Genomic DNA, 57,671 nt, shown 5'->3' with positions numbered 1-57,671 from the left:
TATGAGGGAGTAAAAAAGAACCACTAAACCAAATTTTGAACCAACTTTAACAAATACTAACCTAAACGAATTATGAAAAAAATGTACTTAAAGTGCTTAAGTGTGTTTTTGTTAACCTTTTTGACAATAACCGCTTTTGCGCAAAAAACCATTACCGGTACGGTAGTGGAAGCATCTGGACCAATACCAGGTGTAAGTGTCTCTATTAAAGGCACAACCAAAGCTACCCAGACAGACGCTGGGGGTAAATTCTCTATTTCTGCGGCAGAAGGAAATGTCCTTGTTTTTAGATCTGTCGGTTATGTTTCAAAAGAAATTACTGTTGGCGCATCTTCAACAGTAAATGTTAGGTTAGAATCATCATCCAATAGTTTGGATGAAGTTCAGGTAACCACAGCTTTTGGCATTAAGAGAGAAAAAAGAGCTTTAGGCTACTCTACGCAAGAGGTTGCAGGTAAAGACTTAATCATTGGCCAGGCGCCAACTATAGCGCAGGGTTTGATGGGTAAAGTAGCTGGTTTACAAATCTCACAATCGGGTGGAGGTGTAGAAGGCGGCTCATCAAGAATTGTTGTCCGTGGAAATACCTCGTTAACGGGCGATAATAGGGCATTGATTATTGTTGACGGTGTTGCGCTTAATAATGATCCTGCCAATGTGAATGGTAACAATACTTCATCTGTTGCCGGGAGTACGGGTGCTGATGTTTCCTCCAATAATGATTGGGGTACAGGCATGAACTTCATCAATCAGGATGATATAGAAAATATTACCGTATTAAAAGGCCCGGCTGCTGCAGCATTGTATGGTGCAAGAGGTGGTAATGGTGTTATTTTAATTACCCGTAAAAAAGGTAGTAACAGGCCAGGGCTTGGTATTGATTATAATTACTCTTACCGACACACCAATCCGTACGAAATACAAAATTTTCAAAATGAATACGGACAAGGCGGTGTAGCTTCAATGCTTACTGCCGACAATAGTAAAATGTTTCCTACTAATGGTGCAGGACAACGTTATCAGATTGGAAATGGATATAACCCAACAGGAACCTATTTAAGCAATTCTTTTGGTACTGTTCCTTATCCTAATGGTAAATTAACCGACGCCTATTTCAGTTATCCTGGAAGCCAGTCGTGGGGGCCAAGATTTGATAATCAGCCAATCTTAAATTACGATGGTGTATTAAGACCTTATTCTGCCCAGCCAGATAACTGGAAGGCCTTCTTCCCTGATGGCTCTGTAGTGAGTCATAATGTGGCTATTTCCGGAGGAAGTGAAAATGCTACGGGTCGACTTTCTTACACCAGAAATGACACTAAAGCCAACATACTAAACAGTAATATGCAGTCAAACACTTTTAATCTGGGTTCTACATTAAAAGTTTCAAAAAAATTAACTGCAGAGGTTACAGCAAGCTATGTTAATTTCACCCGCTTAAATGCGCCTTCTGTTGGTTCTGGTTATCTTGGAGGAGTAATCTACTCTATGCCAAGAGATTATAATCCTTACGTGGATTTTGATAATACCTATGGTCCTAACAATACGCGTAAAGATGTACTTACCCAAAGTAATTTTCCGGCAGGTTCACCAGCTTACCCTTTCAGCGGTGGTTATTTAGGTAATCAATATTGGAATGCAAACAATAACAATACAGTATTTAACAGAAACGGATTAACAGGTGGAATGAAGTTAATGGCCGATTTAACCGATTTCTTAAATATTACTGCGCAAGGTGGTGTAGATAATTCAAATGATGTAACTACGGTAAAAAACCAACCTACGGATATATTGGGACAAGCTAATGGCGCTTATAAATTGGCACAGGCAAAAAATTTATCAACCAATTTACAAGCTTTTGCACGTTTGCACAAAGACAATCTTTTTGGCAAAGAGATTAATGCTAGTTTAACAGCAGGTGTGGAAAGGTATTACAGAAATGATTATACTTCAAGTAATTCTACAGCTGGTAATTTTGTGAAACCGTTTGTGTTTGCTTTAAATAATGGTGCAAACCCGGTTCCTCAACCACAAGAAACCAAATATGCCAAACAGATCAACTCAGCATTCAGTTTCCTAAACCTTTCCTATAAAAATTATCTGTTTTTAGAAGCTACAGCACGTAATGACTGGTCGAGTACATTGGCAAATGGCTCAAACTCCTATTTTTACCCTGCAGCTAATTTAAGTTATGTGTTTACTGATGGCATTAAAGGTATGCAGAACAGTTTGCCATGGTTAAGCTTTGGTAAACTGAAACTTTCTTATGCAGAAACAGGTTCAGATACCGATCCTTACACCATTTTTAACGTTTTGGATGTATCTACAAATAATGGCCAACAAGCTCAGAGTTTACCAGGAACATTAAAATTCGAAGGTGTGCAACCACAAAGAAGCAGATCATACGAAGGTGGTATATCATTAGGCTTCTTTAAAAACAGGTTGAACGTAGATTTAACTGCATATTCGATGAAAACCTTTAACCAGATTTTGGATAACCCATTGGCTTTATCGTCTGGTTTTAATACTGTTAAAATTAATACAGGCTCATTAGGTAACACAGGTTTTGAGTTCATCGTTAGTGGCTCTCCAATCAAAACAAAAGATTTTAGCTGGGATGTATCGGTTAGCGGTGCGCATGCCAGAACCAAAGTCTTGGCTTTACAAGATGGCGTAAATACTTTAACATTGGGTAACTTTTTTGGTGGTAATGGTATTTCTCAGCGCGTTACAGTTGGCGATTACTATGGAACGCTTTATGGTAGAGATTTTACCTATTACAATGGCCAAAAAGTAGTAATGCGCGCCGAAGGAACAGATGGACAGCCAATGCAATATACTGTTAACGGAAAAACCTATTACGCAGGTACGCAATGGGTAAAAACGGCTGGTGAAGTGCCTATTGGAAATTCTCAGCCATTTTTAACAGGAGGTATTACCAACACCTTTAAGTATAAAGCATTTTCACTATACGTATTGGCTGATGCAAAAATTGGAGGCGATACTTTTTTTGGTTCTTATGCTGCGGGTATGGGAAGTGGAAACTTAGAGGAAACCTTAAAAGAACGTAATGGCGGAGGTTTGCCTTTGGTTTATCCTGACGGAACTACGGCAAATACCGGAGTTAATTTTGGCGGCGTTTTCGTAACCCGCGATGCCCAAGGCAACGTTACAAGTGCTACTCCAAATAACGATGTTGTGAACTACCAATGGTATTATCAAGGTACTTTTTCTGCCTGGAATCACATCGGAACACCGCGTTCTGCATCGGTATTTAAAAACTCGTGGATGAAATTAAGAGAGGTTGCCCTAACTTATCAGGTTCCTGCAAAATTCATTCAAAAAACCAAATTCATTCAAAACCTGTCGCTTTCATTAGTCGGAAGAGATCTCTTCTATATTTTTACCACCATACCTAAAGGGCTAAACCCAGAAGGAGTAAACAGTATAGGTAATATGCAAGGAATTGAATACGATTCTCTACCAAAAACAAGATCGTTTGGTTTCACGATACGTTCTTCATTTTAATAATTTAAAACATTAAGACATGAAAATTCAACATAAAATAATCCACACGGTACTTGGCATATCGCTAATGGCTGGTATGGTATCGTGTAAAAAGGGTTTCGAAGAATTAAATAAGCCATATAAAGATGCAACTGTTGCTACAGCAACGCCTGCAGGCTTTTTTAATAACCTGGCTAAACGTGCAACAGAAGAAGATTATACCATATATGCCGGTTTGTTTATGCCAATTACAAACCAACAGGGTGTTCAAAACCGAAACCTGCCATATATAAATTATATCACTTCTTTTTGGAGTAATTATTATTCTGATTTGGCAGATTATAAACAACTGTTAAAGCTGATCAGTTCTTCAGCAAATCCGGGTGTATATAACGACGTTAAATATATGGCCAACATTCTAATGGCCCAAAAAACGTTATCAATGTTAGATCGTTACGGAGATATACCATATAGTCAAGCGGGTATTGCTACAGAAGGTGCAGCTAATTATCAGCCAAAATATGATAAAGAGGAGTCTGTTTACAGTAGCGTTTTAGATGATTTAAAGGCTGCAACCTCGGGTATAGGAGGTCCAAATCAGAGCTCTATTGGTACTTACGAGTCTTTTTTGGCGAATGATTTTGTCGCCTGGAAAAAATTCGGCAATGCACTTCGGTTGCGCTATGCAGTTCGTTTAAGTAAAACCAATTTACAAACCAAAGCTAAAGAAACAATTGTTGAAATTCTGGGTAACCCATCAGTTTATCCATTACCGAATGACCAGGATTTAACGGCTCTATACAAGAGCAATTTTGGTAGTTTTCCATTGGTTATCGTACCAAATAGTCCAGATTATGGTGATCGGTATTGGTATGCATTTCGTGAGCTTTCAGTTTCTAATATCAGGATGAGTTCTAATGTATTTGCTAAGATGTCATCAACTAATGCAGATGATGGTTCAGGTTTCTTCGATCCGCGTTATAAAGTTTGGTTTATGCCTAACAACGCAGGTAAATGGGTACCTCAGCCTCAAAACGGAACTATTGCAGATGGCGGTACCCCGTATCCAAATACATCAGCTAATGCGCCAATGGCGCCAGGTAGCGATCCTGACAATAAGTTCGCTTCTTTCAATTATTATCTGGTTCGTGATTATCAGAGTTTTCCATACGTAATTATTTCTGAAGCTGATGTACATTTCTTAAAGGCAGAAATTTACAATCAAGGGATAGGTGTGGCTGCAAATCAGGCTTTGGCAGAAACAGAGTATAACTTAGGCATGAGAGCTTCAGTAAATTTTTGGTATACTACTGTAAACAGTAATACAACAGCTATTTGGCCAACATCCGCCAAACCTGGTCCAATTACACAGGCACAAATTGATGTATTTACCAATAATCCTGCAGTGAAATTTACCGCAGGTGATGTAGCTGGAAATTATAAAAAAATAATTACCCAATCGTGGTTAGCAAGCATGTTTAACGCTGTGGAGACCTGGTGTACAGTGCGCCGTACTGGCTTAACACCCAAGGACGCCACTTATACACCCACTACCTATAACAGGTTGCCATATCCTGATGATGAAAAAACCAATAATGCGGCAAACCTTGCTGCTATTGGTGGCAACGTAGGACCTGAAGTTCAGATCCAAAAGAAAGTTTATTGGATGCCTTAGTTGCACAACGATTTGATTAAACACAATGTCCCGGCCAATTTTTGGCCGGGATTTTTACAACTTAATTATGAAAATAAAAATTTGCTTCCTTTTCTGTTTTATTCTATTTGCATTTAATGCTTCTGCTCAACAGAACGACATTATGCCCCAATCGGAGATTTACGAATGGCCAAAAGATGATGCAGTTAAAAAGAAGCTCGATACCTGGCAGGATAAAAAGTTTGGAATGATTATCCACTGGGGAATTTATGCCGTTCCAGGGATTATCGAGTCCTGGTCCATTTGCTCTGAAGATTGGATTGGCAGAGACAGTACCATTAAATACGAAGATTATAAAAAATGGTATTGGGGTTTAAGCGAAAAATTTAACCCTACGAAGTTCAACCCCGAACAATGGGCTAAGGCAGGTAAAAGTGCCGGAATGAAGTACCTGGTGTTTACCACCAAACATCACGATGGTTTTGCCATGTTCGATACCAAAGAATCTGATTATAGCATAGCCAAAGGTCCTTTTGCAACCAATGCAAGAAAAGACGTAGCCAAATATGTGTTCGATGCTTTCCGCAAAGAAAACTTTATGATTGGAGCTTATTTTTCTAAACCCGACTGGCATTCTCAATATTATTGGTGGGACAAATATGCCACTGCCGATAGAAATAACAATTACGATATCAGAAAGAACCAATGGCGCTGGAATAAGTTTAAAAGCTATACCCAGAACCAGATTGGTGAATTAATGAATAATTACGGAAGCATTGATATTTTATGGCTCGATGGAGGATGGGTACGTCCGCGCAATAGCGTAAATAAAGAAGTACTTTCATGGGGAGCACCTATTCCCGATTGGAGTCAGGACATTGATATGCCTAAAATTGCCGCTGATGCCAGAAAAGTACAGCCTGGTTTAATTGTGGTAGATCGTACCGTACACGGCCAGTTTGAAAACTACCAAACCCCGGAGCAGAAAATCCCTGAGAACCAATTGGATTATCCTTGGGAAAGCTGTATGACTTTAGGCGGTGCATGGGGTTTCGTACCCAACGACCGATATAAATCAGCTGGCGAAGTGGTTCATAAACTGGTAGAAATAGTTGCCAAAGGTGGAAGTTTACTTTTAGGCATTGGCCCTAAGGCAGATGGAACATTACCTGAAGATGTCATTACAAAACTGGATGAAATAGGTAAATGGACCAGTAAAAATGGTGCTGCCATATACGGAACACGGATCACCAAAAATTATCATGATGGGCAAAACTGGTTTACGCAAAGTAAAGATGGTAAAACCATTTACGGCATTAGTTTACTTGGCAATACACCGGGTAATGAAATTTCCTGGCAGGGAAGTATGCCTAAAAAAGGAAGTCCAATTACCATTTTAAGTACCAGTCAAAAGGTAAAATGGACACTAAAAGAGGGCAAGGTACATTTCAATCTTCCAAAAACTGACGAGAAAATAGCCTTGACTTTTTCTTTTACGCCCGAAACCAATTAATTAGTAATGCCGAAACTGAGAAGATACCTATACTTATTGCCTGCATTGTTTTTTTGCAGCAGCCTTTTTGCGCAAGTTAAAAAAGGACAATCTTTACCCTATAAAAATTCAAAATTAAGTGTCGATTTGAGGGTAAAAGACCTCATTTCGAGAATGACTCCGGAAGAGAAATTCTGGCAGTTATTTATGATTCCCGGTGATGTAACCGAAAAGAACAAAGACCAGTTTAAACATGGGATTTTTGGTCTGCAGGTAAGTGCAGCTGCGCAAGGAAGTGGTAATGCACAGCAAATGTTAACCTACAATACCTCAGAAGATGGACTTTCTCTGGCTAAAAAGGTCAATAAAATTCAAAAATATTTTGTGGAGGAAACCCGCCTGGGCATCCCCATCATTCCATTTGATGAAGCTTTACACGGCTTGGTTAGGCAAGGCGCTACCGCTTTTCCGCAGTCAATTGGTTTGGCCGCAAGTTTCGATACGGCTTTAGTGGCCAAAATCGGGACGGCTATTGCCCATGAGGCAAGGGCTCGAGGTTTGAGAGATCTTCTGGCGCCTGTAATCAATATGGCTACAGATGTAAGATGGGGCAGGGTAGAAGAAACCTATGGTGAAGATCCTTATCTAACAACCGTTCTGGGGCATGCATTTATGAATGCCATAGAAAAGCAGAATATTATTGTTACCCCAAAACATTTTATTGCCAATGTTGGCGATGGTGGTCGCGATAGTTATCCGATTGAAATGGATAAACATTTTTTAGAAGAAATTCACTTTCCAGCTTTTAAAGATGGGGTTAAAAATGTGGGTATCCGTTCGTTAATGACTTCCTATAACAGTGTTTTTGGTACTCCGGCTACTTCAAATAAGTGGTTACTGACCACTAAATTAAAAACTGAATGGGGTTTTAAAGGTTTTGTCATTTCTGATGCGGGTGCCGTTGGCGGGGCGAATGTATTACATTTTACCGCTAAAGATTATAAAGATGCAACGGCGCAATCGATTAATGCGGGCCTTGATGTAATTTTTCAGGTAGATTATAACCATTACAAACTTTTTCTACCTGCATTTTTGGATGGCAGCATTCCTAAATCGAGAATAGATGATGCGCTTGCCAGGGTTTTGAAAGCGAAATTCGAACTCGGGCTGTTCGAACATCCGTATGTAGATGAAAGTATTGCCGAAAAGATGTTAAGCGATCAAAGTAACCATCATCTGGCCAAAGAAGCGGCCTTAAAATCTTTCGTGCTCCTAAAAAATGATAACAACACCCTTCCGCTAAAAAATACCAAACGCATTCTATTATTAGGTGAAGATGCAATTGAAGCCAGGTTAGGTGGCTACAGCGGAACAGGAAATAATAAAGTAAATATTTTGGATGGACTTAAAAGTGCAACATCCGGAAATATGGAGATTACTTATTTAAAAGGGAGTAGCCGCGAGCTGCAATCTTATATTCCAATAGATAGCCAGTTCTTATCTGTTAATCAAAAAGCAGGATTAACCGGAAGTTACTACAAAGGGCTTCAATTCACAGGGAAACCCATTAAAGAAGTAAATGACAAGGCTGTTAATTTCAGCTGGACATTATATCCGCCTGATGAACAACTCCAGCTGGATGATTATTCTGTAAGATGGAGCGGTAAAATTAAAGTACCACAAAATGCTGAGGTTAATATCGGATTGGAAGGTAACGACGGTTACCGATTATACCTGGATAACCAATTGATTATCGATAACTGGGACAAAAAGTCTTTCAGTACAAAGACAGTTCCGTTTCATTTCGAGAAAAATAAAGAGTATGCAATTAAGGTCGAGTTTTTTGAACCTAAAGGAAATGGTAAAATCAAACTGATCTGGGATTATGATATCAGGAAATCAAACGAAATAACCGACGCAGTAAAGGCCGCAAAAAATAACGATGTAATCGTATTTGTTGCAGGCATAAAAGAAGGCGAGTTTCTAGATCGCGCGATGTTAAACCTGCCTGGTAACCAGGAACTGTTATTGGAAGAACTTGCAAAAACAGGGAAACCAATTGTAGTGGTATTAACCGGTGGAAGCGCCATCAATATGCAACCCTGGCTAAATCAAGTAAGCGCGGTGTTAAATGTGTGGTACCCGGGCGAAGCTGGTGGGGCTGCCGTTGCAGACGTATTACTCGGAAAAATAAATCCATCAGGAAAACTGCCAATAACCTACCCGATTGATGAATCGCAGTTACCCCTGGTTTACAACCACAAACCTACCGGAAGAGGCGATGATTATAATAACTTAAGCGGCGAGCCACTTTTTCCATTTGGATATGGGTTAAGTTATACCAACTTTTCTTACAGCAATTTAAAGTTTAACCGCAAAAGTATCGCTAAAAATGAAACCGCTATAGTTAGTTTCGAACTTAAAAATACAGGCAGTTACGATGGTGAAGAAGTGGTGCAGTTGTACATGAGACCACTGTTAAGCAAATTGGCACAGCCGGTTCTTGCACTGAGAGCTTTCCAGCGGATACATTTAAAAGCAGGCGAAGCAAAGGTCATTTCATTCAAACTGGATAAAGAGGTACTTCAAACACTCGATATGAATAATGTTTGGGGAGTAGCACCAGGTGAATATCGAATCATGATCGGATCATCAAGCAAGGCACTTTATTTAAAAGATAACTTGACAGTTAAGCCTTAAAAAAACACCCCCTATGGTTGGGTATAAACCATATCAAGTAATAGTTGCCGCAGATCTTGGTTAAATCTGCGGCTTTTTATTTTATTCCGTCATTGCGAGGAGGAACGACAGCCTGTCCCGACCTTTCGGGGAAGCAATCTAAAGCGCAAAATTATTTTTACTGTGGTAAGATTGCTTCGGCTCCTTCATATCCAGCCGCTATGATAATTTTGCGAACTTACTGCTTTCTTCTCAGCGTACTTTGCGGTTACATGAAGCTATTTTAATTCTTCAATACCCAATTTCACCGCAAGCTCATTCAGGTCCTTTACTACCACATCGATTAATGGAATGCCACTAATTTTTCTTTCCTGCTCAAATTCATGCTCCGGTTCGCCGGGGATGATTACCTTTTTGTCAGGATCTATCGTTTTTGCACTTTTAAAGCGTTCTACCCAATTGTCCAGATGATCTTTAAAGTCTGCAGCCGGTCTGAAGCCATCAACACGCATGGCGCCTAAAAAATGGCCTAATCCTTCACCAACCGGATTTGCCGATGGTTCTAAAAAAGCTACAAAAGGAGGCACCCAGGGACCATAGTTGGCGCCAGACAGTACTGCTGATAAAATATCAACCGTAGCACTCAGTCCATAACCCTTATGACTGCCATGGTCTTTATCGCTACCCAAAGGTAAAAGTGAACCGCCATTTTTTAATTCGTTTGGATCGGTAGAATTTTCACCATTTTTATCCTGAACCCAGCCATCAGGAATACTTTTATTGGCACGTTGGGCAATTTCCAATTTGCCATTTGCTGCTGCGGCAGTAGCCATATCTACAATTACAGGCGGATATTTTCCGGCCGGAAAAGCGTAACACATCGGATTTGTGCCCAGTAAACGTTCGTTGGCATAAGTAGGCGCCACCAGGGGGCTTGCATTGGTCATACTAATGCCGATCATATCTTTTTCTACAGCCATTAAAGCATGGTAACCGGCAATTCCAAAGTGATTGGAGTTTTTAACCGATACCCATCCGCTACCGTACTTTTCTGCTTTTTCGATGGCAACTTTCATCGCGAAAGGCGCTACAACCAACCCTAAACCTGCATCACCATCTACTGTGGCTGTGGTAGGCGTTTCGTGTACGATTTTAATATCAGGTGTGGCATTGATTCTTTTCTTTTCCCAAAGGCGTACATAGCCACTTAAACGTGCAACACCATGAGAGTCGATGCCACGTAAATCTGAGCGGATCAATACATCGGTTGCTAAATTGGCGTGTTCATCAGAGCAGCCCATTTTTTTAAAAACGTTAAAAGTAAAAGCCCTGAGATTGGTTTCGGTAAAAGTGATGAAGTTCATTTTAAGTATCAAGTTTGGGTAACAAGTTGATAGTATTTAGTAGCAGGTATCAAGAGTTTTAGCTTCGGATTGTCGACTATCGACTTCCGACTCGGGACTTAGGACTAATATTATGGTAATAATACAGTAAAATCGCCACCTAGTGGTTCGAAGTTTTCTATACACGAAGAAAGAAAATCTTCGCCGTAATTCACATACATGGGCGCAATATTCAAGATTCTTTCCTGCAGTGTTCCATTCGGGAAAAGCCTTTTCTTTACATTGTCTATCTGCAGTAATGCAGTTTCATGTTTTCTTTTCTCGGCCCGGAATAGTTTCTTTTCCAGGTTCGCCAATAAATGATTGGTTCGTTGTTTTGCCGTATCAGTAGAAACAGAAAGCGTTTTATCGATTTTATAGGCATTTAGTTTAATCTGATCGAAAATGCTGTTAATGGCTCTGGTTTCATCGGCTAAACTCAACAATGCCGTGGTATTACGCTTTACCCAAATATTTTTTAGTTCTTCAACAGGTAAGAAAATATCTTCCAGAGAGAAACCTAAATGATATAAATTCTGGGCACTGCGTTTATCAATCAATAAAGCCGAATTACGCAAGAGTAAAACCGGAAAATCAACTTGGTAAAAGTCGAAATTTGCCTTTAACTGCATCCAGTAAGCTACTTCTGCGCCACCACCAATATAAGCCAGGTTGGGTAAAATAACTTCTTGGTACATGGGGCGCATCACCACGTTTGGGCTAAACCGCTCAGGATGTGCCTCGATTTCTGCTTTTAGTGTTTCTTCGGTAAAACTGATATCGGTATGATTCACCAGATATTTGCCATTTTCAAAAATCAAGCGTTCGCGGAGATTATCAATCAGGTAAAAGAAGTTAATATCACGACCATTCACCTGCGTTTTATAACCTAAATCTTCCAGATTTTTCGAGCTCTTTTCAATATTTTTCGAACTGTTGTGCTGAATAATATCTTCGGTAATAATATGCGTGAATTGTTTTTTTAATTGGGCATCATCTGCATTTACAATCACCAAACCATATTTCTCGAACAGGTTGTTCACCAAAAACCGGGTGGCATCGGCTAAATTATCGTGTTGCAAATAGGCCTGTTCCACTAACTTGGCAATCCGTTTCCCGTTTTTAGAGATACCAAGATAACCCTTATATGCGGTTACTGCTGCGGCAACGGTTTGGGTACTTAATCTTCCGGTGGCACCGTTGGTTTGTTGTATCCAGCTGATGTTCTTTTCATCAACACTTACATGGTTAATTTCATCAAAATCGTGATCCTCTGTTGCCATCCAATAAACCGGGACAAAGTTTTGATCAGGATGGGCCATTTTTAACTCGATGGCTAAATTAATGGTGGTTACAATTTTGTAAATAAAATAAAGTGGCCCGGTAAAAAGGTTCAGCTGGTGGCCGGTTGTAACCGTAAAGGTATTTGCCGAGCCTAAAAGTTCTATATTTTTGGTAACTGATTTGTTGGGCTGTAAATGCTGGTACTGATCTTGTAAAACCTTAACTAAAGTTTCTCTGTTCCCTGAAAAATTTCGATGCTCAATTGCTTTGGCCAGGCCCTCCATATCAGGACGATAACTATAAAAAGCTTTAAGCTGTTCTTCGTCGTTAATATAATCTAAAACCAGTTTTGAAAATGATCCGGTTTCCTGATATGAGATATATTTTGCCTGCATGATGTGCGAAAGTAATGCAATTTAAGGATAATCGTAAAGTCGCGCCACTATTTTACAATTGTTAAATAATTTTTTGCTACGGAAGCACAGAATCACGGAATTTCCATATAGCCGTCATCCTGAGCGGAGTCGAGGGATCTTTAGGATAGAAAATATTAAAGATTGCTTTCAATCGCGCCAACTTTTTCACGGTACAAATCAATCGGGCTATCTAAAAGCACCGCAATTACTGTTAATTCGGGATCTAGTTTATCTTTAGGCACCGGAATGTAAACAATCCCCGGTATTTTGCTCCAGTACAGTTTGTTATAAATTTCGTGCGGAAGCATAGTGCCTTCACCTACAATCCTGATCCTGCTGATGTTGTTTTTTAAGCCTTTAATCGCAATTGGGCCGGTTGGTGTACCTTCTACAAATAAATAAAGGGTTTGTTTATCGGCAGAAAGTGCGGTGTTACCCTGGTAATGTCCTGCCGGAATTCCTTCTGTTGTTTTGTATAAGGCCTCCGCATTTTTGATTACCCAATTGTTCACGGTTTGGTCAAGAGGTTTAATATTCGCGTTGAAATCCATCCCATCTGCCGCTAAATTGGTTTCGTTAAAAATATTGATACCCTTATCCAACGTGGCCGCTAACTGTTTCAGCTTGTAAGCAGCAGCATGCTGTTTATTATTTGCTGTAAATAAATATTTTAATGAAATGGCTTCATTTTCGGTTTCAATAAGCGCAACAGGCTCATCAAAATTTACTTTTACTACGGTTACATCCTGATCAAAATCAGTTGAAGGGATATTGAAAACATAATCTGAAGCGCTAATGTTGGCGAATTTTACCTGACCGCCGCCAACTAATTGCATGTTTTTTACTTTTGATTTTAGACCTGTTAGCACAATGCCTTCATTCGTTTTATAATCGAGGTAAAGGAAAAGGGTTTTCTTATCTTTCGAAAGTGCGGTTTTTCCATTGAAATGTTTTTTAGTGATGCCGGTTTGTGTTCCGTAAATGGCTTCGCCATGTTTTTTTGTCCAGCGGCCTAAATCTTTTAAAATTTTAACCTGCTCTGGTGCAATAGTTCCATCAGCTTTTGGTCCAATATCAAGCAATAAGTTGCCGCCCATGCTGATACAATCAACAAGGGTGCGGATAATCATATTTGATGATTTATAGTGATTGTCGTAAGGTTGATAACCCCATGAATCGTTCATGGTATAACAAAGTTCCCACTCTGGTGAACTCGGTTTTACCACCGGGACACCTTGTTCTGGTGTATCGTAATCGCCATGGCCGTTGAGGCGGGAGTTGATAATGATGTTCTGGTTTACCTTGCGTAAATTTGTCAATATGTTTTTGGCCTGCCATTCTTCGCCGCTATGCTCCCAATCGCCATCAAACCATAATAAATCGGGATTGTATTTGGCCGACAGATCGTTTAACTGGCCCTGGAAATAATGCTGAAACTTTGTAAAACGTGGTGCATCCTGTTTATAATCGTAACGTTTTCTGTCGCGGGTAAAACCATCGTAATCCGGATAACTCCAATCAGGTAATGAAAAATATAAACCTGTTTTCAAACCAGACTTTTTGAGTTCAGTTACAAACGGCGTGATTAAATCTTTTTTTGCAGCACTATTTTTTAAGGTTGTGGTGGCTAAAGGAGCTTTACTGTCCCAAAGGGCCACGCCATCATGGTGTTTGGTAGTAATTACCGCGTATTTGGCACCGCTTTCTTTAATCAGGTTTACCCATTCTTCAGGTTTATATTTTGCTGCCGTAAAACCATTAAGCTGTTTCATGTAAGCATCGTGGTTAATGTAATTGTTAAAAAACGACCACGATTCGGAAATGCCATTAACTGAATAAATACCCCAATGGATGAAAATACCCAGTTTGGCATCGGCAAACCATTGCATTTTTTGGCTTGAACTGCTTTGCTGGGCAGAAAGATTATTAACTACAAATAGTGGTAATAAAAGGAAGAAAAACTTTAAAAAACGCATATTGTTTTGTTGTACAGATAAACGATAAATATAATATTTTGCAGGCTGATTTAAGTAGAAAAGCTGCGGTTTTATATCATGAGTTTTTATAGAACGATCGTCATCTCGACTGTAGCGTAGTCCCGAATGTTCGGGAGAGAGATCTATTATAGATTTAGCTTCGCTGAGCACTTCGTGGTTCTCAACTACGTTGCACTTCGTTCGAAATGACGATGCCATAAATCAACAAATTCTTTAAACAAAAAAAAGCCGCCCCGAAAAATCGGGACGGCTGTAAAATATTTGGTTTAGTGATTTACCATTTTTTTCTGCGTTCACCGCCTTCACGGTTTCCGCCTTCTCTGCGTGGGCCTCCGGTGTTACCACCTTTGTCGTCACGGCTACGTCCAGAGAAATCTCTGAAACCGCCACCGCTGTTTCCGCCTTCGCGTCTTCCGCTACCACCGCCAGAACTTCTTCTGTCGCCTCCGCCACGGTAACCACCGCCACCGCCGCTTCTGCGTTCTCCGCCGAAACCACCGCTACGTCTTTCACCGCCACCGCGTCTTTCGCCAGCACCTTCACCACGACCACCGTCTCCGCTTTTCTCGATACGTACCTGACGTCCGTTAAACTCAACAGATTTAAAGCCTTCAAAAACTTTGTCAGCTACATCGTCTTCTACTTCAAAGAAAGAGAAAACACCTTTTAGATCGATTTTACCAACGCTTTTGCCACCAATTTTACCGTTGTTACAGATAAATGATAACATATCGCCACGGGTAAACTCATCTACAGAACCTAAGTTGATGAACAAACGGGTGTAACCTTCGCTACCACGTCCACGTCCACCTCTTTCGCCTCTGTCCGCACCACGATCATCGCCAACTGCAGCGTTTAAATCAGGCGCTTTAGAATAGTAATCTAAGAAACGGTTAAACTCTAAAGATGCAAAACGTTTAATTACATCTTCTTTGCTTAAATCAGCAAATTCATCCATAATACGAGGGATGTACTGATCAATCTGTTCGTTGTTAACTTCTACGTTATGTACTTTGTGTACTAAAGAGAATAATTGTTTTTCACAAACGTCAAATCCTGTAGGTAGCTCAGCTTTGGTAAATTGTTTACCAATAATGCGCTCTAACTGGCGGATTTTACCTAATTCTTTAGAGTTGATGATACAGATTGAAATACCTGTTTTACCAGCACGACCAGTACGGCCAGAACGGTGGGTATAACTTTCAATTTCGTCAGGTAAAGAATAGTTTACTACGTGTGTTACATTATTTACATCGATACCACGTGCCGCAACATCAGTAGCAATTAACAACTGCATGTTACGCTCACGGAAACGTTGCATTACTTTATCACGTTGTTGTTGCGATAAATCGCCGTGTAAAGCATCAGCATTGTAACCATCTTTAATTAAGTGCTCGGCAACATCCTGCGTATCCAATTTGGTTTTACAAAATACTACGGCAAAAATTTCAGGGTTAAAATCTACAATACGTTTTAAGGCAGCATATTTATCACGTGCACGAACAATGTAATATTCGTGTTCGATGTTTACGTTACCTGTATTTTTTGTGCCCATGGTTAATTCAACAGGGTTATCCATGTAGTTTTTAGCTATACGGCGAACTTCTGCAGGCATGGTAGCCGAGAATAACCAGGTTTTTTTGTCATCAGGAGTAGTTGATAAAATGTCGTTAATGTCGTCCTGGAAACCCATGTTCAACATTTCGTCAGCTTCATCAAGCACAACATATTTAACGTTAGTGAAGTCAATGGCTTTACGGCCTATGATATCCAACATACGGCCGGGCGTGGCCACTACGATCTGAACGCCTTGGCGTATTTCGCGTAGTTGTTGCATAATGTTCGCGCCACCGTAAACGGCAACAACGTGGGCATTAGCAACGTTTTTAGAAAAGTTTTTAAGGTCGTTAGCGATTTGCAAGCATAACTCACGGGTAGGGCATAAAATCAATGCCTGTGGTTTATTAACTTTAAAATCGATTAGTTCTAACAGCGGCAAACCAAATGCGGCTGTTTTTCCTGTTCCTGTTTGGGCCAAACCAACAAAATCATTAGTGCCTTCTAACAGTACAGGAATACTTTGCTCCTGAATAGGTGTTGGAGTTTCAAATCCAAGATCCTTTACGGCATTAACGACGTCATCACTTATCCCCAATAATTGAAATGGGTTTGTCATTCGTCTTTTTATTTTTAATTGAGCCGCAAAGGTACGGTTAATATTCCGTATTTCACAGATAATCAAGTAAATAGTTTTTTAAGCTAAATATTTGAAAATAAGGAAGTAACAGTGGATGTAAGATGGATGATGGAAAAGGTGGGATGGGGCTGGTTTAAGTTGAGGTCGTGATTGTAATAGAGACAGTTGCTTTTTATTTGGAAAGCGGCTGCAGTGGGGCTTAGGTTGCATCAGTCCCGTTTTCCGTTTCAATCTTTTTAAACCTTTCAGGTTTCAAAAGGATTTTCACTCCAACCGGGTTTAGTTGGCAGGGCTGGAGGTAAAAATTTGAGTTTACCGCATCAGGATCATCAAACGGTTTTATTAGATGGTCTTTAACGAGCCATAATGAGTGCGGTTTCTAAATACGCGAGCGTATCCTGAGCACTCAGTTTGGTCACAACGTCATCGGCAATATCGTTAAATGCAATTCCCGATTGTTTTGAGATGGTTCCGCGTTTTAGCAAAAATACCGTTCTTGAAAATGAAAATTGATCATAATTTCCCCGGGCAACCCTTACTTCCTGTGTAATGTAGTTGTATCCATTCTGAGTTGGAATAGGACTTATTGGTGCGCGGTATTTAAAAATCTGGTCTACGAGCAGATTATTGGTTAACACGGTTTTTGGCGAGTAGAACAGTATTAAATCGCCTTCTTTTACTACCGTATAATTTACATTTCCGTCAATTGTTGCCGCATCGCTAGCTGAAAAAAACAGACTGCTTCCATCTGCAACGTAATGATCTGGTATAATAAAGCTACTTTCGTTTTTAATAAATTGCTTAATGATATTCTGGTCTTTTATTTCGCCGTTTGCTGTAAATAAACGTGTATCCGATTTTTTGACCAGATTTTCGGTTTGCAGCATTAAGGGGAAATTTATCTCTGCTTTGCTTCCGCCTTTTTTGCACGAAAAACAGAGACAAATAATAAGAACAGCAAATGTATTTCTGTAAGCCATAAGCAAGTTATCTTAACCTTTCAGCCGAACGGATTAACCTTTCGTCTTTATTAATGCCGAAAATAGCCAGTACAATAAATAAAATAGCTAATGCAGGCAAATAAGCGCCAACACCGAAACTGGCACCTTCAATACCACCTGGCAGTTTTTTGGCATAAACGCTGCACCAAAAGGCAAAACCACCAATTAATACAATTGATATAATCGCAATGCGTTTCTGAAAACTTCTTCTTTTGTAATTAAAGATGTTCATTAAACAAATAAATGCAACAGCGATATTGGTAATGATTAGAGGTAAAAAAGATTGGGTTTTAAGACTTACACCCGCTTTAATGGTTAAAGTTTGATATAAACCGGTAGTGTATACCGCTGATGTTGTTCCGGCACTATTTTTAGTTGCAATGGGTAAAAACAACATTAAAACCAAGGTTAATGCTGCTAAAAAAAGCCAGATCGATTGTATTCTTTGTATCATGAATGAAAAATGTATGAGAACAAATCTAGCCTTTTTTGAGAAAAGAAAGAAAGATTAAAGTTTCCGGATAGGAGCAGGAATGAATAAGGAGTATGAATTGCTATTTTGATCAATATTTTCCGCAGAACGCCAAACGCTCAACGCGCGATTCAGCATTTGGCTCCATAATCAGTATTTATATATCGCCTTGAGTAAAAAAGGTATTACATCTAACAGTTCTACGATGGCAGTCTTTTAAATCGATTAACTTTGATCAACCAGACTAATAAAACGATTTATGCTAAAAAACTTACTTTTTCTAGTGTTCTTACTTGCTGCAGCAAACACCTTTGCACAAGATACCCTTAAATTTGAAAATGCATTAACGGTAGCCAGCGGAACCCGCTATGGCCGTGAAGCCACTTATACCGATTTGCTGGCCTGGCAAATGGCTAATGGAAAATTAGAAAAGCCAACCGAAAACGTAGCATTTTCAGCAGGTAAAGATGGACAAAAAGTATTGTGGAAAGCTATTAAAGCAGATGCTAACGGGCGTTTTAGTGCATTTTCGAGGAGATCTTTTCAAACAACAAATAATCCTTTCCTCAATCCGGGCAGTATAGATAGAGGTTCTGATTATATCTACATAACTTATACCTCTCCTACAGAACAAACCGCCATTTTAAATGTAATTGGTGGTAATAGTTTGTTTTTCAATGGTACACCGCACATGGGCGACCCTTATGCATCAGGTTACATGAATATTCCGGTTCAATTAAAAAAAGGGGTAAACGAACTTTTTGTAAGAGGTGCCAGTATCTTGCCCATGATTATTGTCAACGCTAAAAAATTACTCCTCCACACAGATGATGTGACCTTGCCCAGCATTGTGCTCAATCAGGCAAATGGTGTGCTGAAGGGGGCATTAACGGTAAGTAATTCTTCTTTAAAAGATTTTAACGATTTGCATATCAAAACCGTTTTAAATGGCAAACAGCAGGAAATAGCCATTTCGCGCGTTGCAAAACTGAGCATGCGGAAAGTAATTTTTGAATTAGATGCAAGCGCCATAAGCACACCAGGTAATTATAACCTCGAAATACAACTGTTGCAGAACAAAACAAGTGTTGATCAGAAAACGATTGTAATTGAAGCTTTGGCCAATTCATCAACCCATAAACAGACTTTTATCAGCAAAATTGATGGCAGCTTGCAGTATTTCGCGGTTACCCCGCAACTTAACGGCTGGAAACCAAATTCAGCATTATTTCTGTCGGTACATGGCGCTGGTGTAGAAGCCATTGGTCAGGCAAAAGCTTATAAATCTAAAGATTGGGGAACAGTAGTGGCGGCCACTAACCGCAGGCCACGTGGTTTTAATTGGGAAGACTGGGGTCGCCAGGACGCTTTAGAAGTGTTGGCATTGGCTAAAGATCAGTTTAAACCAAGTGATAAACAGATTTACCTCACGGGTCATTCTATGGGTGGGCACGGCACCTGGTTTTTAGGAGCCACTTATCCCGATAAATGGGCGGCTATTGCACCTGCTGCAGGTTATGCTTCGCTAAAAGATTATGGTTCTGCCGATGGTAAAATTCCGGATAGCAGTAAAAATATAGTGGAAAGAATGCTGTTAAGAGCGGGTAATCAAAGCGATGTTCCGAAACTGGCAACCAATTATACCCCATTAGGTGTTTATATTTTGCATGGCGATGCCGATAAGGTCGTTCCTGTTAGTTACGCCAGACAAATGAAGAAATTGCTTTCAGGCTTCCATGCCGATTTTAGTTATTACGAATATCCCGGAGGTGAACACTGGTTTGGCGATCAAAGTGTAGATTGGCCACCTATTTTTAATTTTTTTAAGTGGCATACTATTGCTACCGATTCGGCGGTAAACCGCATTGATTTTACAACATCAAGTCCTGGGATTTCGGCTACTTATCGCTGGGCCACTATTTATCAGCAAACGCAGCCTTTACAATATAGCCGCATCATGTTAACGCGAGACAGGAAGTTATCAAGCATTGTGGGTAAAACTGAAAATGTTGCCCTTTTAAAATTGGCTTTAACCGATTTTGGTGCAAAAACACCTGTGAAAATTACTTTAGATAGCTTAACCGTAATTAATTATACCACACAAAGTGTTAATGATACCCTGTTTTTAGAGAAAAATAACGAGGCATGGCAAATTATTACCAAAATTGATAAAAGAGATAAAAACCCGTTGCGGTATGGCACTTTTAAAGAAGCATTTAATCATAAAATGGTTTTTGTAGTGGGCACAAAAGGCAGTGCTGAAGCCAATCAGGCTAATTTAAATAAAGCCAAATACGATGCTGAAAGTTGGTATTACCGTGGTAACGGCGCAATTGATATCATCATGGATAAAGAATTTTCGGCATCAAAATACCAGGGGCGTAATATTATTTTGTACGGAAATTCCGAAAATAATACAGCCTGGAAAACCTTACTGAAAGATTGCCCGATACAGGTAAGCAATTCGCAAATAACCACAGGACAAGGCAGCTGGAAAGGAGATGATTTAGCAGCATATTACATTTGGCCACAACAGGATAACAAATTATTAATCGGCGTAGTGGCCAGCACCGGAGTAACCGGCATGAAAGCTGCTTATGCCAACCAGTATTTTGCCGGCGGCAGCGGTTTCCCTGATTTTATGATATTTTCGTCTGAGTTACCTAAAGAAGGAAGTAAAGGCATTAAGCTGGCTGGTTTTTACAATAATAAATGGCAGTTTGACGAAAAAAATACCGCTAAACCTTAGTGAGGGCTATTACGAATAAATGTGAAGTGCTTTCCTTCTAAATAAAAGGAAAAAAGTATTTTTGCATCGCTTTGAGTAAAAAAAGGTATTTCATCCAACTGGCTTATGATGGCAGCTTATACCATGGCTGGCAAACACAACCTAATGCAATTACCGTTCAGGAATTGTTAGATAAGGCTATGTCTGTTTTTTTTAGGCAAGCTATCGAAACATTGGGCTGCGGCAGAACGGATGCCGGCGTACATGCCACTGATTTTTATGCGCATTTTGATGTGGAAGGTGTAGAAGAGGCAAAAGTTTTAAACGCAGTAACGGGCATCAATGCCATGTTGCCCTATCAAATTGCTGCAAAAAAAATAATACCCGTGCATGATGATGCCCATGCCCGCTTTGATGCAACTGCCCGTGCTTATAAATATTATCTTCACTTCGAAAAAAATCCTTTTAAACTTAACCGATCTTGGTTGGTTAAAGATCAACTGGATAGAGAAGCGATGAATAGCGCTGCAGCATTGTTGTTAAATTATACCGATTTTTCGTGCTTCAGTAAGTCAAATACGCAAACCTTTACCAATAATTGCAAAGTAACCAAAGCCGTTTTCGAAGAACAGGAAGATGGACTGGTTTTTACCATTCAGGCCGATCGCTTTTTACGGAACATGGTAAGGGCTATTATGGGTACCCTGGTGCAGATTGGTAAAAAGGAAATAAATTTAACGGATTTTAAAGCAATAATAGAAAGTAAAAACCGCAGTAACGCCGGACAATCGGTGCCAGCCTGCGGTTTGTACTTAGTGAAGATAGAATACCCTTATATAAGGTAGAAGGTTAAAGGTGTGAGGTAAAAGGTTTGGCGACCGCTTTACAAGATAAACTTTTCCTTTATTGAAATTTGTGTAAGATACGTAGGACCTTATACCCTAAACCTTATATAAGGTAGAAGGTAGAAGGGTTTAAGGTGGAAGGTGCAGCAACCGCCATAAAAAAAGTGAATTACAACAAAAAGATAGTATAATTTAAAATTTTAAAACAGTGTAGGCCTTATACCCTAAACCTTACACCCTAAACCTTAAAAATGGCAGTTACAGGCGACGTATACAACACCGGATTACTGAAACGTATTTTTCAATACGTAAAGCCTTACCGTGCTGTTTTTGTATGGTCGGTTATTTTAACCATTCTGCTCGCGGCCATTTCTCCCGTACGTCCGTTTTTAATTAAGTATACACTCGATCATTATATTTTAGCAGGGAATTACTCCGGGCTGGTCAACATGACCATGCTGATGGTCTTTATGTTGATTTTACAGACACTGATCCAGTATAACCATACGCTTTTAACCAATACCCTGGGGCAATCGGTTATCCGCGACCTGCGGATCAATGTTTTTAACCACATTACCAAACTCCGCCTTAAATTTTTCGATAAAACACCCATCGGACAATTAATAACCAGAACAGTTTCAGACCTGGAAACCATTGCTGATATCTTTTCGGAAGGTTTAATCTCCATGATTGGCGATAGTTTGCAGGTGGTAGTAATTGTGTGCGTAATGTTATACACCGATTGGCAATTGAGTTTGGTGGTGCTTTTACCCATTCCTTTGTTGATTATGGCTACCCGGAAATTTCAGCAGGCGATTAAAGTGGCCTTTCAGGAAATTCGGAATGAGGTTTCTAACCTGAATACCTTTTTACAGGAACACATTACAGGTGTTTCTATCGTTCAATACTTTGCAAGAGAGAAACAGGAGTACAGAAAGTTCTACGCGATTAATAAACGTTATCGCGATGCCAATATCCGTTCTAACTGGTATTATTCTATCTTTTTTCCGGTAGTAGAGTTAATCTCGGCCATGTCGCTGGGCTTATTGGTATGGTATGGCGCGAAAAGCATTCTTTCCAAACCCCTGGATGTAACACCCGGAACCATCACCCAGTTTATCATGTACCTGGGTATGGTGTTCACGCCAATCCGCCAGCTGGCAGATAAGTTTAATACCCTGCAGATGGGTATGGTTGGTGCCGAACGTGTTTTTAAAGTTTTAGATACTGATGAGACCACACCAAATGAGGGAACACAAAGGCCTGCAAAATTAGAAGGAAATATTAAATTCGAAAAGGTATGGTTTGCCTACAATGATGAAAATTATGTGCTGAAAGACCTCAGCTTTGAAGTAAAAGCTGGCGAAACCGTTGCTTTGGTTGGAGCAACCGGGGCAGGTAAATCTTCTACCATCAATATCCTGAACCGCTTTTATGAAGTGAAAAAAGGGGATATTACGGTTGATGGTATCCGCATTGAAGATTTTGACCTCGATTACCTGAGAAGTCACATTGCTACCGTGCTGCAGGATGTTTTCTTATTTTCAGACACCATTTTAAACAATATTACCCTTAATAATCCTGAAATTACGATAGCAGAAGTAGTTAATGCGGCCAAAAAAGTTGGTGCACACGATTTTATCGAACGTTTACCTGGTGCTTATCAGTACAATGTGATGGAAAGAGGCGCTACGCTCTCGGCAGGACAGGCACAATTAATTTCGTTTATCCGTGCGCTGGTGCACAATCCGGCTATTTTGGTTTTAGATGAAGCTACCTCATCAGTTGATACCGAAACCGAATTACTGATCCAGAAAGCCATTGATAATTTAATGGAAGGCCGAACCTCCATCGTAATTGCTCACCGTTTATCCACCATTCAAAAGGCCGATCAGATTATTGTGCTCGATAAAGGAGAGATCAAAGAAAAAGGAACACATCAGCAGTTGTTAAAACTAAATGGCTACTATAAAAAGCTTTACGATCTGCAATTCTCGTCCAAAGGAATAGCTAAAGTTTAATTTATTCCAAATTATTGATTTATATGCTAATCAATAGACTGTATTTCATTTAGCGATGTCCTATTGTACACACCTAGGTTTACTTTTCTTTTAAAAGATGCTTTTAAAATAGTTCCTGTCTTGAAATTTATTTCATGTGCCGTAGATTCTGAAACTTCATAATCAATATTTTTAAATTGCTTTTCTATTGTTTTTGCATCGTTTTTATTGCCTTTTATAAAAAAATCTTTTACCGCTTTAGTTAAAGCCACACCATCTGCGATTTTGCTGCTTTCAATTCTGCAGATGGATTTCTGCTGATCAATATCAGTACATTTAACTCTTTCTATTGCATTAAAAGGTGCTCCGCCTAAAGCATTAGGAACAAGAACATTATTTACAACTTCTTCATTAAGCTTAAAGCTGTGATCGAAACAATAGTGGTAAAACTTTATGGGCTTTAAAATTGCTGATCCAATGCCTTGTGGAGTAGAAATCAGGCGTTTAGCACTATTAAGCAATATTTTGTAGTTTGGATCGGAGGTTGTAGCCATCAATTTATCGATAGTTTTATCTGCAACAGTTCTTAATTCATCCTCATTAACAAGAGAAATAAATTTCCCATAGCCCGAAAATTTTATGCTGATTTTCTTGTTTACCAGACTGGCAAGTAGAACATTTTCTATAATCTTATCCTTGCTGGCCAGTTTAGCATTTGTAAAAGTCCATTCAATTAAAAGTTCATCTTCGTTCTTTTCTACTACCCTGAAATTTGCATCAAAATTAGATATGTATTGAATAGATATTTTGTTAGCAATATCGGTTGTGGTACTTTTAAGTGAAATTTTATGGACCTCATCTTTTTCCCAATGGGGATAAATATCTAACTCTGTTTTTTCACTTTGTGCAACTGATAAAAATGGTAGTAGGAGTAATAATAATTTCAGCAGGATCGGGTAAGACTTCATTTTGAGGGCTTGATTTGGATTAGTGAAGCAAAAATAGAATAAACATTGAAAACCTTACAATTTGCCATTCATAAAGTTTGTACTTATGGGAGGAATATAATTGGCTTTACCAGTAGCTTAAAAATTAAATGGTTACTATAAAAAGCTTTACGATCTGCAATTCTCGTCAAAAGATATAGCTAAAGTTTAGACGCTTTATTCCCGAGGATTTTCTTAATTTAACAGCTTCTTAAATCCTATAGGAAGATGAAACCGTTAAAATTACTTGCCTTATTCTTGTTTTCGGCTTTAACCCTGCAAGTTTCTGCTCAGCAGAAAAAATATGTAATGGTTATTCACGGCGGTGCCGGCACCATTCTCAAAAAGAATATGACTGCCGAAAAGGAGGCCGCTTATATTGCTGTTTTAACACAAGCTTTGCAGGCAGGTTATGCCGAAATTAAAGCAGGAAAAAGCAGCATGGATGCCGTAGAAGCCACGATTCATGTGATGGAAAACGATCCTCACTTTAATGCAGGAAAAGGTGCCGTTTTTACGCATGATGGCAGAAACGAACTCGATGCGGCAATAATGGATGGTAAAACTTTAATGGCAGGATCGGTTGCCGGAGTAACCACCATTAAAAATCCAATTTCGGCAGCAAGGGCTGTGATGGAAAAATCAGAACACGTGATGATGGTGGGTGCGGGTGCTGAGCAGTTTGCTAAAGAAGTAGGACTGGAAATCGTAGATCCAAAATACTTCTGGACTAAAGAGCGCTGGGATGGTTTGCAAAAAGCCATTAAAGAAGATTCGACAAAAGCAGTACTCGATCATGGAAACAAGAAATCGGAATTACTGGGAAGCAAAAATCACGATTATAAATTTGGTACGGTGGGTTGTGTGGCCTTAGATCAAGCGGGTAACTTAGCTGCAGGAACCTCAACCGGTGGTATGACCAACAAAAAATATGGCCGGGTAGGCGATGCGCCTATTATTGGTGCCGGTACCTATTGCAATAACGAAACCGCAGGTATTTCCTGTACCGGTTGGGGCGAATTTTACATCCGCAATGTGGTGGCCAAAACCATTTCCGATTTAATGGAATACAAGGGTTTATCCGTTGCCGAAGCTTCGAAAATAGCCTTAGATAAAGTAGGAAAAATGGGGGGCGATGGTGGCTTAATTGCTTTAGATAAAAAAGGTAACGTAGCACTGCCCTTTAATACCGAGGGAATGTACAGAGGTACCATAACAGCTGACGGAAAAATTGAAGTCAGCATTTATAAATAACGAAATCGCTTTTTAAGTTAGGTTTTAAGCTATTGTGCCACTAAATAGAAAAATACGCATATCTTTCCTTACTCACACCAGGTAAATGACAGTTACAGAATTTATAAAGAAAGTATTTTCCAATTTAACCTTTCAGGTTTTATTGGCCATCATCATTGGAATCTACGTTGGTGCTTACTTTCCTGGTTTTGCACCCACCGCTAAATTAATCAGTCAGGGTTTTATTAACCTGATTAGCATGTTAATTGCACCAATTATTTTCTTTACCATTGTTTTAGGTATTGCGCATATGGGCGATATGAAAAAGGTGGGCAGGGTAGGCGGCAAGGCACTGTTATATTTCGAAATTGTGAGCACAGTAGCCATTGCAATTGGTTTATTGGTAGCCAATGTTTTAAAGCCCGGTGCCGGAATGATTGCTAAGGCTGGCGATGCTACCAAAATTGCAGGTTATGCTGAACAGGCAAAAGACATGAATTGGGCCGAATTCTTCCTGCATATTATTCCGCATAATATTATAGCCTCATTTGCCGAAGGCAATATTTTACAGATTTTATTGTTTGCCATTCTTTTTGGTTATGGACTGAATAAACTGGGTGGCGAAGGTACCACAGTTTTGAATGCCTTTGATAAAATATCGAAGGTGTTATTTAAAATTATGAAGCTGATTATGCGTTTAGCACCAATTGGTGCTTTCGGCGGAATGGCTTTCAGCATTGGTACTCATGGTCTGGAAAGTATAGTGGGCATGGCCAAACTCATGGGTTCGGTTTATTTAACCTGCTTCCTGTTTATTTTCGTGATTTTAAACGGAATTTGCCGTTACTATAACTTTAGCCTCTGGGCTTACCTGAAGTATATCCGTCAGGAAATTTTAATTGTATTGGGTACCTCCTCATCAGAATCTGCCTTGCCGAGTATGATGCAGAAAATGGAAGCCATCGGTTGCGATAAATCGGTTGTTGGTTTGGTTATTCCTACGGGTTATTCATTCAACCTGGATGGAACAGCAATTTATCTGGCCATGGCCGTTATATTTCTCTGTCAGGTTTTTCATGTGGATTTAACGCTTGGACAGCAGATCACCGTCTTAGGTGTGTTGATGATAACTTCAAAAGGTGCTGCAGGGGTAACTGGTAGTGGTTTTATTGTTTTGGTATCAACCTTAACGGCCTTAAAAATTATGCCGATTGAACATATTTCGATATTAATCGGTGTAGATCGTTTTATGAGCGAAGCCAGAGCGATAACCAACGTAATTGGAAACGGTGTGGCTACCATCGTAATTGCTAAAAGCGAAAAACAGTTTGATGAGCAGAAGTATTTAAAAGCTATTCAACCCGCAATGATAGAAAAAGCAGAGGAAGTGTAGTTTGGAGTTTTCAGTTTGGAGTTTTCAGTTCTGGGTGCAGATAATTTAGCCACGGAAGCACAGAAATCACGGAAAATTTCTTGTATTTATGTTATAGTAAATCTTTGTTTTTATAGCACAAGCAAAAGCCTTCTACCCTTCGCCTTCACACCTTCAACCTTTTTTATGTACCTTTGCAGCAGAAACATGCACACAGCTTGTTTAATTAATCCATAGCACATTGGCTCAAGAAGAACAAAATAACCGCAAAGAAAAAAGCGAGTTACACCCACGCAACAAACACCGTTCGCGTTACAATTTCAAACAACTTACAGCAACCTCAAAAGAATTAAAACGTTTCGTTTTTAAAAACGAACATAATGACGATTCTATCGATTTTGCAGATCAAAGTGCCGTTAAAGCACTTAACAGAGCGTTGTTGAAGTATTTTTATAACATTTCGCAATGGGATATCCCTGCCGATTTTCTTTGTCCGCCAATTCCCGGCCGGGCCGATTATATCCACTATGTTGCTGATCTTTTGGGGTCGAGCAATAAAGGTAAAAACCCTAAAGGAGCCAATATTAATGTATTGGATATTGGTGTAGGGGCCAACTGTATTTACCCCATTATCGGTCACCAGGAATATGGCTGGAGTTTCGTAGGTTCTGAGATCGATCCACTTTCAGTTGATTCGGCAAAACGTATTATTGAAGCCAACAAACCCTTACAAGGGGCGGTAGAAATCCGTCAGCAATCTTCAAAAATGGGCATTTTCAGAGGTGTTGTAGGCGGTAAAGAAAGATTCGATGCAGTGGTTTGTAATCCGCCGTTTCATGCTTCGTTAAAAGAAGCCGAGCAGGGTACCCGTCAGAAATGGCGTAACCTGGGTGGTAACGAAAAAGAAGTAAAACACGTATTAAACTTTGGGGGTAATAAAGCCGAGCTTTGGTGTCCGGGTGGTGAGCGTGCTTTCGTAGAGCAGATGATTATCCAGAGCGAGCAGATCAAAAATCAGGTGTTATGGTTTACTTCATTGGTATCAAAAAGTGCCAATTTAAAAAGTATTTATAGCGCTTTGGTGAAAGCAAATGCTTTTGAGGTAACCACCGTTCAAATGAGCCAGGGACAAAAAATCAGCCGTTTCGTTGCATGGACCTTCCATGATGAAGCTGCCCAGGCCGAGTGGGTAAAAGCCTGGAAAACGGAACCAAAACCTAAAGCAGATAGTCCTAAGACTGAAGCAAAAGGTCTTTAGTCGGAAATATAAATCATTAAAAAGCCGTTCCGATTTTACATCAGAACGGCTTTTTGTTTGTATGCGTTAGTCGGGATTTGCAATCCCGATTCAAGAGCTAAGGATTTACAATCCTTTAGATGGGTTCTAGAGCGTTGTAGTAATTAACCGCCAAAACCGTCAAGCTTTTTAAGAAGAGGGTGAGCTGCAAGTATAGAACTGTTTGCTCAAAACTGTAAAATACCAGCTGAGCACTGTTAACTGATCTTAGTGTCAAAGAGGTATCCAACCAAAGCGGTTACTGCCATGGCAACAGTTCCCCAGAAACAGATCCGTAATACTCCTTTAATCATACCAGAGCCTCCTGCCTTTGCTGCAATTGCGCCTGATAAAGCCAAAAACACAATGGCGAAACCATATTGATAAAACACCATCGATTTGATAGGAGCAAGAAAAGCAACAAGAAAGGGTAGGATGCCACCGCTAATGAAAGATGCGCCCGAGGCAAAAGCGGCTTGAAGTGGCTTGGGTTGGGTAATTTCGTTAATGCCCAGTTCATCTCTTGCATGTGTGGCCAAGGCATCCTTTTCCGTCAGTTTTATGGCTACCTGCATGGCCAGATCTTCATCCAGTCCCTGTGCAACATATATCTTGGCGAGCTCTTTCAGCTCCAATTCGGGCATGGTTTCGAGTTCTATTTTCTCGCGTGCCAGATCAGCCTTTTCAATATCCGACTGCGAACTTACCGAAACATATTCACCAGCAGCCATCGATAACGCACCCGCAACCAGACCGGCCAGTGCCGCCAGTACAATTGGGCTTCTCGTATCGCTGGCTGCGGCAATACCAATAACCAGACTGGTTGTAGAAATTATGCCATCGTTGGCACCAAGTACCGCTGCCCTTAGCCAGCCCGTTCTATTGGTGTAATGCTTTTCTAATTCCATTTCTGGTGATGTGTGCGCTATTCTTTTCGGTCTGCAGAGTCAAAACCCCTTATTTCCCGAATATCATCATTTCTTTTCGTAAACAATCAAAATAGTCAGGTCGTTACCTACATTTGGGGCAATACCGTGCGAACTGCCCGGACGGGTTAAAATGGCATCACCAGGTTTAACTGCAAACGTTTTCCCGTTCATCTGCATGGTTCCGTTTCCACTGAGCACATAATAAATTTCATCTTCTTTTTGCAAATGATAACCTATAGCAGAACCCGATTTTAAAGTACGTTTTTTAAATACGGTTTTCAGGCTTTTGGCCTCACTAAAAAAATTAAAACCGATGGTTTTACCACCGCCATTGTGTGTTCCTGGTTCTTCTTTGGCTACTTCAACATCGTTTTGTAGGATATATTTGGTTGTATCACTATTCTGCGCACGTGCATTCATAGAAATGAAAGCAGCAGCGAAAACAGCGGCGATAGGGATTAATTTTTTGATCATATGGTTTTATAAGTAGTCTTTATCTTTAGTCTTTCAGCTCGAAAAGTAAATTTAGGCGTTTTGCATGGATGTTGCCACAAGCACCAGCACTTTGTTACTAAACCCGCTCTCCAAAAGTGCTGAACTGCTCATTTCCTAATCCTAAGTATTAATGTTTTTGATTTGAAAACGTATGGTTTGCCGTTCTTAGGTCAGGTTTATAACCGAAAGGTTTGCTGCTGTTATAGCGCCTAAGGCACGCCTGTAGCTTTAGTCTTTCCGCTTTGGCCTTTAGTCTAAATGTTTCCTATTCATTTTGCTATTACAATCTATATAGCGGGCTACAGCAGCCATAAACCATTTCCTTACATTTTACTGAAAAAACAGACTAAATAATGTGGTTTTAGATTTGAATTCCAGTTCAATAATATTAGCTTTGCACAAAAAAAATATTGATACATGAGCGTTTTAGTAAATAAAGATTCTAAGGTTATCGTTCAGGGTTTTACCGGAAACGAAGGAACTTACCACGCTGAGCAGATGCTGGCCTATGGTACAAACGTAGTTGGTGGTGTAACGCCTGGCAAAGGTGGGCAATTGCATTTAGAAAAGCCTGTTTTTAATACTGTTAAAGATGCCGTTGATAAAACGGGTGCAAATGTATCTATCATTTTTGTGCCACCAGCTTTTGCTGCTGATGCAATTATGGAAGCTGCCGAAGGTGGTATTAAAGTTATTGTTTGTATTACTGAAGGTATCCCGACTAAGGATATGATTCAGGTTAAAGAATATATTGCTGATCGCGATGTTACCCTTATCGGCCCTAACTGTCCGGGTGTAATCACTGCTGATGAAGCTAAAATTGGTATCATGCCAGGTTTTATCTTCAAAAAAGGTCACGTAGGTGTGGTTTCTAAATCAGGAACTTTAACTTACGAAGCAGTAGACCAGGTGGTTAAAGCGGGTTTAGGTATTACAACGGCTATCGGTATCGGTGGTGACCCGATTATCGGAACACCAACTGTAGAAGCAGTTAAATTATTAATGAACGACCCTGAAACTCACGGTATCATCATGATTGGTGAAATTGGTGGTGGAATGGAAGCTGAAGCTGCCCGTTGGATTAAAGAAAACGGTACTAAACCTGTTGTAGGTTTCATCGCTGGTCAAACTGCGCCTCCGGGACGTAGAATGGGCCATGCTGGTGCTATTGTTGGTGGTGCTGACGATACTGCAGCTGCAAAAATGAAAATCATGCGTGAGTGTGGTATCCGTGTAGTAGAAAGTCCTGCTGAAATCGGTGCTGCAATGGCAGAAGAATTAGCCAAATAAGATTTAAAAATCTCATTATAGAAAAGCGTTTCGATTAAGTTCGGGACGCTTTTTGTTTTTACATGGCGCTGCAGAAACATAGGAGAAAAATTAGTTGCCACGGAAACATAGAAGCACTGAAAAGAATAGGTTTTAAATTGTAATAGGTTTTAACCTCGATTGCGCTAAGGTTTGTTAACCTCCCTCTCCTCCTGGAGAGGGACATGCAGAAAATGAACATATCGCCCAAACTTTGTCAGGGTGAGGTTCTGCACCTAAAACTGTCAACTCCTAACTGAAAACTCGCAACTCCCAGCTAAATTATCATCCCTTTGTAAACACTCATACAAAGCACTAAACCAGTAAACCAAAACCACATCTATAACGTATATTGAGGTATGAAAACGATGTTAAATAAACTATTTTTGCTTTCTGCTGTTGTTTTAATAACAGGTGTTTCAGCTTGTGCGCAAAAGCAAGATAAGAAAGCCGTAAAACAATCGAAGGAAACAGAACAAATCATACCAAAGAAGAAAATGAACTGGAATCCATTAACACCCGAAGAAGAAAGAGTAATTGTAAATAAAGGTACAGAATATCCTGGTACAGGTAAATATGAACATACAACAGATAAAGGAACTTATACCTGTAAACGTTGTAATGCGGCCTTATACCGTTCGGAAAGTAAGTTCGATGCACATTGTGGCTGGCCTGCTTTCGACGATGAAATTAAAGGCGCTGTAAAGCGTATTCCTGATGCCGATGGTTCGCGTACAGAAATTGTTTGCGCCAACTGTGGTGCGCATTTAGGGCACGTATTTTTGGGCGAAGGATTTACCAATAAAGACACCCGTCATTGTGTAAATTCAATCTCCATGAATTTCGTGCCGGATAAAAAATAAGGTGGATGTAGAAGGGTTAGGTAGAGGCGTATGGCGACAAGCTGTACGCCTTTTTTAATGCACAAAATCGGGCTGTTTTTCCACAAATTGTTGATTATAAACTAAATGCTTATATTTGCAGGCTCGATAAAGAAAATTTAGCCTATGAAGTATCTGCTGTTATTAAGTTTTTGTTTCCTGTTTTTACTCGGTAAAGCACAAGATTCTGATTCATCAAACGAACCAGATAGTATCAAAAAAACAGTTCTCGCCACTTATTATCACAGAAAATTCGAAGGCCGCCGAACCACCAGCGGCGCTAAATACAGGGCAAAAAAATTAACGGCCGCCCACCGTACCCTGCCATTCGGCACCCTCGTTACCGTAACCAATCCAGATAACGGAAAATCGGTCGTTGTAAAGGTAAATGACCGTGGTCCATTCTCTAAAAGATTAGCGATAGATTTGTCTGAACGTGCTGCAAAACAGATTGGTATCTATCGTAAAGGCATTGCTAAAGTAAGCCTGAGTTACACGGTTGAGTAATACTCTTTTTAGCTCTATTCTGGGCTTATTATACCCCTCAAATTTAAGTTATTAACACTCATTTTGGTTTGCTAAACCCTTGAAAAGAAACGATTAGCTTTTTTTTCGCTTGAAAATGATATTTGGCTGATCGTTTTTCCCCAGCAATTGGGTAGGGTGTTAACAACTTTGGTTCACAAAAAAGGGCCACCGTATATATATTTGTTATAACAAAGTTCTTTAACTTCTTGCGCTTGAAAACAAATATAAAAGCTTAGTTTTTAGTAATTTATACGTATATCACTCTGATTGCAATTTTAAATTTTCCTAACTAAAAACTCAGTTGTTTGCCAGGCAATAGGGTTAGCACTTTCACAACAGCGTTTTGATAAAAGACATTACAATCATCATATAAAATTGATGGATGCGTGCCTTTGTCGGCTCTGTTAAAAAAATAGAATTAAAAATATCAGCGTATGGAACAGGAATTATTACTACAAGAAAACAAAGATAGATTTGTGCTTTTGCCGATTAAGTATCCGGCAATCTGGGAAATGTATAAAAAGACCGAAGCTAGTTTTTGGACTGCAGAAGAGATTGATCTTTCTGACGATCAGAAACACTGGGACAATTTAAATGATGGCGAAAGACATTTCATTTCTCACATCCTTGCTTTCTTTTCTGCTAGTGATGGTATCGTGAACGAAAATCTTGCAGTAAACTTCATGAGTGAGGTTCAATTGCCAGAAGCACGTTGTTTTTATGGTTTCCAGATTATGATGGAAAACATCCATGCCGAAACCTACGCCCTGTTAATCGATACTTATATTAAAGATCCTGAAGAAAAAGACCGTTTGTTCCACGCGATTGATACTGTTCCTGCAGTAAAAAGAAAAGCAGAATGGGCTTTACGCTGGATTGAAAACGGAACTTTTGCCGAACGTTTAGTGGCATTTGCTGCGGTTGAAGGTATTTTCTTCAGCGGAAGTTTCTGCTCTATTTTCTGGTTGAAAAAACGTGGCTTAATGCCAGGCTTAACTTTCAGTAACGAGTTGATCTCGAGAGACGAAGGCTCGCACTGCGAATTTGCCTGTTTATTGTACAGCATGCTGAGCAATAAATTAAGCGAAGAAGCAGTTCACGGAATCATTAGTGATGCGGTAGAAATTGAAAAAGAATTTATTACCGATGCCTTACCAGTAGCGCTAATTGGTATGAATGCCAAATTAATGAGCCAATATATTGAGTTTGTGGCCGATAGATGGTTACAGGAGCTGGGTTACAAAAAAATCTATAATGCAACCAATCCATTCGATTTTATGGAAATGATTTCATTGCAGGGTAAAACCAATTTCTTCGAAAAACGTGTTGGCGATTATCAGAAAAGTGGTGTGTTAACCTCTGCTGATAATAACAAACAGGCGTTCTCTTTAGACGAGGACTTTTAAGGTAGCGGGCGAAAGGTATTATCTTAATACCCGCCGCTTAAATCTTGATACTGATTAAATAAATAATAAAAAATACAAAAGTGATGATTAAGTCTTGACGCTTGATAATCACGACTTAATAAAAAACTTAAATCTCATAAAATATGTTCGTACTAAAAAGAGATGGCCGCAAAGAAGCGGTGCAATTTGACAAAATCACAGCTCGTATTCAAAAGTTGTGCTATAGTTTAAATTCAGATCTGGTAGATCCAATCGATGTAGCCAAAAAGGTGATCGAAGGTTTATACGATGGTGTAACTACATCTGAGTTGGATAACCTTGCTGCAGAAACAGCTGCATCGTTAACAACCAAACATCCTGATTATGCTTTGCTGGCATCGCGTATTGCGGTTTCGAACTTGCATAAAAACACCACTAAATCATTCTCGGGTACGATGAAAATGTTGTACGAATATTTCGACCCGAAAGCGCAGAAAGAGGCACCTCTTATCGCTGATGATGTTTATGAGATTATAGAAAAAAACAAGGACATTTTAGATAGTTCTATCATTTACGACCGCGATTTCGGTTTCGATTATTTCGGTTTTAAAACTTTAGAAAAATCTTACCTTTTAAAAGTTAACGGACAGATTGTAGAACGCCCGCAACATTTATTTATGCGTGTTTCTGTTGGTATCCATAAAGAAGATATCGAAAGTGCCATCAAAACCTATAACTTGATGAGTGAGCGTTGGTTTACACATGCTACGCCAACTTTATTTAATGCCGCTACACCAAAACCTCAAATGTCATCATGCTTCCTGTTAACCATGCAGGATGATAGCATCGAAGGTATTTACGATACATTAAAACAAACCGCTAAAATTTCACAAAGTGCTGGTGGTATTGGTTTAAGTATCCACAATATCCGTGCAACTGGCTCGTACATTGGTGGTACAAACGGTACAAGTAACGGTATTATCCCAATGTTACGTGTATTTAACGATACTGCCCGTTACGTAGATCAGGGTGGAGGTAAACGTAAAGGCGCCTTTGCTATTTATTTAGAGCCGTGGCATGCCGATGTTTTCGAATTCTTAGACTTACGTAAAAACCACGGTAAAGAAGAAATGCGTGCACGTGATTTGTTCTATGCCCTTTGGATTAACGATTTGTTTATGCAACGTGTTAAAGATAATGGCGATTGGACATTATTCTGCCCGCACGAAGCGCCAGGTTTAGCAGATTGTTTCGGCAAGGAATTCGAAGATTTATATACTAAATACGAAGCTGAAGGCCGTGGCCGTAAAACCATTAAAGCACAGGAGCTTTGGTTTGCTATTTTAGATTCGCAAATCGAAACCGGTACACCATATATGTTGTTTAAAGATGCAGCGAACAGCAAATCTAACCAACAGAACTTAGGTACCATTAAAAGTTCTAACCTGTGTACCGAAATTATTGAGTACACTTCTAAAGATGAGGTTGCAGTTTGTAACTTAGCTTCATTGGCATTGCCTCGTTTCGTAATCAACGGAGCTTTCGATCACCAAAAATTATACGATGTAACTTATCAGGCTACTTTAAACCTGAACAAAATCATCGATCATAACTATTACCCGGTACCAGAAGCTGAAAACTCAAACATGCGTCACCGTCCGGTTGGTTTAGGTGTGCAGGGTTTGGCTGATGCCTTTATCTTATTGCGTTTACCTTTCGAAAGTGATGAGGCTAAACGTTTAAATAAAGATATTTTCGAAACAATTTATTTTGCTTCGATGACGGCTTCACACGATTTAGCGGTGAAACATGGTCCTTACCAAACATTTAAAGGTTCTCCACTATCAAAAGGTAAATTCCAGTTCGATTTATGGAATGTTACACCAGATAGCGGTCGTTGGGACTGGAATGCATTGCGCAAAAAAGTAGTTAAAGATGGGGTGTATAACTCTTTATTGGTTGCACCAATGCCAACTGCATCTACTTCTCAGATTTTAGGTAACAACGAATGTTTCGAACCATATACTTCTAACATTTACACCCGCCGTGTATTAAGTGGAGAGTTTGTAGTGGTAAACAAACACTTATTGAAAGATTTAGTGGCCTTAGGTTTATGGAATAACGATATGAAAAACCAGATCATATTGGCTAACGGTTCAATCCAGGCGATAGATTCAATTCCAGATTACATTAAAGAATTGTATAAAACCGTTTGGGAGATCAAGATGCGTAACATCATCGATATGGCGGCCGATCGTGGTGCCTATATCTGCCAATCGCAATCATTAAACTTGTTCGTAAACGCACCAAATACTTCAAAATTAACTTCAATGCACTTCTACGCATGGGAGAAAGGTTTAAAAACCGGTATGTATTACTTGCGTACTCAGGCAGCTTCTCAAGCCGTTAAATTTACGGTAGAGAACCAGGGTGGTAAAGCCATTGAAGCGGTTATCCCAGCTGAAATGACACAAGACCAGGTTGCTGAAGAAATCGTTGACGGACCAGTTTGTTCAATGGAAGAAGGCTGTATCAGCTGCTCAGGCTAGTCCCGAGCAATCATCATACTAAGGTTGTTTAGGTCTCCTCAAGATAGAATCTTAAAGGAGATCATCTAAAACACCCTCCAATACAAAAGCCCGGTACATGGTATCGGGCTTTTTTTTATCGCTGATTTTTAGTAATCGCAATCCAATCAGTGTAATGGGTTTCACCAAGAAAAACAGCCGCTTCGGGCACTAACGTGTCGGCAGTTAACAATGCCCCCGAATATGGCGCCTCAACATCAGATGTTACCTCATCATTTTGGTGAGTGGCCTGCAAGTATTGCCTTATCCAGATGGCCATATCATATTTTTCAGGTCCGCCAATTTCAAGAATTTGGTTAGCGGGCTTTTCCAAAGCTATTTTGGCCATAAAAGCAGCTACATCTTTACTGGCAATAGGTTGAATGTTGGCTGCAGGTAGGATTACTTTTCCATCAGTGATGCTCATTTGAACAATGCCTCCTGCAAATTCAAAAAACTGGGTAGCATGAACAAGGGTATAGGGGATGCCTGATGCTTTGATCAAGTCTTCCTGCACTTGTTTGGCACGAAAATAACCGCTGGCCTGGAGTTTTTGGGTGCCCACTACAGATAAGGCAATATGATGCTGTACCCCAGCTGCCTTTGCCATAGGCAACAGATTTTCATTGGAAGTTTTGAAAAAGTTCATTACGGCAGTATCTTCAAAAGATGGCGAGTTAGATACATCTATCACTACTTGTGCCCCTTGCAATACTTCTTTTAAACCTTCGCCAGTAAGTGTGTTCACTCCTTTATTGGGCGAGGCAGCGATCACCTCATGTCCGCTGTTTTGTAATTGATTTACGATTTGGTTACCAATAAGGCCGGTACCGCCGATAACTACTATTTTCATAATCTTTGCTAGGATAAATTGTGCTATACAAAGATGAACAGTACCTGGCAAGAAAAACTTAAGCTAGTTTAAGAAAGCTAAATGTAGCTTAGGTACTTAAAAGCAATTATAATGTAGAGGTTTGGGCAAACGCTCAAAACCTTTTTGATGAAATAAAAAATAACTACTGGTCCCACCATACTTTTGTACTTGTTAGTCGGCTCCATCGCAATAGACTTAGCAACCAATCATATTTTTAGTGCAAAAAAAGACTTTTAATGGATTAAATAATGGCATGAAAAAATAAAGACTACTAAATCTATAGAATTACTTGCTTATAGGGAAATAACTATTATCTTTGCACAAGATTTAAAAAGAAAATTGAAGTGTAAAAAGCAGGGGAGTTAACCCCCGCTAATTAGAATGAAATCAGTACGTAACGCCAATCACATTACTGATTAAGAATTCTTTGTTTTAATTAATTGTACCATTAACAAAAACAGTCAAATATATGGAAAAATTTTCCTTACCCTCATCATGTCACCTTGCTTTAACTTTGCAGGTGCAAAAAATCTTTTCTAAAAATAGAGGTACCCTAAGTTGTTGGGGCTATTGTCGAATGCCTAACTAGGCTGTTCATTCTATTCCAATAAAATCAGGTACGCCAGTCCGGGCTGAGATTATTTTATGCAAATAATCCGATAGCTTTCAGCCGGTTTCGTTAAGCTAACTCATGCTATTTAAAGCCTGTGGTGGCCGCGTATTGCGTAATAAATTCCAAACAAAAATTTTTAAAAACAAGGGTTTCGTTATTGAAATCCCTTAAATCCCCATAAAAACTAATCATGAATAATAACCGAAAGCGAAGGGAGACATCAAGCCTTTGCGATAAAAGACGAAACGCATTAACAACTAATTACCGAAGTCAAATTTGCTATACTTTAATGTTATTGGCAACTGGTATTGCATTAAACCTGGGGCTTTCTGTAACCGTTAAAGCGCAACAGACAATCCCATTAGTACAATCTAAATTAGTAGGTACTGTATTAGATGAGAAAACTAAAGACCCCTTAATTGGTGTCTCTGTTCAAATTAAAGGTACAACTCACGTTGCACAAACAAATGCACAAGGAATATTTAGTTTCATTACCGGGCAAAAATTCCCATATACTTTAGTCGTTAGCTATATAGGCTATCAAAAACAAGAATTAATAGTGGATGGAAGTCCTGTAAATATCTTATTAAAAGAGGAAAATGGACAGCTGAACGAAATTGTTGTGGTGGGCTACGGTACACAAAAGCGTAAGGACTTAACCGGAGCCATTGCTTCTGTAAAATTAGATGAACTGAAAAGTTTACCAGTAAGTTCGCCTGAGCGCCTGTTGCAAGGTACGGTTTCTGGTATTCAGGTAACGCAAACTTCCGGACAACCTGGTGGGGGTGTTAGCGTACAAATCAGGGGTAGTAACTCTATTACTGCTGGAAGCGATCCGCTTTATGTAATTGATGGTTTTCCAATAAATAACGACAATACTGCTGCAGACGCAGGCGTAACCAACGGCGCAAAAATAAACCCAATGTCTTTTTTGAGTGCTGAAGATATCGAATCTATCGATGTATTGAAGGATGCCTCAGCTACGGCCATTTATGGCTCCAGGGGAGCCAATGGTGTAGTTATTATTACGACGAAAACGGGTAAACCCAGCAACCCATCAATTAATTACGATGGTTATTACGGCAGTCAAAGCGTAATCCGAACGTTGCCTTTGTTAAACGGTGCGCAATGGTGGGCACTACGTAAAGATGCAGCTAAAAACTCAGGTAAAAATCTGGTCATTCCGTCGGTAAGTGGTTATGGTTTAGATACTACTGGTGTGGGTACCGATTGGCAGGCAGCTGCATTTAGAGATGCACCTGTACAAAACCATAACATTTCAATCCTTTCGGGCTCTGAACGTACGCGTTTTGCATTGTCTGGTAACTATTTTAACCAGGAAGGTGTATTGCAGAATACCAATTTTACCAGGTATGCGGGTAGATTAAACATAGACCATGAGTATAATAAAAGACTGAGGATTTTTGCCAGTGTAATTGGAAGTAGCACCACGGCAAATGTGGCACCAGCTAATATTGTAGGTAACCTATTGCTTACGCCACCATCTTTACCTATTTATAAAAACGATGGCACATTTGTAGTCATCAGCCCCTTTGAGTCGGCTTTACAAAATCCAATCAACTCTTTGTATAATCAAATTAATCAAACAAAAACCAATCGCTTTTTAGGTAACGTTTCTGCTGAATATACCATCGCGGAAGGCTTAAAAGCAAAAATTTTATTTGGTGCTGATGTAACGGACAATAAGCAAAATCGTTATTTACCAATTACCACTGGCGAGGGGCAGGCATTAAGTGGCGTTGCTACTGTAGGTAGTTTGTTCACATCATCCTGGTTAAATGAAAATACCCTAAGCTACGATAAGACATTTGCCGAGAAGCATAAAATAAATGCGGTGGTGGGTTTTACCGCTCAAAAATCCAATACTAAAGGTGCGGTAGCAGAAGGCGCAGGCTTTGCAACAGATGATTATACCTACAATAATATAGGTACTGGCGTAACGCAACGCCCGGCATCTTCAACTGCTATCCAATGGGCATTAGCCTCCTATTTAGGTCGTGTAAATTATGTATTTGATGGCCGTTATTTAGCAACCTTAACTTTACGTGCAGATGGTTCATCGCGTTTTGGTGAAGGTAATAAATGGGGTTATTTTCCATCGGCAGCTTTTGGCTGGAACGTAACCAGCGAATCTTTTGCCAAAGAATGGAAAAAGATTAGCCAACTGAAAGTGCGCTTGAGTGCGGGTTATACAGGTAACCAAAATATCCCTCCATACTCATCGTTAGGACAAATTGGCTATTACAGATATAACTTCTCGAATACAACGGTAGCTGGTTTCGCTCCTAATAACGTGGGTAATCCAAACTTAGGATGGGAAAAAACCTTGCAGGTAGATGCAGGCTTCGATTTAGGTTTATTTGATAACCGTATCGCGATAACTGCCGATTACTATTACAAAAAAACAACCGATTTATTGTTGAGCAGATCAGTTCCCGGAACTTCTGGTTTGTCTGATCCATATAATGCACAGGCATCTGTGGTTTATCAAAATATTGGCGAAGTAGCTAATAAGGGGATTGAGCTTTCGTTAACAACAAGAAATTTTATCAATGAATTTAAATGGAGCACCACTGCACTTTTCTCAGTCAACAGAAATAAAGTACTGAGCCTGGGTGATGGTGTAAACCAATATATCCCAAACAACAATGCGCCATCTATTGCTAAAGTAGGTTATCCCTTAGGCTCGTTTATCGTGTATCAAACCGATGGCGTTATTCAAGCTGGCGATGTGCCCCTTACGCCGCAGGCAAACAAATCGGCCGGAGGCCAAAAATATAAAGACTTAAACGGCGATGGGAAAATTACCCAGGGCGATGATCGTATCGTTATTGCTAATCAGCCGGGTTTTCTGGCCGGATTAACCAATACGTTCAGCTATAAAGGTTTCGATGTAAATGTTTTTCTACAGGCTAATGTAGGCGGAAAGTTATACAACCAAAATAGAGCAAATCTGGAATTGGCTACTGGTTATGTAAACGGATCTACGGAATTACTTAATAGATGGACACCAGGCAATACAAATACCGATGTAAAAGCAGCATTTCAAGATCCGGCTATCACTATTTCTGATCGTTTTATCGAGAGCTCAAGTTACTTGCGTTTGAAAAACGTATCGTTAGGTTATACGTTGCCAAAGCACATTGCTGCTAAAATTAAAACCCAAAATATCAGGATTTATGTTTCTGGTGCCAACTTGGTTACCTGGACAAAATATACTGGTTTTGATCCTGAGGCAAGTGTAAACGGACAAAGTTTATTAGCTGCCGGGGTTGATAACGGTGTATATCCGAATAGTAAATCTGTGCAGTTTGGTCTATCCCTAAGTTTATAAGAATTAAAAAAATGAAAATTTTAAAATATACAGCATTATCATTGGCGATACTTTCAACGGTATCGTGCAAGAAGTTTCTGACAGAAAATCCAGATGGATTGCTGCAGGAAAACGAATATTACAAAACACAGGCAGATGCGATAAATGCAGTTAATGCCGTTTATTTCTCACTAAATCAGGGTGTTGCCGGTGCTTCGGGCATATTGCAAACACCCTATAACACGCTATTTAATACGGGAATGAACATGGCCGATGATGATGAAGATCCAGGGCCGGGTGCTACCAATGCTGATGTACGTTCGTTATCGGTTTTATCTCATTCTTCTGGCAATTTAAGGGTATATGAAATCTGGCAACAACATTATGCCACTATTCGAAGGGCAAATATTGCAATAGACAGAATACCAACCATTACATTCGATGCAACTTTAAAAAGCAGACTAATTGCAGAAGCTAAATTTTTAAGGGCATTATATTATTTCAACCTGGTCAGGTTATTTGGCGGCGTGCCTTTAATTACTGCGCAACAAGAATTTATCAAAGCTTCTGATTATGCAATTGCAAAATCTACGCCCCAACAAGTTTATGGTCAAATTGAAAAAGATTTAATCGAAGCCGCCATCGATTTGCCGGCAACCTATGTATCGCCAAATGTGGGCAGAGCAACAAAGGGTGCTGCAAAAGCTTTGCTGGCTAAAGTGTATTTAACAGAAGCATCGCAACCTTTAAATATCACGGCAAAATATGCTGATGCTGTTCGCCTGGCTGAGGAAGTGCTTTCGCCTGCGGATGGGGGAACAGGAAATTACGGTTATGGTTTGTTTGATAACTATGCAGATGCTTTCTTGCCAGCTACAAAAAACGGTAAAGAACATATATTTTCTGTGCAATTTAAATCTAATTCTCAAGGGCAGGGCAATAACGAAACTTCGAGGGCAATTTTAAGTAACGTACCAGGTTTAAGCGGCAATTACGCACACATGGTGAGGTATTATACCGTAGGTACCGATAAATATTTCAGTATCTACAAGTTATACACACCCGCTGATAAAAGAAGAGATGCAACTTTTGTAAAAGCCTTCCAAAGCCCAACAAACGGCAATTTATACTCCTTAGGTATTGATGGTAAAACCTATGTTTACAAAACTACCGACCCTGTACCTACTGCAGAACTGACGCCATTCTTTAATAAATTTTGGGATCCCAATTCTACTACTTTAACCGCAGAGGCAGCAGCTAATGTAAATATTTTGCGCTATGCAGATCTATTATTAATTCATGCAGAGGCAGAGAATGAACTGAACGGGCCAAGCGCAAAAGCTTTCAGTTCGTTAAACCGGGTAAGAGGAAGAGCAGGGCTGGGTGCACTTAGTTTAATTAACACACCAGACAAAAACGCATTTAGAGATGCCTTGTATCTGGATCGGCGCTTAGAGTTAGTTTATGAATATGAACGTTGGTTCGATTTGATCAGAGAGAAAGATGCCGCTGGTAATTCAATTTTCGTATCAAGCCTGCACAAAGTTGGCAAAACAATAGCCACTGAAAAAAACCGGTTGTATCCAATTCCACAGGCAGAAATAGAGAACAATCCATTGTTAAAGCAAAACCCAGGTTGGTAATTAAATAAGCTAAAGATTTTAACAGTTTAATTCCTAGAAAAATAGATATGAAAAAGATTCAGATTTTGTTTACACTGCTTTTGTTAAGTACAGCAACTTTCGCGCAAAAAGCAGTAAAAAATCACCCGAAACTGGCTAAAACTGCTGTTTCATCAACCAAACCGGTTACGCCACAAATTTTAAAGGAGATTTCAAATGGCAGTGCCTATCTGGTAGATGTTAGAAGTACTGAAGAATTCCAAAAAGCCCATTTAAAACATGCCCAAAACATCGATGTAAAAAGTCCTGACTTTTTAAAAAACATTGCCCAGCTCGATAAAACAAAACCAATTTATTTGTACTGCAGGTCTGGCCATAGAAGTGGCTTAGCGACCGATTCGCTGCTGAACCTGGGTTATGCTAAGGTTTATAATATTGGTGGACTGGATAGTTTGGTCACCAAAGGATTTACTAAAAATTAAAACTTAAAACCCATGAAAAAAACAATCGTAAACTTAATGGCAATAATCCTGTATATAGGTGTTGCAAAAGCGCAAACTACGCCATCTTTCGCCCAAATTGCAGAAAAGATCAATAAAGCACAGGCTCTGGTAATTGATGCCAGATCGGCAGAAGAATTTCAGCAAAGCCACATCAAAGGCGCTGTAAACATCAATCCCGCAGGTGCAGATTACCAAAAAGACTTAAAACAATTAACTGGTCAAAAGCCTATTGTTATTTATTCCATCGGTAGTGGAAGAAGCAATTCTTTAGCTAAAGTATTAAATGAAAAGGGATTCAGAGATGTTTGGGTGCTTGATGGCGGTTTTAGCAAATGGATAGGCTCGGGTTATCCCATTGAAGATCATACTAAACAAGCAGCAATCACAACAGCGGCCTATAACAAGCTAACGCAATCTGCAAAGGTAGTGCTGATAGATTTTGGTTCTAAATATTGTGGTTCTTGCAAAAAACTGGTTCCTGTTTTGGATTCGCTGGAAAACCAAAAAAGTTTTGGCGCTAAAATCATTAAAATCGAATCTTATGAGCAGGCAAAATTAGTTAAAGAAAAAAATATCAAAAGCTTGCCTACGCTACTGCTTTACAAAGATGGAAAACTGGTTTGGCAAAAGGTAGGTCAGGCTTCAACCCAAGAAATTTCTGCTGCGGTTAGTCAAAACAAGCCTGCTGGCGCTATCGCTTCATCAAAATAATAGCTAAAAACTTAACTCAAAAAACATGAAGAAATTTTTAATCTTAACAGCAATCACCGCTAGCTTTATAGCTAATCAGGTTGCTGCACAAAATATTACGCAACAACAAGAACCTTTTAAAGGAGTAATCGGTCGCACGCTTGGAGAATCAAAAGAATACTGGACAGACCCAATAAAGGCCCCGGCAAATGCGCCAAATGTACTTTGGATTTTAATTGACGATGTTGGATTTGGTGCGACCACTACTTTTGGAGGCTTAATCAATACCCCAACTTTTGACGCTTTGGCCAAAGATGGCTTACGTTACACCAATTTTCATACTACCGCAATTTGCGCACCTACCAGATCTGCTTTATTAACCGGAAGAAATTCTCATGCGGTGCATATGGGCGGTTTTGCACATACCCGTATGTCTGCCGGTTTTCCGGGTTGGGATGGAAGAATCCCTTCCGATAAAGGAACAGCCGCCGAAATATTAAGAGAAAATGGATACAATACCTTTGCCGTAGGAAAATATGGTTTAACACCAGATGAGGATGCAACAGATGTAGGGCCATTCGATCGTTGGCCACTGGGGAAAGGGTTTGACCATTTCTTCGGGTTTTTAGGCTCCGCTACAGATCAATACAAACCAGACTTAGTTGAAGATAACGCCCATGTTACGCCAGATGGTCGCCATTTAACTGCTCAGATTACCGACAAGGCCATTTCTTATTTGAAACGCCAGCAAGCCGTAAAGTCTGGTAAGCCATTTTTCTTATACTATGCGCCGGGTGCAACACATTCACCACACCAGGTGCCTGATGAGTTTAGGGATTTATACAAGGGTAAATTCGATAAGGGATGGGATAATTTCCGGCAGGAAATTTTTGCACAAGAAAAGAAATCGGGCATTATTCCACAAAATACCGTTTTGCCAGAACGTAACCCAAATATTTTGGCCTGGGATAAGTTATCCGATAAGCAACGTAAGGTGTATGCCCGTTTTATGGAAGTTTACGCAGCCTATTTAACTTACACTGATTACGAAGTTGGAAGATTGATTGATTACCTTAAAACGTCGCAGCAATTGGAAAATACTTTAGTTTTTGTAATTATTGGCGATAACGGTGCAAGTAAAGAAGGTACGCAAAATGGCGTGATCGATAAAGGTTATGTGGCGGCAGGTACAAAAGCGCCAAAACCATTAACAGAAGAAGAATCTGTTGATTATAACTATGCCAATTTAGCTAAGGTAGGTACGCCAGAAAATACCGTGGGCAATTATCCATTAGGCTGGGCACAGGCATTAAACACACCTTTTAAAGCCTGGAAACAAGACGCCAATAGCGAGGGCGGCACGCGTAATCCGTTAATTGTTTATTATCCTAAGGGGATTAAAGATAAAGGAACATTACGTACCCAATACGGGCATGTGATTGATATCCTTCCCACTACCCTGGAATATGTTGGTATTAAAAATCCAGAATTTATTCGCGGCATTAAGCAGGATACGCTTCAAGGTACTTCATTGGCCTACAGTTTTGATAATGCCAAAGCTGCCTCACGCCACACCGTACAGCACTACTACATTTTCGGCGCAAGATCCATTTATAAAGATGGGTGGAAGGCCGCTTTGAGTTTTAACCGCGATGGAATTTTCGGTCCGGAAAAAGCGAGCGGCGCAGCTACGAGGAAATACGGAGAAGGTGAGTGGGAACTGTACAATCTAAACGAAGATTTTAATGAACGAATTGACCTGGCTAAAAAAGACCCGAAAAAGTTAGCAGAATTGAAAGCGCTGTTTGAGGTGCAGGCCCAAAAATACAATTTGTATCCTTACATCACCTGGGATGATGTAACCAATCAGCGTATTCATAAAAAAACGCAGGCTACAAATACAACAACCAGCAGCGAAACCATAAAGAAATAAGTATAAATGACCTCATAATTAATGATCACTTTAAAAAATTAAGATGACTATTTCAGATGTAAAAATTCTTGGCAAGAAAATCCTTTTAGGGATTGTGGTTACCTTAGTGCCATTTGCTATCATTTTTGGCAGCTTGTGGGCTGCTCCAAAATTGCTCCCTAAATCTAAATCAAACGCCAGTAATACCATTATTTCACCTGTAAAATAACCTTGATGATGAAACCGTCATGATTTTCAAAACCAGGTCATGGAATAAATCATAACGGCTTCATCACCTTTAAAAACAAATTATAAAAAATGAAAATGTCATTAGAATCCAGACAGAAAATATGGCGAAACGCTGGCTTAAGTCTGTTTATCTTTTTTTTACCCATAGCGCTTATGTTCACCACTTTTTACATTACCGGAGAGAGACCATGGGAGCACAAAAAAGCTACGGTTAATAAACCTTCAACCTTAAAAACAAATAGCGAAAATGGAAGCGATTGATTTTATCAAAAAAATAATAGAAAACCTCAATGGAATCGGATTTCCGTTTTTAGTTTTTGTAATCGGGGTTCTCGAATTCTCTTTTGGGCTTTACAAAGGCAAATGGCCAAAAGGCGAGCGCTATACAGATATTGCCTGTTTCATTTTGCCCAAATTAGTCATTAGACCAGTAGTAGCTTATTATGGATTAAAGTTTTTGCCTGCGGTATTACCAAATTTAAAAAATGAATTTGAGTGGGTTCCATTTTGGTGGGGCTGCGGAATTATCGCAGTTGCCGATGATTTGACGCAATATTGGTACCACCGCTTACACCATGAAATTCCATGGTTATGGCGTTTCCATCGTACACACCACTCGACGCCATACATGGGCATGGCTATGGCCAGCAGACAAAATGTAATTTATAGTTTGTTTTTTTCTCAAACCTATTTAACTACTGCGCTGGTTTATTTAGGCTTAGGTATTCCGGCAGTGGTGGTAAAAGGTATAAAAGGAGCTATTGTAACCTTTGCACACTCGAGCATTCCCTGGGATAAACCTTTTTATAAGTACAAAGTATTACATCCTATTGCCTGGGTGTTCGAGCGGGTAATATCAACCCCCGCCACACATCATGCGCACCATGCGGCATCAACAGATGATGGGATAGGTTATTATAAAGGTAATTTTGGTAACATGTTTTTCCTGTGGGATATCATTTTCGATACCGCATTCATCAGCAGAAAGTATCCTAAAGCTTATGGCATTTCACATTACGAAGGTGATGAGTGGTATGCCCAACTGGCCTGGCCGTTCTTCAAATCTAAAGTAGTAGGCAGCGAATTGGCTAAAAATGGGCCAATAATAAGGCAAGATGAGCATGTTGCAGAAAGTAGCACCCCCTTAGCTGCAGGTATTAATGAAGAATATAACCTCAGCAATACCCACATCAATGCTAAAATAGAATCTGCATTTTAACATTTTTACGTTCGTATTATTTAAGGTTTTGGGCAAACGCTCAAAACCTTATTTTTTGTTTATACTTTTGTATTGGTTTCATTAGTTAATGACTAAATGAACCCATAAACAATTGAACTTTAAAGATGTCTTCAACTATTCATAGCGCCAAACACGAAATCATTCCCTGCGAGCGGTGTAATGGTGCTATTGAGTGCAAGGCAAATTCTTATACCAAATGCCAGTGTAGTGTGGTACAGCTGAGTATAAATGAAGTACAATACATCTCCGAATTGTACGATGGCTGTCTTTGTGCCAAATGTTTATTCGAATTACAACAGGAATACCGTGAAGAGATTGGTGTATAAAACCTTGTGATTTTCGTGTCTCTGTTCGTAAATCATTTGAAAAGCAGGTTTCTGTGTGCTTAGGTTAGTTCCAGTCCCACTTTCCCTTCTGCCCCGATCAAACCTGTGAAACAGGCAAGCACGCCATAAAAAAACAAGGATAAACGCTTAAATCGGGCGCATTCGTGCAATCGGGTTTAGGTTACCTGGGTTCTGCTCTTCTGGGCAAATTTATATCAAGGTATTTTTCTCTGGCGTAAAACCCAAAACAGATCAATTACTGTACTCCAATTCGGTCAATTGTATAGGTCTAAAAAAGGACGACTTTTTCCTTTTAATTGTAGTTTATACATTTAAAATTTCCCCAGGTATTCAGGAGAACCTAAAAGGTTAGTTTTTAGTGTTTATAAGCGTTCAGTTCGGTTATTGGCAAAAATGTCATCTGCAGTTGGGATTTTGGTTAAAATCAATCCTGAGTCATCTTTGAGGCCTTAAAATCAATAAAAAATAGTTTAAAAATAAGTGTTAAAAATAGTAACAAAGCATACGGTTTGCTGTCCATATCATGCTTAATAAATGGTTTATTAAGCTAAAAAAAACAGAAAAATAATATAAATTATGGAATCGCTCATTTCTAACTATTGGTGGGTTTTAGTGGCACTGTTGTGCTTAGTTTTATACAAATATATTTTACGTTTCTTATTCGGGATGGTTATTGTTCCCGAAGACAGGATCGGCTTAATTACCAAAAAATTCGTGCTCTTTGGTGCTGATCGCGAATTGCCCGACGGGCGCATCATTGCCATCAAAGGTGAGGCTGGTTTTCAAGGAAAAACGCTCGCCCCGGGATTGTATTTCGGAATGTGGTTTTGGCAGTATAGTGTAACCATGGAACAGTTTACCGTTATTCCAGAAGGTAAAATCGGACTCATCATGGCCAAAGACGGCTCGGAAATCCCGACAGGGAATATCCTTGGGCAAAAAGTAGAATCTGATAATTTCCAGGATGCAGTGAAGTTTCTCGAAAATGGCGGGCAGCGAGGCCGGCAGACTTCTTACATTACTTCGGGTTCTTATCGTATCAATACCATGTTGTTCCAGGTTTCCGTTACCGATATGGTCAGGATACAGGAAAGTATGGTGGGTATTGTAACCACGTTGGATGGATTGCCGATTGAGGCCAACCAGATTGCCGGTAAACTGGTTGATGGACACAACAATTTTCAGGATTTCGATGCCTTTATTAAACAAGGTGGTAACCGTGGTTTACAGCCCCAGGTCATTTTAGCAGGATCTTACAACCTTAACCCATGGGCTATTCAGCTGGAGGAAATTCCGATGACCGAAATCGCAATCGGTTATGTAGGCGTGGTGATCTCGTTTATTGGTACCGATGGAAATGATTTAACCGGTGCCGATTTTAAACACGGTAATATCGTGGGTAAAGGTTCTAAAGGTGTTTGGCTGGAACCACTTGGCCCCGGAAAATACCCGATTAACAAATACATCATGAAAGTAGAACTGGTACCAACAACCAATTTAGTGTTAAACTGGGCGTCAGCACGTAGCGAAGCACACAATTTGGATAAAAACCTGTCAACCATTACCGTACGTTCAAGAGATGGTTTCCCCTTCAATTTAGATGTGGCGCAGATTATCCACGTGCCCACTACAGAAGCGCCTAAGGTAATTGCACGTTTTGGTAACATGGTTAACCTGGTTTCGCAGGTTTTAGAACCCACCATTGGTAACTATTTCCGTAACTCGGCGCAGGGAAGTGATGTGATTGCTTTCTTGAGTACCCGTAAAGAGCGTCAGGAGTCAGCTAAAGAGCATATCCGCAAAGTGCTTGACGAATATAACGTAAATGCGGTTGATACGCTGATCGGTGACATTGTTCCGCCAGAATCGTTAATGAAAACTTTAACCGACCGTAAAATTGCGGAAGAACAAAAGGTTACTTACGAAACCCAGAAACAGGCGCAGGAAACGCGTCAGGGGATGGAGAAAGAAACGGCCATTGCCGATATGCAGAAAGATATTGTGAAAGCGCAACAAAGTGTAGAGATTGCCGAACGTACGGCAAGTGCAACCGTGAAAAAATCAGAAGGTGATGCTGCCGGTGTAAAACTGGCTGTGGGCGCAGAAGCTGAGGCCACAAAAATGAGGGCCCATGCCGAGGCTGAAGCAACCAAAGCAAGGGCGCAGGCCGATTCGGAAGCGATTAAATTAAGGGCTTCAGCAGAGGCCGAACAGATTTCGTTAACCGGTAGCGCCGAGGCGGGTAAAATTTTAGCGGTAGGTAAGTCAACCGCAGAAGCATATGAACTTGCGGTGAAAGCTTTGGGCGGCGAAAACTTTACCCGTTACAAAATTACCGAAGAGTTATCAAAAGGTAATGTGAAACTGATCCCTGATGTGTTAATTGGTGGCAGTGGTGGTAACCATGGCGGTTCGGCAATGGATGGCTTGCTGGGCTTAAAACTGATGGAATTAATGGATCCTCAGACACGTAAAGAAGTGGTAGCCGTTGCAGAAATTGTAGAGACAAAACCAAAACCTAAAAAGGATAACATTAATCCATAATTGGTCTTTAAATTAAAAAGGAAAGCCTCAGCGTAAGTTGGGGCTTTTTGTTTTATTACTAAATAAACACCGTAATATCGTCATTGCGAGAAGGCTTTTTCAGCCGACAGCCTGTCCCGACCTTTCGGGGAAGCAACCTTACAACAATCGCTACTGGCATCCGCATTAAGATTGCTTCGTCGTTCCTCCTCGCAATGACGAACTTTTTGCTTAATCTATTAATAATAGCCCAACCAATAACTATTCAAAATACAACCAACTCTTTTCTCATATTTTTATACAAACCTTACATCTTCAACCTTTATACCTTCAACCTTTTTAGTAACTTTGCAGCCTAATTTTGAATGACTGAATTTTGAGTGAGTGAATGGCCTTACATTAAGCATTCAATCATTTTATCATTCTCTCATTCTCTCATTTCAAAAATATGAAGAAAGTAAAAGTTGGCTTAGTGCAAATGAGTTGTACTAAAGTTAAGCAGGAAAATTTAGATAAAGCGATTGCGAAAGTAAGGGAAGCGGCAGCAAAAGGTGCGCAGATTGTGTGTTTGCAAGAGCTTTTTACTTCGCTGTATTTCTGCGATGTTGAAGATTACGATAATTTTGATCTGGCAGAAGCTATTCCGGGTCCATCTACCGATGCTTTGCAAGTGGTAGCCAAAGAATTAGGCGTGGTCATTATTGCTTCTTTGTTTGAGAAACGTGCGGAAGGATTATACCACAATACTACAGCCGTTTTAGATGCTGATGGTTCATATTTAGGTAAATATCGCAAAATGCATATTCCTGATGATCCTGCTTTTTACGAAAAATTTTACTTCACACCAGGCGATTTAGGTTACAAGGTTTTCGAAACTAAATTTGCCAAAATCGGTATCCTGATCTGCTGGGATCAATGGTATCCTGAAGCTTCGCGCATTACGGCTCTGATGGGTGCCGATATTATGTTCTATCCAACTGCAATTGGCTGGGCTACCGATCAGGATGAAGAAACCAATCAGGATCAATACAATGCATGGCAAACCATCCAACGTTCGCATGCGGTTGCAAACGGTGTTCCCGTAGTCAGTGTAAATCGTGTGGGTTTTGAACAAGATGGTGCCATGAAATTCTGGGGCGGAAGTTTCGCTACAAACGGGCAAGGCAAACTACTTTATTTAGCTTCACACGATTTAGAGGAGACAGAAGTGGTTGAATTAGATTTATCAGAATCTGATTTCTTCCGTAAACACTGGCCTTTTTTAAGAGATAGAAGGATCGATTCTTATCAGCCGATTACCAAAAGATATATTGACGGGGATTAGAAAAGTCGGAGGTCGGGAGACCGAAGACGGAAGTCAAAGAGCATACCAGGCGTGATGGCTAGTTTGAAATTCATTAACAACTCTGGGAAAGTAGATCATTGTTTTGGATTGTATTATAAGAAATTGTAATTTGTATAGTCTATTCTAATAAATTATAACTTCGGAGATCTGACTTTCGGACTTTATTATGGCATTCAAATTTGAAAAACTCAAGGTTTGGCAAAAAGCTTTAGATTTAGCTGATGAGATTGATAAAATGACAAAAACTTTTCCAAAAGAAGAGATTTATGTTTTAACATCGCAAGCGAAACGTGCAGCCGATTCAATATCAATGAATATTGCTGAAGGAAGTACAGGCCAAAGTAATCCTGAGTTCAAGAAATTTTTAGGTTATGCCTTAAGGTCAGATATTGAGGTTGTGAATTGCCTACATCTTGCAATAAGAAGAGGTTATATTAATGAAGAAATATTTCAGAAACACTATCAATCCTGTGAAGAAATTTTGATCATGATTTCTGCATTAATCAAATCGTTAAATTAATTTAGTAAGGGGTCGGAAGACCGAGATCCGATGATATTCGGTCTATAGCTAAAACATTAAATCATCCGACTTCGGACACCCGACTTTCGGACTAAACAATAAAACACTAAATCATCCGACTTCGGACACCCGACTTTCGGACTTAAAAATTATGTCAAATTTTCCTCCAAGAAAAGATTTAAATATTAATCAGTTCGATTATTCTCCAAAGCAGCAAGGTTATGCTTTTCCTGCCGAATGGGCTAAACATGAGGCAACCTGGTTGAGCTGGCCGCATAAAGAAGCTTCCTGGCCAGATAAAATCGAAACGATATACGAACCATATTGCCAGTTTATTAAAGCTGTTGCTGAAGGTGAAAAGGTACGCATCAATGTTAAGGATGAAGAAATGAAAGCTTTTGCGGTTTCTGAATTAACGAAAGTAGACGCCGATTTAAGCCAGATAGAATTCTATTTCAATGAAACCAACGATGCCTGGTGCCGCGACCATGGACCTGCATTTTTGTTAAAAGGAAATGAAAAAGCTGTTGTCGATTGGGGATATAATGCCTGGGGTGGTAAATATCCGCCATTTGACCTGGATGATGTGGTTCCGACAAAAATTGCTAATCATTTTAAACTGCCTTTATTTACGCCAGATATTGTGATGGAAGGTGGTTCGGTAGAATTTAATGGCGCTGGGACGGTTTTAACCACCACGGCTTGTTTATTGAACGAAAACCGTAATCCGCATTTAACCAAAGCGCAAATTGAGCAATATTTGCTTGAGTATTACGGACAAGAACAAGTGTTATGGCTGGGCGATGGAATTGTTGGCGACGATACCGATGGCCACATTGATGATATTACCCGTTTTGTAAATGAAGATACGGTTTTAACAGTTGTTGAAAGTAATCCGCTGGATGAAAATTACCTGCTGTTACAAGAAAACTTAGCGGCTTTAAAGGCGATGAAACTAAAAGATGGCAGGGCATTGAATATTGTAGAGTTGCCTATGCCATCGCCGGTTATTCATGAAGATACCCGTTTGCCTGCCTCTTATGCAAACTTTTACATTGCGAATGCAGCGGTAATTGTTCCGGTTTTTGATGATGTAAACGACCAGAAAGCTTTAGCTATTATTCAAGGTTGTTTCCCTGACCGGAAAGTGATCGGTATCAATTCAGTAGATATTATCTGGGGATTGGGAAGCTTTCACTGTTTGAGTCAGCAGGAACCTGCGGTTTAGTTTGCAATTAACAGTTGATAGTTTCCAGTTGTTAAACAATCTAGCAATGAAACAATTTAACAATATCTCGGTAGAGTTGTTAACTTTACCACAATTAAGTTTTTATAAATTATATAAAAGTCCCCTTTAGGGGATTTAGGGGTTATGAAATTATTAGAAGGAAAAACAGCATTAGTTACAGGCGCATCGAAAGGGATTGGCCGTAAAATAGCTGAAAAATTTGCCGAGCAGGGCGCTAATGTAGCTTTTACCTATTTATCATCAGTAGAAAAAGGTGAAGCTTTAGAACAGGAATTACAAAGCTTCGGAACAAAAGTTAAAGGTTATCGTTCTGATGCTTCTAAATTTGCTGAAGCTGAGCAATTAATCAACGATATTGTAGCGGAGTTTGGTACGATTGATATCGTGGTAAATAATGCTGGAATTACGAAAGATGGTTTATTGATGCGTATGAGCGAAGAAAACTGGGATGATGTGATCAACATTAACTTAAAATCGATTTTCAACGTAACCAAGGCCGCCTCTAAAGTAATGATGAAAGCCCGTAAAGGTGTTTTTATCAATATGGGTTCTATTGTGGGTACTACAGGTAACGGTGGACAAGCAAATTATGCTGCTTCTAAAGCTGGCATCATCGGTTTTACCAAATCGATCGCTAAAGAACTAGGTTCGAGAAATATCCGTGCCAACGTCGTAGCACCAGGCTTTATCCGTACCGAAATGACAGATATCCTTGATCCGAAAGTTGTTGAAGGATGGGAAAAAGATATTCCTTTAAAACGTGCCGGAGAAACGGAAGATATTGCCAATGTTTGCGTGTTCTTAGCTTCAGATATGAGTGCTTATGTAACTGGCCAAACTTTATCGGTTTGCGGCGGAATGCTTTAAGGAAGGTAGAGGGTTAGAAGGCTTAAGGTGGAGGGTTTTCTTTCCAAAGCCATAGAAATATTAAGAAGTCAAGTTTTGATGGCCAGTTTGCTATGAAAAACTTGACTTCTTTTGTTACTTTATAAAATATCGGCCTTTAACTTCAGTAATATTAGCAGGCATTTTATTCTTCTCGAAAGCTAAATAACCTGGTTGCAGCGATTTCCAAAAGCTGGCCTGCGCAGGGAATTGAGCAATATACTTCTTCATATTTCCATCAGTCATTTTGAAGGGATAGATATTAACCGGAATCTTCTCCTGACCTGCATTTCTGGCTTCAACACCCAAAATATAAACCTCTTTAATTTTTTCGTCTGTTAGGGGAATGCAACCCACGGTTACACAATTGCCGTGAATGTAAATATCACTTCCAGGTTTTCTATCTTTTCCGGTTCTTGCATAATCTACTGTATTTGGATAGTTAACACCCAGTGATAGATGGAAATTGCTCATCGGATTAAAAACATTAACGTAGTAGAAACCTTCTGGCGTTTGTCCATCGCCTTCAATTACTTTCGGGCCAATGGTGCCAGAATGGGCACAAAAATCGTAAGTCCTAAACAATGAATAGGTTTTAGCCGAATTATTCTTTAACCATACCTCAAGTTTGCCTTCTGTTTTGTAAGCATTGATAACCATGGAAAATTGATCACCGTATCCACCAGCCCTAACAAATTTTTTCAGTGTTTCCCACTTTTCGTTGTAGGCCTTTTCTACTCTTTCAAATTTAATTTGTGTGGCTTTAAAATTGTTTTGGGCATTCACCATAAGGCTTAGAGATAGCAGAAATGTTAGACAGATAAATTTCATAAATTTTGGTTTGGCTAAAGCTAATGAATTATCTTTTTTAGTACTAATATTTAATTATCAACACATAGAATGGCATAGCGGAAAGCGTTTGGCGTATAGTGTTAGAAGCAGATAGGCCACTTGATTCATTCGATAAGCCATTACTAATGAGCTAATGGCTAATGAACCATTGAACCAATTGACAAATAACCTTGAAAATTTCCCCAAAATTACCATCTTTATGAATTATGACTGGTTTTTTCTCGGGTACTTCTATTTTGTTTTTTCTGGGTTGCCTGGCGTTAGGTGTGCTGTATGCCTGGTTGCTTTATCGTGGCAACAAAAATTTAGATAAAAAACTGCAATATGGCTTAACTACCTTAAGGATTATTGTGGTAACCACCATTGCGTGGCTAATATTTGCCCCCCTCATCAGAACATTAAATTATAGTTTAGATAAACCTGTTATTATTATCGGACAGGATAATTCGCTCTCTGTAGGTCAGGTTAAAGCAGCTGGTTTCGACCAAAAATTATACGAACAACACCTTAAAACCTTACAGGATAAACTATCAGACAAATACGAGGTGAAAACATTTCACTTTGGCGATCAGGTGGCAGATGGTTTCGATTTTAAAAACCAGGGGAAATTAACCGATGCCTCCGCTTTTTTTCAGAAAATTAGAGATGAATATACCAACCGAAATGTTGGTGCCATTATTTTAGCAACCGACGGTATTTTTAATCATGGCGGAAATCCGCTGTATAGCGTAAACCAGATCAATGCACCGGTTTATACGATTGCCCTGGGTGATAGTATTCCAAAGCGTGATGTATTGATTTCGAATGTAAATTACAACAATATTGTTTATCTGGATGACGATTTTACGATCGAAGTCCAGGTTCAGGCTTTTCAAAGCAATAGTGAAAGCACTTCTCTAACGGTTAGCCAAAACGGCGCAAAGATTGAGCAACAGAATATAACCATTAATGGAAGCTCCTTTGTTAAAACGGTTCCGGTTAAGATTCACGCAGGTAAAATCGGTGTTCAGAAATATACCGTTCAACTGGGCGCTTTAGCAAATGAAATTACAACCAGAAATAATGTCCAGACTTTTTATGTAGAAGTGATTGATGGCAGACAGAAAGTATTGCTCGCAGCAGCTGCACCACATCCCGATTTAGGGGTTTTAAAGGAGGCTGTTTCGCTGAATAAACATTACGAAGCTAAACTTGCCCTTGCCGATGATTTAAGTGCAACAGATCCATCTAAATTCGATTTAATCGTATTGTATCAGTTACCCGATGCGCAGAATATTTCAGCTGCGTTTTTAAAGAAGTTAACCGGTTTAAAAAAACCGATCTGGTACATTTTAGGTGCGCAAAGTAATGTAAACGCTTTCAATCAAATGCAAAACCAGGTCAACTTAGGTTCTGCCAATGGTTCGATCCAGGAAGTATATGCCGATTTTGCCAATGGTTTTACCAGTTTCAATCTCACAGAAGAAGATAAAAAACAGTTTTCATCTTTCGATCCGCTGCTCAGTCCGTTTGGAAGGTTAACTGTAAATGCAGGCGCCACACCTGTTTTTAATCAGCGTATCGGCAAAGTCAGCACACAGCAGCCATTGTTATTCTTTGCAAATGAAAATGGTTTAAAGACGGGCTATTTAATGGGAGAGGGGCTTTGGCGATGGAAACTCTCGGAGGCTGAGAATGAAAGTAATCAATCAGTTTTAAACGACCTGATTTCGAAAACCGTTCAATACCTATCTGTTAAAGATGATAAACGGAGGTTTAAGGTATTTACCTCGAAATCAGCTTATGATGAAAATGAAACCATTCAGTTTAACGGCACGCTTTATAACGATAGCTATCAGCCTGTCAATGAACCGGAAGTTAACCTTCAGGTTAAAAATGAAGCGGGTAAAGTATTTAATTATATTTTCTCCAAAACTGAAAATGGTTATCAGTTAGATGCCGGAACCATGCCTGCAGGTAATTATTCTTATTTAGCCAATACCGAACTGGGCGGAAAGAAATTCACGGCTACGGGTAGTTTCTATGTAAATGCGCTGATTGCAGAATTTCAGCAAACCACAGCCAATCATCAGCTTTTAAATACGATGTCGAAACAAAGCAATGGTAAGCTGTTTATGCCCGAAAATTTGCTCAAAATAGCTGATGAAATTGCTAAAAACGAAAATATTAAAACCATCAGTTACGAAGACCGTAAATATGACGAACTGATCAGCATGAAATGGCTGTTCGGTTTAATTTTGATTTTGCTGGGAGTAGAGTGGTTCTTAAGAAAGCGAAACGGAGAACTTTAGCTGATGTA

The 57,671-nt window shown here is 39.7% G+C and carries 41 protein-coding genes; 30 read left to right on the top strand and 11 right to left on the bottom strand.

What is annotated here, in order from left to right; translation table 11 throughout:
• Positions 1 to 72 precede the first annotated feature (72 nt).
• The 4 genes from AC07YT_RS12630 to AC07YT_RS12615 all read left to right on the top strand — a co-directional run bounded on the left by AC07YT_RS12630 (position 73) and on the right by AC07YT_RS12615 (position 9,353).
• Positions 73 to 3,528, top strand: coding sequence for a SusC/RagA family TonB-linked outer membrane protein (locus tag AC07YT_RS12630; RefSeq protein WP_086547540.1), 3,456 nt, complete (start codon positions 73 to 75; stop codon positions 3,526 to 3,528).
• 19 nt (positions 3,529 to 3,547) lie between these two features.
• Positions 3,548 to 5,182, top strand: a complete 1,635-nt coding sequence (locus tag AC07YT_RS12625; RefSeq protein ID WP_086547539.1) for a SusD/RagB family nutrient-binding outer membrane lipoprotein — start codon at positions 3,548 to 3,550, stop codon at positions 5,180 to 5,182.
• 67 nt (positions 5,183 to 5,249) lie between these two features.
• Entirely contained in the window at positions 5,250 to 6,674 is a 1,425-nt protein-coding gene (locus tag AC07YT_RS12620; RefSeq protein WP_086549397.1) for an alpha-L-fucosidase, read from the top strand.
• A 6-nt stretch (positions 6,675 to 6,680) separates the two neighbouring features.
• Positions 6,681 to 9,353, top strand: coding sequence for a glycoside hydrolase family 3 N-terminal domain-containing protein (locus tag AC07YT_RS12615; RefSeq protein WP_086547538.1), 2,673 nt, complete (start codon positions 6,681 to 6,683; stop codon positions 9,351 to 9,353).
• Positions 9,354 to 9,610: 257 nt separating this feature from the next.
• Here AC07YT_RS12615 and AC07YT_RS12610 read toward each other — a convergent pair whose 3' ends face one another.
• From AC07YT_RS12610 to AC07YT_RS12585, 6 genes are all read right to left on the bottom strand, one after another.
• Positions 9,611 to 10,696, bottom strand: coding sequence for an Ldh family oxidoreductase (locus AC07YT_RS12610; protein WP_086547537.1), 1,086 nt, complete (start codon positions 10,694 to 10,696; stop codon positions 9,611 to 9,613).
• Positions 10,697 to 10,806: 110 nt separating this feature from the next.
• On the bottom strand, positions 10,807 to 12,393 hold the full coding sequence (gene bshC, locus AC07YT_RS12605) for a bacillithiol biosynthesis cysteine-adding enzyme BshC (RefSeq protein WP_086547536.1): 1,587 nt from the start codon (positions 12,391 to 12,393) through the stop codon (positions 10,807 to 10,809).
• Between the two features lie 155 nt (positions 12,394 to 12,548).
• Positions 12,549 to 14,609 (bottom strand): alpha-L-fucosidase, encoded by a 2,061-nt coding sequence (locus AC07YT_RS12600; protein WP_494945337.1) that lies wholly within the window; start codon positions 14,607 to 14,609, stop codon positions 12,549 to 12,551.
• A 76-nt stretch (positions 14,610 to 14,685) separates the two neighbouring features.
• On the bottom strand, positions 14,686 to 16,587 hold the full coding sequence (locus AC07YT_RS12595) for a DEAD/DEAH box helicase (RefSeq protein ID WP_086547534.1): 1,902 nt from the start codon (positions 16,585 to 16,587) through the stop codon (positions 14,686 to 14,688).
• Positions 16,588 to 16,961: 374 nt separating this feature from the next.
• On the bottom strand, positions 16,962 to 17,495 hold the full coding sequence (locus AC07YT_RS12590) for a hypothetical protein (RefSeq protein ID WP_145954267.1): 534 nt from the start codon (positions 17,493 to 17,495) through the stop codon (positions 16,962 to 16,964).
• A gap of 100 nt (positions 17,496 to 17,595) precedes the next feature.
• Entirely contained in the window at positions 17,596 to 18,063 is a 468-nt protein-coding gene (locus AC07YT_RS12585; RefSeq protein ID WP_086547532.1) for a DUF4293 domain-containing protein, read from the bottom strand.
• Between the two features lie 277 nt (positions 18,064 to 18,340).
• Here AC07YT_RS12585 and AC07YT_RS12580 point away from each other — a divergent pair, with 277 nt between their 5' ends.
• From AC07YT_RS12580 to AC07YT_RS12570, 3 genes are all read left to right on the top strand, one after another.
• On the top strand, positions 18,341 to 20,830 hold the full coding sequence (locus AC07YT_RS12580; protein WP_086547531.1) for a prolyl oligopeptidase family serine peptidase: 2,490 nt from the start codon (positions 18,341 to 18,343) through the stop codon (positions 20,828 to 20,830).
• Positions 20,831 to 20,901: 71 nt separating this feature from the next.
• On the top strand, positions 20,902 to 21,654 hold the full coding sequence (gene truA / locus AC07YT_RS12575; RefSeq protein WP_086547530.1) for a tRNA pseudouridine(38-40) synthase TruA: 753 nt from the start codon (positions 20,902 to 20,904) through the stop codon (positions 21,652 to 21,654).
• 251 nt (positions 21,655 to 21,905) lie between these two features.
• A complete protein-coding gene (locus tag AC07YT_RS12570; RefSeq protein WP_086547529.1) occupies positions 21,906 to 23,675 on the top strand; it encodes an ABC transporter ATP-binding protein in 1,770 nt (589 codons plus the stop codon).
• 26 nt (positions 23,676 to 23,701) lie between these two features.
• On the opposite strand, the gene AC07YT_RS12565 is transcribed toward AC07YT_RS12570, so the two are convergent.
• Entirely contained in the window at positions 23,702 to 24,622 is a 921-nt protein-coding gene (locus AC07YT_RS12565) for a hypothetical protein (protein ID WP_086547528.1), read from the bottom strand.
• Positions 24,623 to 24,868: 246 nt separating this feature from the next.
• On the opposite strand from AC07YT_RS12565, the gene AC07YT_RS12560 reads away from it, so the two are divergent.
• The 3 genes from AC07YT_RS12560 to rlmF all read left to right on the top strand — a co-directional run bounded on the left by AC07YT_RS12560 (position 24,869) and on the right by rlmF (position 28,503).
• Positions 24,869 to 25,894, top strand: a complete 1,026-nt coding sequence (locus AC07YT_RS12560; protein WP_086547527.1) for an isoaspartyl peptidase/L-asparaginase family protein — start codon at positions 24,869 to 24,871, stop codon at positions 25,892 to 25,894.
• 85 nt (positions 25,895 to 25,979) lie between these two features.
• A complete protein-coding gene (gene dctA, locus AC07YT_RS12555; RefSeq protein WP_086547526.1) occupies positions 25,980 to 27,266 on the top strand; it encodes a C4-dicarboxylate transporter DctA in 1,287 nt (428 codons plus the stop codon).
• 220 nt (positions 27,267 to 27,486) lie between these two features.
• The gene (rlmF, locus tag AC07YT_RS12550) at positions 27,487 to 28,503 is read left to right on the top strand and encodes a 23S rRNA (adenine(1618)-N(6))-methyltransferase RlmF (RefSeq protein ID WP_086547525.1); all 1,017 of its coding nucleotides are present in this window, start codon (positions 27,487 to 27,489) and stop codon (positions 28,501 to 28,503) included.
• A 236-nt stretch (positions 28,504 to 28,739) separates the two neighbouring features.
• Here rlmF and AC07YT_RS12545 read toward each other — a convergent pair whose 3' ends face one another.
• Both AC07YT_RS12545 and AC07YT_RS12540 read right to left on the bottom strand, forming a co-directional pair.
• The gene (locus AC07YT_RS12545) at positions 28,740 to 29,429 is read right to left on the bottom strand and encodes a VIT1/CCC1 transporter family protein (protein WP_086547524.1); all 690 of its coding nucleotides are present in this window, start codon (positions 29,427 to 29,429) and stop codon (positions 28,740 to 28,742) included.
• Positions 29,430 to 29,495: 66 nt separating this feature from the next.
• Positions 29,496 to 29,924, bottom strand: a complete 429-nt coding sequence (locus tag AC07YT_RS12540) for a cupin domain-containing protein (RefSeq protein WP_086547523.1) — start codon at positions 29,922 to 29,924, stop codon at positions 29,496 to 29,498.
• A 438-nt stretch (positions 29,925 to 30,362) separates the two neighbouring features.
• Between AC07YT_RS12540 and sucD the strand changes: the two genes are divergently transcribed.
• The 5 genes from sucD (at position 30,363) to AC07YT_RS12515 (ending at position 36,596) form a co-directional block, all read left to right on the top strand.
• Positions 30,363 to 31,235: a succinate--CoA ligase subunit alpha gene (gene sucD, locus AC07YT_RS12535; RefSeq protein WP_057931931.1), complete on the top strand. Its 873-nt coding sequence runs from the start codon at positions 30,363 to 30,365 to the stop codon at positions 31,233 to 31,235.
• A 377-nt stretch (positions 31,236 to 31,612) separates the two neighbouring features.
• Positions 31,613 to 32,116, top strand: a complete 504-nt coding sequence (locus AC07YT_RS12530; protein WP_086547522.1) for a methionine-R-sulfoxide reductase — start codon at positions 31,613 to 31,615, stop codon at positions 32,114 to 32,116.
• 144 nt (positions 32,117 to 32,260) lie between these two features.
• On the top strand, positions 32,261 to 32,641 hold the full coding sequence (locus tag AC07YT_RS12525) for a septal ring lytic transglycosylase RlpA family protein (RefSeq protein WP_086547521.1): 381 nt from the start codon (positions 32,261 to 32,263) through the stop codon (positions 32,639 to 32,641).
• Between the two features lie 455 nt (positions 32,642 to 33,096).
• Positions 33,097 to 34,068 carry a ribonucleoside-diphosphate reductase small subunit gene (locus AC07YT_RS12520; RefSeq protein ID WP_025145778.1) on the top strand — a complete coding sequence of 324 codons (972 nt, stop codon included), beginning with the start codon at positions 33,097 to 33,099 and terminating at the stop codon, positions 34,066 to 34,068.
• A 143-nt stretch (positions 34,069 to 34,211) separates the two neighbouring features.
• The gene (locus tag AC07YT_RS12515; protein WP_086547520.1) at positions 34,212 to 36,596 is read left to right on the top strand and encodes a ribonucleoside-diphosphate reductase subunit alpha; all 2,385 of its coding nucleotides are present in this window, start codon (positions 34,212 to 34,214) and stop codon (positions 36,594 to 36,596) included.
• A 115-nt stretch (positions 36,597 to 36,711) separates the two neighbouring features.
• Here the strand turns inward: AC07YT_RS12515 and AC07YT_RS12510 are convergent, their stop codons facing one another.
• On the bottom strand, positions 36,712 to 37,467 hold the full coding sequence (locus AC07YT_RS12510; RefSeq protein WP_086547519.1) for an SDR family oxidoreductase: 756 nt from the start codon (positions 37,465 to 37,467) through the stop codon (positions 36,712 to 36,714).
• 824 nt (positions 37,468 to 38,291) lie between these two features.
• Here AC07YT_RS12510 and AC07YT_RS12505 point away from each other — a divergent pair.
• The 14 genes from AC07YT_RS12505 (at position 38,292) to fabG (ending at position 54,502) form a co-directional block, all read left to right on the top strand.
• Positions 38,292 to 41,456 (top strand): SusC/RagA family TonB-linked outer membrane protein, encoded by a 3,165-nt coding sequence (locus AC07YT_RS12505; protein WP_494945336.1) that lies wholly within the window; start codon positions 38,292 to 38,294, stop codon positions 41,454 to 41,456.
• A gap of 11 nt (positions 41,457 to 41,467) precedes the next feature.
• On the top strand, positions 41,468 to 43,078 hold the full coding sequence (locus AC07YT_RS12500) for a RagB/SusD family nutrient uptake outer membrane protein (protein WP_086547517.1): 1,611 nt from the start codon (positions 41,468 to 41,470) through the stop codon (positions 43,076 to 43,078).
• Between the two features lie 47 nt (positions 43,079 to 43,125).
• Positions 43,126 to 43,539 (top strand): rhodanese-like domain-containing protein, encoded by a 414-nt coding sequence (locus AC07YT_RS12495; RefSeq protein WP_086547516.1) that lies wholly within the window; start codon positions 43,126 to 43,128, stop codon positions 43,537 to 43,539.
• Between the two features lie 12 nt (positions 43,540 to 43,551).
• Positions 43,552 to 44,271, top strand: a complete 720-nt coding sequence (locus AC07YT_RS12490; protein WP_086547515.1) for a rhodanese-like domain-containing protein — start codon at positions 43,552 to 43,554, stop codon at positions 44,269 to 44,271.
• 25 nt (positions 44,272 to 44,296) lie between these two features.
• Complete coding sequence (locus AC07YT_RS12485; protein WP_086547514.1) at positions 44,297 to 46,183, top strand: arylsulfatase; 1,887 nt, start codon at positions 44,297 to 44,299, stop codon at positions 46,181 to 46,183.
• Positions 46,184 to 46,226: 43 nt separating this feature from the next.
• A complete protein-coding gene (locus tag AC07YT_RS12480; RefSeq protein WP_478359664.1) occupies positions 46,227 to 46,391 on the top strand; it encodes a hypothetical protein in 165 nt (54 codons plus the stop codon).
• An 89-nt stretch (positions 46,392 to 46,480) separates the two neighbouring features.
• A complete protein-coding gene (locus AC07YT_RS12475) occupies positions 46,481 to 46,672 on the top strand; it encodes a hypothetical protein (protein WP_086547513.1) in 192 nt (63 codons plus the stop codon).
• Positions 46,659 to 47,630 (top strand): sterol desaturase family protein, encoded by a 972-nt coding sequence (locus AC07YT_RS12470; protein ID WP_086547512.1) that lies wholly within the window; start codon positions 46,659 to 46,661, stop codon positions 47,628 to 47,630. Before AC07YT_RS12475 ends, AC07YT_RS12470 begins: the two co-directional genes overlap by 14 nt.
• A gap of 125 nt (positions 47,631 to 47,755) precedes the next feature.
• Positions 47,756 to 47,977, top strand: coding sequence for a cysteine-rich CWC family protein (locus AC07YT_RS12465; RefSeq protein ID WP_086547511.1), 222 nt, complete (start codon positions 47,756 to 47,758; stop codon positions 47,975 to 47,977).
• A gap of 597 nt (positions 47,978 to 48,574) precedes the next feature.
• Complete coding sequence (locus AC07YT_RS12460; protein ID WP_086547510.1) at positions 48,575 to 50,542, top strand: SPFH domain-containing protein; 1,968 nt, start codon at positions 48,575 to 48,577, stop codon at positions 50,540 to 50,542.
• Between the two features lie 427 nt (positions 50,543 to 50,969).
• Positions 50,970 to 51,845, top strand: coding sequence for a carbon-nitrogen hydrolase (locus AC07YT_RS12455; RefSeq protein WP_086547509.1), 876 nt, complete (start codon positions 50,970 to 50,972; stop codon positions 51,843 to 51,845).
• Positions 51,846 to 52,032: 187 nt separating this feature from the next.
• The gene (locus tag AC07YT_RS12450) at positions 52,033 to 52,386 is read left to right on the top strand and encodes a four helix bundle protein (protein ID WP_086547508.1); all 354 of its coding nucleotides are present in this window, start codon (positions 52,033 to 52,035) and stop codon (positions 52,384 to 52,386) included.
• Positions 52,387 to 52,537: 151 nt separating this feature from the next.
• Positions 52,538 to 53,614 carry an agmatine deiminase family protein gene (locus tag AC07YT_RS12445; protein WP_086547507.1) on the top strand — a complete coding sequence of 359 codons (1,077 nt, stop codon included), beginning with the start codon at positions 52,538 to 52,540 and terminating at the stop codon, positions 53,612 to 53,614.
• 144 nt (positions 53,615 to 53,758) lie between these two features.
• Positions 53,759 to 54,502, top strand: a complete 744-nt coding sequence (fabG, locus tag AC07YT_RS12440) for a 3-oxoacyl-[acyl-carrier-protein] reductase (RefSeq protein ID WP_086547506.1) — start codon at positions 53,759 to 53,761, stop codon at positions 54,500 to 54,502.
• 114 nt (positions 54,503 to 54,616) lie between these two features.
• Here the strand turns inward: fabG and AC07YT_RS12435 are convergent, their stop codons facing one another.
• Positions 54,617 to 55,309, bottom strand: a complete 693-nt coding sequence (locus tag AC07YT_RS12435; RefSeq protein WP_494945335.1) for a L,D-transpeptidase family protein — start codon at positions 55,307 to 55,309, stop codon at positions 54,617 to 54,619.
• 269 nt (positions 55,310 to 55,578) lie between these two features.
• Here AC07YT_RS12435 and AC07YT_RS12430 point away from each other — a divergent pair, with 269 nt between their 5' ends.
• On the top strand, positions 55,579 to 57,663 hold the full coding sequence (locus AC07YT_RS12430; protein ID WP_086547504.1) for a hypothetical protein: 2,085 nt from the start codon (positions 55,579 to 55,581) through the stop codon (positions 57,661 to 57,663).
• Positions 57,664 to 57,671 lie beyond the last annotated feature (8 nt).

It is taken from the genome of Pedobacter sp. GW460-11-11-14-TSB4 (assembly GCF_059423705.1).
The sequence above is the reverse complement of the archived record's forward strand: the minus strand, read 5'-3'. Positions and strand labels throughout refer to the sequence as shown.

Excerpts from the sequence above, each read along its gene's own strand:
- AC07YT_RS12510 (WP_086547519.1), bottom strand. The coding sequence starts at position 37,467 with ATGAAAATAGTAGTTATCGGCGGTACCGGCCTTATTGGTAACCAAATC.
- AC07YT_RS12435 (WP_494945335.1), bottom strand. The coding sequence starts at position 55,309 with ATGGTGAATGCCCAAAACAATTTTAAAGCCACACAAATTAAATTTGAA.
- AC07YT_RS12625 (WP_086547539.1), top strand. The coding sequence starts at position 3,548 with ATGAAAATTCAACATAAAATAATCCACACGGTACTTGGCATATCGCTA.
- AC07YT_RS12540 (WP_086547523.1), bottom strand. The coding sequence starts at position 29,924 with ATGATCAAAAAATTAATCCCTATCGCCGCTGTTTTCGCTGCTGCTTTC.
- fabG (WP_086547506.1), top strand. The coding sequence starts at position 53,759 with ATGAAATTATTAGAAGGAAAAACAGCATTAGTTACAGGCGCATCGAAA.
- AC07YT_RS12630 (WP_086547540.1), top strand. The coding sequence starts at position 73 with ATGAAAAAAATGTACTTAAAGTGCTTAAGTGTGTTTTTGTTAACCTTT.
- AC07YT_RS12455 (WP_086547509.1), top strand. The coding sequence starts at position 50,970 with ATGAAGAAAGTAAAAGTTGGCTTAGTGCAAATGAGTTGTACTAAAGTT.
- AC07YT_RS12560 (WP_086547527.1), top strand. The coding sequence starts at position 24,869 with ATGAAACCGTTAAAATTACTTGCCTTATTCTTGTTTTCGGCTTTAACC.
- AC07YT_RS12475 (WP_086547513.1), top strand. The coding sequence starts at position 46,481 with ATGAAAATGTCATTAGAATCCAGACAGAAAATATGGCGAAACGCTGGC.
- AC07YT_RS12590 (WP_145954267.1), bottom strand. The coding sequence starts at position 17,495 with ATGCTGCAAACCGAAAATCTGGTCAAAAAATCGGATACACGTTTATTT.
- AC07YT_RS12495 (WP_086547516.1), top strand. The coding sequence starts at position 43,126 with ATGAAAAAGATTCAGATTTTGTTTACACTGCTTTTGTTAAGTACAGCA.
- AC07YT_RS12565 (WP_086547528.1), bottom strand. The coding sequence starts at position 24,622 with ATGAAGTCTTACCCGATCCTGCTGAAATTATTATTACTCCTACTACCA.
- AC07YT_RS12505 (WP_494945336.1), top strand. The coding sequence starts at position 38,292 with ATGAATAATAACCGAAAGCGAAGGGAGACATCAAGCCTTTGCGATAAA.
- AC07YT_RS12525 (WP_086547521.1), top strand. The coding sequence starts at position 32,261 with ATGAAGTATCTGCTGTTATTAAGTTTTTGTTTCCTGTTTTTACTCGGT.
- AC07YT_RS12530 (WP_086547522.1), top strand. The coding sequence starts at position 31,613 with ATGAAAACGATGTTAAATAAACTATTTTTGCTTTCTGCTGTTGTTTTA.
- AC07YT_RS12485 (WP_086547514.1), top strand. The coding sequence starts at position 44,297 with ATGAAGAAATTTTTAATCTTAACAGCAATCACCGCTAGCTTTATAGCT.
- AC07YT_RS12515 (WP_086547520.1), top strand. The coding sequence starts at position 34,212 with ATGTTCGTACTAAAAAGAGATGGCCGCAAAGAAGCGGTGCAATTTGAC.
- AC07YT_RS12460 (WP_086547510.1), top strand. The coding sequence starts at position 48,575 with ATGGAATCGCTCATTTCTAACTATTGGTGGGTTTTAGTGGCACTGTTG.
- AC07YT_RS12445 (WP_086547507.1), top strand. The coding sequence starts at position 52,538 with ATGTCAAATTTTCCTCCAAGAAAAGATTTAAATATTAATCAGTTCGAT.
- AC07YT_RS12545 (WP_086547524.1), bottom strand. The coding sequence starts at position 29,429 with ATGGAATTAGAAAAGCATTACACCAATAGAACGGGCTGGCTAAGGGCA.
- AC07YT_RS12450 (WP_086547508.1), top strand. The coding sequence starts at position 52,033 with ATGGCATTCAAATTTGAAAAACTCAAGGTTTGGCAAAAAGCTTTAGAT.
- AC07YT_RS12480 (WP_478359664.1), top strand. The coding sequence starts at position 46,227 with ATGACTATTTCAGATGTAAAAATTCTTGGCAAGAAAATCCTTTTAGGG.
- AC07YT_RS12610 (WP_086547537.1), bottom strand. The coding sequence starts at position 10,696 with ATGAACTTCATCACTTTTACCGAAACCAATCTCAGGGCTTTTACTTTT.
- AC07YT_RS12500 (WP_086547517.1), top strand. The coding sequence starts at position 41,468 with ATGAAAATTTTAAAATATACAGCATTATCATTGGCGATACTTTCAACG.
- AC07YT_RS12490 (WP_086547515.1), top strand. The coding sequence starts at position 43,552 with ATGAAAAAAACAATCGTAAACTTAATGGCAATAATCCTGTATATAGGT.
- AC07YT_RS12520 (WP_025145778.1), top strand. The coding sequence starts at position 33,097 with ATGGAACAGGAATTATTACTACAAGAAAACAAAGATAGATTTGTGCTT.
- bshC (WP_086547536.1), bottom strand. The coding sequence starts at position 12,393 with ATGCAGGCAAAATATATCTCATATCAGGAAACCGGATCATTTTCAAAA.
- AC07YT_RS12470 (WP_086547512.1), top strand. The coding sequence starts at position 46,659 with ATGGAAGCGATTGATTTTATCAAAAAAATAATAGAAAACCTCAATGGA.
- dctA (WP_086547526.1), top strand. The coding sequence starts at position 25,980 with ATGACAGTTACAGAATTTATAAAGAAAGTATTTTCCAATTTAACCTTT.
- sucD (WP_057931931.1), top strand. The coding sequence starts at position 30,363 with ATGAGCGTTTTAGTAAATAAAGATTCTAAGGTTATCGTTCAGGGTTTT.
- AC07YT_RS12600 (WP_494945337.1), bottom strand. The coding sequence starts at position 14,609 with ATGGCATCGTCATTTCGAACGAAGTGCAACGTAGTTGAGAACCACGAA.
- AC07YT_RS12595 (WP_086547534.1), bottom strand. The coding sequence starts at position 16,587 with ATGACAAACCCATTTCAATTATTGGGGATAAGTGATGACGTCGTTAAT.
- AC07YT_RS12580 (WP_086547531.1), top strand. The coding sequence starts at position 18,341 with ATGCTAAAAAACTTACTTTTTCTAGTGTTCTTACTTGCTGCAGCAAAC.
- AC07YT_RS12615 (WP_086547538.1), top strand. The coding sequence starts at position 6,681 with ATGCCGAAACTGAGAAGATACCTATACTTATTGCCTGCATTGTTTTTT.
- AC07YT_RS12430 (WP_086547504.1), top strand. The coding sequence starts at position 55,579 with ATGACTGGTTTTTTCTCGGGTACTTCTATTTTGTTTTTTCTGGGTTGC.
- AC07YT_RS12570 (WP_086547529.1), top strand. The coding sequence starts at position 21,906 with ATGGCAGTTACAGGCGACGTATACAACACCGGATTACTGAAACGTATT.
- AC07YT_RS12465 (WP_086547511.1), top strand. The coding sequence starts at position 47,756 with ATGTCTTCAACTATTCATAGCGCCAAACACGAAATCATTCCCTGCGAG.
- AC07YT_RS12585 (WP_086547532.1), bottom strand. The coding sequence starts at position 18,063 with ATGATACAAAGAATACAATCGATCTGGCTTTTTTTAGCAGCATTAACC.
- AC07YT_RS12620 (WP_086549397.1), top strand. The coding sequence starts at position 5,250 with ATGAAAATAAAAATTTGCTTCCTTTTCTGTTTTATTCTATTTGCATTT.